Source organism: Acidobacteriota bacterium, assembly GCA_016184105.1.
Taxonomy (GTDB): Bacteria; Acidobacteriota; Vicinamibacteria; order Vicinamibacterales; family 2-12-FULL-66-21; genus JACPDI01.
This window is the reverse complement of record JACPDI010000040.1, coordinates 173014-229245: the sequence shown is the minus strand read 5'-3', so window position 1 is coordinate 229245 and position 56232 is coordinate 173014. Positions and strand designations below refer to the sequence as shown.

The following is a 56232-nucleotide window of genomic DNA, read 5'->3' as shown; positions in this document are numbered from 1 at the left end:
TCTGGCGCTGGCGGTGACCGCAGGAGGCGGTCTCGCCTACGCCACCTACAACTACATGCAGAGCGCGCCGGTGCGGACCGTGACCACGCCGACGCAGCCGGTGGTCGTCGCGGCCGCTGATCTGCAGCTCGCCACCGAGATCAAGGCGGACGACCTGCGGATCGTGCAGTGGCCGAAAGGACAGGCGCCCGAGGGCGCGTTCGCGAGCCCGAGCGAGTTGATCGGCCGCGGCGTGGTGTCCCCCATCGTGCGCAACGAGCCCATCCTGCCGGGCAAGCTCGCGGCCAAGGACGCGGGCGCCGGCCTGCCGCCGGTGATTCCGCCTGGCATGCGTGCCGTGTCGGTGCGCGTCAACGAGGTCATCGGCGTCGCCGGGTACGTGCTGCCCGGCACCCACGTGGACGTGCTCGCCACCGCGAGCCCGACCCAGCAGGCCCAGGACACGACCACGAAGGTCGTCCTCACGAACATCCCGGTGCTGACCGCCGGCACGCGCCTCGAGCAGGACAGGAAGGACGGCAAGCCGGTGCAGGTCAACGTCGTGACGTTGCTCGTCACGCCGGAGCAGTCCGAGCGCCTGGCGCTGGCGAGCACCGAGGGGAGAGTGCAGCTCGCGCTGCGCAACCCGCTCGATCAGGGCGCGCCCGACACCACGGGCATCAAGACGTCCGCGCTGATGGGCGCGGCGCCGGCGCAGACACCCGCGAAGTCGGTGCTCGTCGCCAGCGCGCGCCCGCGCGCGCCGCGACCGGTCGCCCCCGTCGTCACCGAGGCCCCCGCGCCGACCGTCGAGGTCATCCGCGGGGATAAACGTACAAACGAAGTCATTCGCTGAGAGGAGGTCCGCCATGAGCATGTTCATGTCATTGACGCGCATGCGGCCGCGGGCCTTCCAGGTCGCGCTGCCGGTTTTCATCATCATCATCCTGGTCGCCGCGCCGCAGGCGCAGGTCCAGAGCGTTTCGTACTCGAGCGACGGCAGGCCCGCTCCGGCGGCCTCCACCAGCGTCATCGACCTGCTCGTCGGCCGATCGACCGTGCTCAACGTCGGCGCCGCGATTTCGCGCGTGTCGCTGACGGTCCCCGACGTCGCCGACGCGCTCGTGACCGCACCGCAGCAGATCCTGATCCACGGCAAGGCGCCGGGCACGATCTCGCTGTTCGTCTGGGAGAAGACCGGCGCGATTCGCACGTTCGAGGTCACGGTGCGCCGCGACCTGAGCGTGCTCTCCAACCAGCTGCGCCAGCTGTTCCCCGGCGAGCCGATCTCGGTCACCGGCAGCGGCAAGGACGTCGTCCTCTCCGGCAAGGTGTCCACGCCGTACGTCGTCGAGAAGGCGGCGGAAGTGGCGATCGCCTACGCCGAGAAGAAAGAGAACGTCGTCAACCTGCTGAAGATGCAGGAAGGCATCGCGTCGAACCAGGTCATGCTGCGCGTGCGCTTCGCGGAAGTCAGCCGCAGCGCGCTGCAGGAGCTGGGCGCGAGCTACTTCGCCAACAACTACGAGTCGGAGTGGTTCGGCCGCGCCGGCACCGGGCAGTTCCCGGGCCCCGACTTCGAGGACGGCAAGCTGCTCTTCAGCGACTTCCTGAACCTGTTCGTGTTCAACGCGAAGGAAGGCATCGGCGCCGTCATGAAGGCGCTGTCGAACAAGGGCCTGTTCCAGAGCCTCGCGGAGCCGAACCTGATCGCGGTTGACGGCAAGGAAGCCAGCTTCCTCGCCGGAGGCGAGTATCCGTACCCCGTGGCGACGCCCACCTCGGGCGCCGTCGCGATCTCGATCATGTTCAAGGAGTTCGGCGTCCGCCTGAACTTCACGCCCACGATTCTCGGCGACGAGATGGTGCGTCTGAAGGTCCGGCCGGAAGTGAGCGCCCTGGACTTCAGCAACGCGATCACGCTCGAAGGGTTCCGCGTGCCGGCGCTCTCGACCCGCCGCACGGAGACGGAAGTCGAGCTGCAGAACGGCCAGACCTTCGCCATCGCCGGATTGCTGAACAACACGCTGAACCAGTCGATGTCGAAGGTTCCCGGCATCGGTGACATCCCGATCCTCGGGCTGCTGTTCCGCAGCCGGGCGCACCAGAAGAACCAGACCGAGCTGGTCGTGATGATCACCCCCTACATCGTTCGCCGCGGATCGCACGGCGTGTCCGAGGGTCTGCCGAACATGGTTGCGCCCTTCATCGGCCCTCCCAACAAGACGATCGCGCCGCCGCCGGCGTATACCAACTCGCCGCGCTACGGCGCATCGCAGCCGGGGAGCGAGGTGTCGGTTCAGCCGAAGCAGGCGCCCGCGCAGCAGCCCGCGGTGAGCGCCCCGCCGCAGCAGCCGCAGCGCGCCACGCAGCCGGTATCGCCCGCGCCGGTGCAGAAGGCGGAAACGCCCGCCGCGGCCGCGCCGCAGGCCAGGGCCCCGTCGAAGAAAGAGCTGAAGCAGATCGAGGAGGCGCGCAAGCGCGAGCAGGAGCAGCGCGCCCTCGAGGCGAAGCGCCAGGCGGAGGCGGAAAAGGCCGCCGCCCGCGCCGCGGCCGAACAGAAGAAGCAGCAGGAAGAGGAAGCGCGCGCCGCGCTGAAGAAGGCCGAAGAGGACAAGAAGAAGCTCGAAGCGGCCGCGAGCGAGCAGGCGAAGCGCGACGCCACGGTGGCGAGGAAGGCGGCCGAGGACCGGAAGAAGGCCGAAGAGGACCGCAAGAAGGCGGAGGAGCAGCAGAAGAAGCTCGCCGCCGAAGAGGCCAAGCGGCAGAAGGCGCTTGCCGAGGCCGAAGCGAAGCTGAAGGAGGCGCAGAGTGCGTACGAAGCGGTCGTCCGCGCCGCGCCCAATACCAGGCCGATCCCCTGAAGGGGGCCTGGGGAGGCTGATCATGCGGAGCAGGCACGTGTCCGGGCGGAACCTGTATCGCAACGAGCGCGGGATGTCGCTCGTGTTCGTCGGGGTCGGGTTCCTGGGATTCGTCGCAGCCTCGATGCTGGCGATTGACGTCGGCATGCTGATGGCGGCCCGGGCCGAAGCGCAGAACGCGGCGGACGCCGGCGCGCACGCCGGCGCCACCGCCCTGGCCTTCGACGATTACGACGATCGATCGCTGACCGGCCCGGCGGTCACCAACGCGGTGGCGCGCGCGAAGGCCAACCTCGTCATGAGCGTGGAGGTGTCGGTCGACCCGTCGCAAGGCGACGTCACCTTCGAGGAGGGCTCCTTCGGGGAGATGAACCGCGTCAAGGTGACCGCGCACCGGACCTCCGCGCGCTCCAACCCGGTCGGTCTGTTCATCGCGAGGATCTTCGGGACCTCCACGTCCGATATCGCCGCAACGGCAACCGCGGAAGCCTCGCCGGCCGACGCGATGGATTGCGTCCTGCCGTTCATGATTCCCGATCGCTGGGACGAGAAGACGAGCCCGCCGTTCAACTCGATGACGAGCACGTTCGAGATGTTCACCAACAAGGGGGCTCCGCTCAACCCGGCCGATGTTTACATCCCCGCGACCGAGGACAACTACACCGGCTACGACCCCGTTCTCGACCGTGGCACGAAGGTCATCCTGAAGGCGAGCAACGACACGCAGGTGTCGCCGAGCATCTACAACCCGATCGTCATCCCCGGTTATCCGCGCGGTGCGGACGAATACCGCGCCGCGATCGCGAGCTGTGCCCACGCGGAGTTTGAGTGGGACCAGCCGATCACGGTCGAGCCGGGCAACATGGTGGGCCCGACCAAACAGGGGATCGAGGATCTCGTCGCCAAGGATCCGAACGCGGTCTGGAACGAGGGCTGCCAGTGCGTGCAGAACAGCGCGTTCCCCATCAGCCCGCGCGTCCGGCCGATCCCGCTGTACGACCCGGAGTACTTCGCACGGGGGAAGAGAGAAGGGCGCTACGCGGACTTCAAGGTCGCGAATTTCCTCGGCGTGTTCGTCGCCGGCATGGTTGGCAACGACGTGATCGCCTACATCACGCCGATCGGCGGCGGCTCGGGATCGTCGGGGGGACCGGCGCCGAAGAACGCGTTTCCGTACGCGATCCGCATCGTCAAGTAACCGGATGTAGACACACGCGGACGTCGCAACAGATCGTTGGCCACGCGGCTCCGGAGGGCCGCAAAGCCATGGCACAACTCGCTGCACTGATCGTCTCGTCCGACGACGAGTTCCGCAGGCAGGCATCGACCCTGCTGCGGGCCGGCGGAGTTCCCGTCGGCATCATCGAAGAGCGCGCCGGCACGACGTCCCATCCGGACGTCGCCGTCGTGGACATCCGCTACGACACGTCGTCCGGCATGGCGGCGATCGAGCGGCTGCGCGCCGGCACGCCGGCGCTGGCCATTTTCGCCGTCGCCGCCGCCGCCGAGCCTGAACGGATCCTCCAGGCGATGCGCGCCGGGGCGAACGAGTTTTTCGCCTGGCCCACCGACTTCAACACGCCCGCGGCGCGCTCGATGCAGGAGGCGTTTCAGGGGGCCGTCCGCCGCACCGCCGCGCGCCGGGAGGCCACCGTCGGCGCGGGCAAGCAGGCGTGCGTCACCCACGTGTTCCTCGGCGCGAAAGGGGGCTGCGGGACGACGACGGTGGCGGTGAACACGGCCGTCGAGCTGATGCGCCTGACCAAGCGGTCCACGATCGTCGTGGACTTCAAGCAGTCGCTCGGCGAGGTGGCGCTGTTCCTGGGGGTGCGGCCGCGCTTCACGATCCTCGACGCGATCGAGAACCTGCACCGTCTGGACAAGGACTTCCTGAAGGAGCTGGCGGCCAGGCACAAGTCCGGGCTCGACATCCTCGCCGGCTCGGAGCAGTTCGACCGGCCGAACGCGGGCGATGCCGCGCCGATCGAGGAGCTGCTGCGGGTGCTGACCAAGGTGTACGACTACGTGGTCATCGACGCCGGCAACACCATCAACGCGATCTCGATCGCGGCGCTGTATGCCGCCGACACGATCTTCCTGGTCGCCAACCCCGACGTCCCCTCGATCCGCAACGCGCAACGCCTCGTCGAACGCGTCCGGCAGCTCGGCGCGGGCAGCGAGCGGGTGCGCATCCTGCTGAACCGGGTCACCGACCAGCACATGATCGCGCCCAAGCAGATCGAAACGGCGCTCGGCTACTCGATTCACCACTCGTTCGCGAGCGACTACCGCACCGTGGCGACCGCGCTCAATTCCGGCGTGCCGCTGTCGATGACCGACAACTCGGAGATTGCCGAGCAGTTCGGTGCGTTCACGCGGCAGCTCGTGGGCCTTGAACAGCAACAGGCGGAACCGGTGAAGAAGGCGCGGTTCCTGGGGATTCTGTAAATGTCGTCCATCAACTCCGTCAGCTCGCCATCCGCGCCAGGGGCGCCTCGTCCCCCGGCGCCGACGCACCGCCCGCAGTACATCGAACTGAAGGCGAACGTCCACCGGAAGCTGCTCAACCGGCTGAATCTCGAGGCGCTGGCCACCGCCGATCGCGCGCGCGCCGAGGGGGAGATCAGGTCGCTGCTCTTCGAGCTGATTGCCGAAGAGAACATGCCGCTCAGCATGGGCGAGCGCGACGCGATCCTCGGCGACGTCCTCGACGAGGTGTTCGGCTTCGGCCCGCTCGAGCCGATCATGCGCGACCCGACGGTCACCGACATCCTGGTGAACACCTACAACCAGGTGTACGTCGAGCGCGGCGGCAAGCTCGAGCGGCTCGCCACCGGCTTCCAGGACGACAAGCACCTGATGCGCGTCATCGACCGCATCGTCAGCGCCGTCGGCCGCCGCGTGGACGACAGCTCGCCGATGGTGGACGCGCGCCTGCCGGACGGCTCGCGCGTCAACGCGATCATCCCGCCGCTCGCCGTCGACGGCCCGCTGCTCTCGATCCGCCGCTTTCCGGCCGAGCGCCTGCAGGCGGAAAACCTGGTGACGCTGCGCGCGATCACGCGCCCCATGCTCGAGTTCCTCGAGCACTGCGTCCGCTCGCGCCTCAACATCATCATCAGCGGCGGCACCGGCTCCGGCAAGACGACGCTGCTCAACATCCTCTCGAGCTTCATCTCGGAGCGCGAGCGCATCGTGACGATCGAGGACGCGGCGGAATTGCAGCTCCACCAGGAGCACGTCGCGCGGCTGGAGACCCGGCCGCCGAACGTCGAGGGCAAGGGGGCCGTGCGCCAGCGCCAGCTCGTCATCAACGCGCTTCGCATGCGCCCCGACCGCATCGTCATCGGCGAGGTCCGCGGCGAGGAAGCGCTCGACATGCTGCAGGCGATGAACACCGGCCACGATGGATCGCTGACGACCGTCCACGCCAACACGCCGCGCGACGCGCTGTCGCGTATCGAGACCATGATCTCCATGGCCGGGATGAACCTGCCGGAGCGCTCGATGCGGCAGCAGATCGCGTCGGCCATCCAGGTGGTCGTGCAGGGGGCCCGCATGAGCGACGGCACCCGCAAGATCACGAGCATCTCCGAGATCACGGGCATGGAAGGCGACGTGATCACGATGCAGGACATCTACGTATTCGAGAAGCTGGGGATCACCCAGGACGGCAAGGTGATCGGGCGGTTCCGCGCGACCGGCGTGCGGCCCAAGGTCTGCGAGCGCCTCAAGGCGTCCGGCGTCCACCTGCCGCCGAACATGTTCGAAGGCATTACCGAGGTGAAGTGATGAACGTCCTGCTGCTGCTCCTCATCTTCCTGTTCGGCGCGGGGCTCGCGCTGCTCGGGTACTACCTGTTCATGAAGATGCCCGAGGCGATGGCTGAGAAGCGCATGGAAGAGCGCCTCGCCCAGCTCCAGGGCTACGACGAGGACGAGAAGGCCGCCAAGCCCGAACTGATCAAGGCGATCAAGGAAGGGCCGATGCCCGGCCTCGACCGCCTGATCGGCCAGAGCGCGAGAGGGAACGCGTTCAGCCGGTGGATCGAGCAGTCGGGCATGAGGAAGGCGAGCGCCAGCGGCGTCATCCTGACCGGATTCGCCCTGGCCTCGCTCGGCGCCGTGTCCTCGATCGTGGTGCTGCACAACGCGGCGACGCTCCCGATCGGAGCCGCGGCCGGCTTTGCGCTCCCGTTCGTCGTGCTGCGCCAGAAGCGCGTCGCGCGCCTGCGGAAGTTCGAAGAGCAGTTCCCGGAGGCGCTCGACCTCATCAGCCGCGCGCTCAAGGCGGGTCACGCCTTCGCGAGCGGCCTGAAGATGGCCGCCGACGAGCTGGAAGATCCCGTCGGCCCCGAGTTCCGCAAGACATTCGACGAGCAGAACTTCGGCCTGCCCATGAAGGACGCGCTCGAGAACCTCACCCACCGCGTGCCGCTGCTGGACGTGAAGTTCTTCGCGACCGCCGTGCTGATCCAGCGGGACACCGGCGGCAACCTCGCCGAGATCCTCGAGAATCTCGCGCACGTGGTGCGCGAGCGGTTCAAGATCCTGCGGCAGGTGCGCGTGTACACGGCGCACGGCCGTTTCACCGGCTACGTGCTGCTCGGCCTGCCGATCGGCCTGGCCGTCGCGCTCTCGTTCATCAACCCCGATCACATGAACCTGCTCTTCCGCGAGCGCATGGGCCAGACCATGCTCATCGGCGCGGCGGTGATGCAGACGATCGGCTATTTCTGGATCCGCCAGGTCATCAAGATCGAGGTGTGACGTGTCGATGCTGATTCCGATCCTCGTCTTCCTCATCGGCACCGTGCTGATCGGCTTCACCGCGATGGCGGTGCTGGGGCGCAGCGGCGGCGCCGCGGTGGCGATCGACCGGCGCCTCGAGGAGATCGCGTCGTTCCACGAAAGGCCGGAGGAGCGCCGTCCGCGCTTCAAGTCGCTGGTGGGCGCGCTCAAGCGCCTCGGCGAAAAGGCGCCGAGATCGCCGCGCGAGATGGGCACGCTGCGGCTGCGCCTCGTGCAGGCGGGCTTCCGCCGCGACGAGGCGCTCACGGTGTTCTTCGGCATCCGCGTGGCCTTCTCGCTCGTCGTGTTCGCGGTGCTCTCCTCGCCGATCGTCGGGCGCCCGAACGTCGCGCTGGCCATCGGCGGCGCCGGCGTGGGCTGGCTGCTGCCCGGCATGGCGCTGGCGCGCATCGCCAAGCGGCGGCAGCACCGGATCCGGCTGTCGCTCGCCGACGCGCTCGACCTGATGGTCGTCAGCGTGGAGGCGGGCCTCGGCCTCGACCAGGCCATCGCGCGCGTCGCGCAGGAGCTGGCGTTCGCCTACCCCGATCTGGCCGACGAGCTGCGGCTGATCAACCTCGAGCTGCGCGCCGGCAAGCCGCGCGCCGAGGCGCTCCGCAACCTCGCGGATCGCACGGGCGTGGACGACCTGAGCTCCCTGGTCACGATGCTGATCCAGACCGACAAGTTCGGCACCAGCGTCGCGCAGTCGCTGCGCGTGCACTCGGACACCATGCGCACCAAGCGCCGGCAGCGCGCCGAGGAGGCCGCCGCGAAGACCGGCGTCAAGATGGTGTTCCCGCTCGTGTTCTGTATCTTCCCGGCGATCTGGGTCGTGACCATCGGCCCGGCCGCCATCAAGTTCGTGCAGGTCCTGTTCCCGATCATCGACAACACAGGCCGATGACCCCTGACCTGCTGCGGAGTGCTTCGCCCGGCGATACCGGCTTCTTCGTGCGCAACACGGACTCCGGTCTGCTGCTCGCGCAGAGCCTGGAAATCGCCGCCACCCGGTCGGCGCGACGCCGCGGCCTGATGGGCCGCGACGCGCTCGCGCCTGGCGATGCGCTCTGGATCGTGCCGAGCCGCGGCGTGCATACCTGCGGAATGCGCTTCGCGATCGACGTGGTTGCGCTCGACGCGCGAGGCGTCGTCGTCGACGTCGTCACGGACCTCCGGCCGTGGCGTCTCCGCTTGCCGCGGCCCGGCACGCTTGGCGTGCTGGAGCTGCCGGCAGGAACGGTGCGCATGTCGCGCACGCGGCTCGGTCACCGGATTTCGTTCGACCGGGCGGATGCCGCCGCCCGCAGCGATGAGCGGAGAGCGTCATGAGTGTTGCCGTGGCCGATAAACCCGCCGCGCCGGTGCCGGCGCCCCCGGCGACGCTCGCCGCCTCGGGGTTGAAGGCGGAACACATCCTCGAACTGGTCGTGAAGACGATGGTCGGCGGCGAGGTGAGCGGGAGCGGCCTCGCCGAGCGCCTGCGGCTGCCCTACGCGCTGATCGAGCCGGTCATCGAGCACGCGCGCGCCGAGAAGCTGATCGAGGTGAAGGGGGCCGGCGGCGCCGGCACCGCCGGCTACAAGTACGCGCAGACCGACCTCGGGCGGGAGCGCGCCCTGCGGTTCATGGACATGTGCAGCTACATCGGCCCGGCGCCGGTGCCGCTCGCCCAGTACAACGACTACGTCCGCGCGCAGGCCGCGTCGCGCGGCTACATGGACCGGCAGCGGATCGGCTCGGGGTTCGACGGCCTCATCGTCAACCCGGACATGTTCGAGCAGCTCGGGCCGGCCGCCAACTCCAACAAGTCGATCTTCCTGTACGGCCCGCCGGGAAACGGCAAGACCGTGCTCGCGCAGGGGCTCGGACGCTCCCTCGGTGGACAGGTCTACGTGCCGAACGCGATCGACGTGGACGGCCAGATCATCACCATGTTCGACCCGGTGAACCACCAGCGCGTCGCCTCGAAGGGTGACGCCAGCTGGCTCCTGGCGTCCAACGTCAGCCACGATCGCCGCTGGGAGCTGATCGAGCGGCCCGTGGTCGTGGTCGGCGGCGAGCTGACGCTCGACATGCTCGACCTGAGCTTCAACCACATCGCGAAGTTCTACGAGGCGTCGATCCAGTGGAAGTCGAACTGCGGCGTGTTCGTCGTCGACGACTTCGGCCGCCAGCGCGTGCCGGCCCGCGACCTGCTGAACCGGTGGATCGTGCCGCTCGAGAGCCGCGTGGACTTCCTCACGCTGCACACGGGACGCAAGTTCGAGATCCCGTTCGACGTGCTGATCATCTTCGCGACCAACCTGAAGCCGGAGTCCCTCGCGGACGAGGCGTTCCTCCGCCGCATCCCGTACAAGATCTACGCGAAGAACCCGACGCTCGACGAGTTCAGCCGCATCTTCGAGCTGAACTGCCGGAAGCGGCACCTCCAGTACGACCCCGCGTTCGTCGAGTACCTCACGCGGCGCTACTACCAGCCGCGCGGGCTGCAGATGCGGGCGTGCCACCCGCGCGACATCATCGAGCAGGTGCTCGACATGTGCCGCTTCCAGGGGCGCGAGCCTGTCATCACCCGCGAGCTGCTGGACGCGGCCTGCGAGAGCTACTTCCTCGACGAACAGAAAAGCGAGCGCGCGAACAAGGAAGGCATGGCGTGACGTTCATGACCGCTCCAGCCCGCGCCATCGGCCGCTGGCTCGATGGCAATGGAGCCGCCGTGTCCCGTCGTCGCGAGCAGATCGCGCCGTCGCCGGCCCGCCGCCGCAGCGACCGGCTCGCTGATTTCGCCGGCCGCGCGGTCGTGGTCGCGCTCTTCACGCTCTTCGTGGTGGCCATCCTGATGGATTTCAGCCGGACCGGGCGGCTGACGGGGTTGCTGCTCGTCACCGGCGAGGCGCTCGTGGTCATCCTGACGCTGTTCCGCCGATCCGCCGCGTGGATCGACCGCAGCTGGCGCGCGCGCCTGCTCACGGCGCTGTCGCTCGCCGGACCGCCCCTCATGCGGCCGGCCCCGAGCGCCGGCCTGCTGCCCGACGCCGCGACCGCGGCGTTCTCGGCAATCGGCCTGTCGATTGTGATTGCCGGCAAGCTGTCGCTCGGCAGGAGCTTCGGCCTGATGCCGGCCAACCGCGGGGTGGTCAGCGGCGGGCTCTACAGGCTCGTACGCCACCCGATCTACGCGGGCTACCTCCTCACGCACGTCGGCTTTCTTGCCGCGCACGCCACGGTGTGGAACCTGTCACTGATGGCCGCCGCCGACCTGGCGCTGCTGGTCCGTGCGATCCAGGAGGAACGCACGCTCGCCCTCGATCCGTCCTACGTCGCGTACCAGCGGCGGGTGAGGTGGAGGGTGCTGCCGGGCGTGTTCTAGAAAATAAGTGTGACAGTCACACTTTCCGAAGCAGCGGCCGAGGAAAGTGTGACTGTCCCACTTATTTCCTTCGTATCTTCACGACGGTCGCGCCCAGCTGCGACTCCGGCGCGTCGTGGAACGCCTCCACCAGCGGATGGCCGCGAAGCAGCCGCTGCACGGCCGCCCGCTGCACGCCGACGCCCCTGCCGTGAATCAACCTGACTTCCCTGAAGCCCTTCCCATGCGCCGCGTGGAGGTACTCCTCGACGACCGACGGAATGTCCTCGGGCCGGAATGAGTGGAGGTCGATCGAGTCTTCGATAGGGACTTCGTGCACGTTGTCAGAGGCCAGAGGCCAGCTCGTATTTCACCGTGACGGTCGTCTTGATGCCGCCGCGCGGTGTGAAGTCGCCGGTGACCGTCATGCGCCGCGGCGCGCACGCGGCCACCAGGTCGTCGAGGATCGCGTTGGTGGCCGCCTCGTAGAAGATGCCCTTGTTCCTGAACTCGAGCAGGTAGTACTTCAGGGCCTTCAACTCGAGGCAGCGCGCGCCGGGCACGTAGGTGATCCGGATCTCGCCGAAGTCGGGCAGGCCCGTCCTGGGGCACATCGACGTGAATTCCGGGCACCGGATGTCAATCTCGTAATCACGTCCCGGCTGGGGATTCGGGAACGTCTCGAGTGCGGGGGGCGCCATCCGGACATTGTACCATCCGCATTTCAGGCCTGTTTTTCAAGGGTCGGCGATTGACACCTTCAAACTTTGCGCGCTAGGATACGGCGGATTTCACAGATCGACTTCTTCTCTGCACAGCCGGCGGCGCGCGCGGCCGTGCTGCGGGGATCAAATTCAGCGCGCCGTTTGTAAGGGGGAGTTCGATATGGCCGACGCCCGGAGGATGGGCAAATCAGAACTGTTCGCGCACTTTGCCGAGCGGTTCGACATGAAGCGCGCCCAGGCGCGCGAGTTCTTCGACGAGATGATGGCGCTCGCGGAGAAAGAGCTCAAGCGTTCCGGCGAGTTCGTGCTGCCCGGGATGGTGAAGCTCGTCGTGCAGAAGCGCAAGGCGCGCATGGGCCGCAACCCCGCGACCGGCGAGCAGATCAAGATTCCCGCCAAGACCGTCGTCAAGGCGCGTATCGCGAAGCAGCTGAAAGACGCGGTCCTGCCGCGCAAGTAGCGTTCGGATCGAGAAGATCGCGCCGGAGGCGCCATGCCCTCCGGCGCGTCGCCTTATCCGGTTCCCGCGTCCGGTTCGAGCGGCAGTTCCACCGTGAAAATCGTTCCGCGTCCGGTCTCGCTGCGGACGCTGATCACTCCTCCCAACTGCTCGACCAGACGGCGCGAAATCGCCAGCCCCAGCCCCAGCCCACGGTTCTTCGTCGTGAAGAAATCCTCGAAGATCGTGTTCAGCCGCTCCGCCGGAATTCCCGTGCCGGTGTCGGACACGTGAATGCGCCCGCGCCCGTTCTCGCGCTCGCTGCTGACGACGATCGTGCCGCCGGGAGGAGTGGCCTGGATCGCGTTTTCAATCAGGTTGCGATAGACGCGTCCGAGCGCGTACTCGTTCGCCTGCGCCGGCAGCGGCTCGGGCGCGAGCTCCACCTCGAGCGTCAGGCCTGCCTCGCTGGCGGCCCCGCGCATGCCGTCGGCGACCGTACGGGCGTGGGCGTTCAAATCCATCGGCGTGCGCTCGAGCGGAATCGGCCGCGCGATGTTCTTGAGATCCTCGAGGACGTCCTTGACCGCCTGCGTCTCGCGCTCGACGGTCGTGCGGAACAGCGATCGGAACTCCATGTCGTCCCACGACATGAAGAGCAGCTTGCAGCCGTTGGCGATGTTCTGCACCGGGTGCGACAGATCGTGGACGAGGCCTGCGGCCACGCGCCCGAACGTCGCCTGCCGTTCCTGCCGCAGCAGCGACTCCTGCAGCTCGGCGAGGCGGTCGGCCATCGCGTTGAACGCGTCGCCGAGCTGCCTGAACTCGTCGCGGCCGCTGATCGAGACACGCGCGTTGAGCCGGCCGGCCGCGAGCGCCTCCGTGCCGCGCCTGAGCGCGAAGATGCGCCGGATGAACGAGCGGCTCCAGCCCGTGCCCACGATGATCGTGATCGCCAGCGCGGCGATGATGGCGCCGAGCAGCTGGCGCTCCACGCGGTGCGCGATCGCAAACGCCTCGTCGTGCGGCTGCTCGACGATGACCGCCCAGTCGTACGGACGGACCAGCGCGCCGGTGGCGAGCCTGGACCGGCCGTCCTCGTCCGTGTAGCTGGCCGACGCCGGGCGTCCCGCGCGCAGCGCCGCGGCGACCTCGTGCGCGGGCAGCAGCTCGCCGCGCGCGATGTGGCGCTTCTGGTTCGGATCGCCGTGCGCCACGAGGCGTCCGTCCGAGGACAGCAGCGCGGCGTAGCCGTGGTGGCCGACCCGGATGCGGTCCACCATGCGCCACAGCTCCTCGAGCCGCAGCTCGCCGACGATCCAGCCGCCAGGAGCGTCCGCGCTCGGCGGCATCGGCACGGCGATTGTCGTCGTCGGCAGGAGGTCCTCGTCGATGGCAATCGGCGCCACGCGGACGTCGCGGGCGCTGGCCGCCGCGGGCGGCTTCAGGCCGGGTGCGCCGATGCGGCTGGTGGCGATGACCGTCCCGTCCGGCGCGAAGAAGCTGATCTCGCGGAACTCGGGAAATTCGAGGACGAAGTTCTTGGCGACGCGGTCCTGCTGCCAGGGGTTGAGGCGCGTGCCGTTCAGCTCGGCGCCGATCGCGCGCAGGACCGCGATGCTGTTGGCGACATACGCGCTGATCTGCTCGGCCGCCCTCGTCGCCACGTTCAGGTTCCCCTCGATGACCGACTCGCGGGTGCCGTTGCGCAGCGAGTTGATGGACACCAGCGCGAACAGGACGAGCGGCACGACGGCCGCCGTCATGAGGAGGAGAATGAGCTTGGCGGTGATCCCGCGCATTTACCTGCCGGCGGGGCGCCAGAGGCGCAGGTTGCTGCCCATGATATCCGCGCCCTTCTCGACCGGAACCTCGAAGCGCCTGCTCACCGCGCGCGCCGCCTGCGGCCAGGCGATGAAGATCGCAGGCGGATCATCGGCCATCCGGCGGTACACATCCGCAATCGCGCGCTTGAGGTCCTCTTCAGTTTCCGCCAGGTGCATCGCGTCAAGCTCGCGGTCCGCGCCGGAGTAACCGTGACGGATCCAGGGCTCCGATCCACGCGAGGGCGAGCGCCAAAAGCCATACACCCAGCTCGGAGTTTGTGCGAGGAATTCAAATAAAGCGGTTTCGAAACGGCCGGTCGAGAGCCGCTCAAGAAACTCTTGCGGAGCGACGAGCTCCAGTTGCATGTCGATGCCACTATCGACGAACTGCTTCTGAAGCATGAGAGCCAATCGCTCGAAAGGTTGTGTTTCGAGATTCGCCGGGACAAGACAGCGAAACCGCAGTCGCGCAGCGGAGCCCGGTCGCAACGTGTCGAGTGGCGCTGGCGTGTCCGCGCTGTCCGGCAGCGAGAGGCGAAGCCCCTTGACCCTCCAATGTTCCGGTGACAATGGCCCGTCGGCGACTCGCCCACGACCTCGATACGCAAACCTGACAATCGATTCACGGTCGACAATACGATTAAGCGCTCGCCGTACCCGCTTGTCTGTCAAGTGCGGCGTCTTGACGTTGAAGAATAGTGTCGCGAGGTACGGCCGCAGAAACGGATAGACCCTTACTCGCGAGTCCCGTTCCAGGAACTCCACAGCTTCTCTGCCGACGTCGTATTGCGCGTCGATTTCTCCGCGCATCATCGCGGCCCATGTAGCGCGCTGCGACCGAAACGTCGTGAACCTGACAGCATCAATGCGGGGCCGCCCGCGATAGTAGTGGTCGAAGACGTGAGCCGTGAATCCGTCGTTGTTCACGGGACCGACGCGGAATGCACCAGCCGCCGCTCCCTCAGTTCCTTCGCCGAGATTCACTTGTGCCAAATCTTCGAGCAGCGACAGTCTTGCACTCCGGATGTGCAGAAGGAATCTTTGTGCGTCGACCGCAACAATGTCTTCGATTTCCTGGAAAGTCGGATGGAGACGCAGCTCATCCGGATCGCTGAGCGCCGCGCGAAGTAACGGGATCAGAGAAGCTGCTGTCCCGGGTCTGTCGTCGTGAAAGCGAATGCCAGGTGCAAGCGTGAAAAGCCACCCACGAGGGTCTAACGAGCGGACCCACGACTGGGCCATGCCAGGTCCAATCCGGCCGTTTGAGGAGACGGTGAGCAGCGACTCTGAACGGAGTGCTTCGGCGGCGGGAATGACGCCAATCCGAGCCGAACGCCCAGTGGGAATGGACAAGCCTATCCGCACCGTAACGGGTTGTTGCGCGCCGGCCGAAAGGACGTGGGCCAGCACGCAGCAGGCAAGTACAGCCACAAACGCGCCTGCGGATCGCGTCGACCGCAGCCGGGCGAAGGGTAGCTGCAAAAAGCGAGGCGGACGCGAGCCCAGTCGAAGAAAGGAAAACAAGGAAGGAGACTCTCTAAGAATGCTCCTTCCGCCTAGCGTGTGTAAAGCGGCAGGCGCCGACTACTTCCTCACTTCTTCTGGCACGTCAATCATGAACGGGCACGGCTGCGGCGCGGTCTTGCTGTTGCTCTTCTTGACGATGATGATCTTCGACATTGCGGCCTCCTGCTCCGGTTCGGGAGCGGTTGTTGAGTGCGCCCTCCCTCGAGGGCGCGGTTGGGGTACGGGTTAACTTGCCAGGGCTGGCGCCAGCACCGTGGATGCCGCTTCGCGCGCCATGGCGGCGACGCCCTCCTCGAAACTCTTCTTGTGACAGTTCGGCTTGTTGATGTCGCCGAACTCCGCGTGCGCCGCGACGGTGCACCCGCCGGCGCACACCGGGATGAACGCGCAGTCGCGGCACTCCTTCCACGCCGCGAGCCGCTCGAATGCCGATGAGGTCCGCGCGTGCGAGCCGTCCTGTCGGCCGTCGATGTGCCCCACCGACTGGCGGCGATCGCCGGTGAAGCCGGGGCACGCGTAGAGCGAACCATCGGGCCCGATGGTGTGCGACTCGTTGCGGTGGATGTCGCACGGCCCCATGTGCACGCCGTCCACCGTGCGGAACCCGTGGCGCTTCGTCTCTTCGCGCAGCCACGACGTCTTCTCGTCGAGCAGGTTGCAGCCGTCGCATCCCTTCGCGGCGCCGGTCCCGGCCACCGTCATGCAGGTGCCCCCGAGCGGCCTGCCCGCATCGCCCGGCCTGCCCGACGCGCCCACCGGCGTGAGCGGGATGAACCCCTTCGGCGCCCTGGCGCCTGTCGACGCCTGCCCCGGCCTTCCCGGAGCCTGCGCCGCGACACTCGGGGAGCGGACGATCGGTTTGAACGCCACCTTCGCGATGCGCCCGGCGAAGTCCTGCCCGCGCAGGAACTCGAGCAGCGCCGGATAGCTGTCCACCGACTCCTCGTCGAAGTTGCCGCCGATGGAGATCGAACAGAGGTCAGCCACCTCGCGCACGTTGCGGACGATGCGGTCGAACGTGCCCTGGCCGCCGCGGAGCGGGCGCAGGCGGTTGTGCGTGTCACGGTCGCCGTCGAGCGTGACCTTGATGCCGGTCAGGCCGTGGGGGAGCAACCGCTCGACGATCGCGCGCGTGAGCAGCAGGCCGTTGGTGATGAGGCTGATCGTCATCTCCACGCCGCGCGCGCGCGCGGCCGCGCTCGTCCGCTCCGCCAGGTCATAGGCCGCCGGCAGATTCAGCAGCGGCTCCCCGCCGAAAAACATCAGCGCGAATTTCCTCGGCCGCACGGCGTCCAGCCGCCGCTCGATCCAGCCGGCCACCTGCGCCGCCGTCTCGAGCGACATCGTCTCGGCAAACCGGTTCCAGTCGCCGTGATCTCCCTGGTAGCAGTAGCCGCACGCGAAATTGCACTGCAAGGTGGTGAGGACCGTGACCCGGAGCACGTCGGAGGACTCGCGCACCTCGCGAAAGTACGCCTCAACCGCCCGGAGTTCCCGCGCTCGATCCTCGACCACGAAGCCGTTCTCGGCCAGTTCGTGCAGCGCCTGCCGCTCGTCGAACGGCAGCGTCGCGACGTCCACCTCCCCGAGGCGATCGAGCAGGGCGGCGACCTCGCCCGGCACGATCGCCTGCGCATCCGAGAACGTGTTCATCAGGAACACGCCGGGGCCGTCGGACAGAGGCACCTGGACGTTGAACATCGATGGCTGCATAGCGTCGGGCTCTTCGAAGAGAGGAAAGCCAGGAAGCGAGAAGGCGCGGGGAGCGCGCGTTCACGTGCCGAAAAATTCTGCAACCGATGTTCCAGTAAGCCCGAAGGTGGAAAACGTCAGGAAAGACGGCAGATCCGGCGTGTCATGTACGGCGGAGGCAGGCAGCAGCCGCGCGCGCGCGCGGGCAACCGGTTGGCCGGTGGGTAAGAGATTGCCTTTGATCAGAGCTCAGAGCGGCGACAGCAGGGTGGAATCTCGAATCGGCGCGTGTGCCCGGTAGCAGTCACACGCCTCTCGCTCCAGTCGCTTCCGGTTGAGTATGACGACGCGCCCGTGCTGATACCAGATCACGCCCGCCAGCTTCAGCTCAGAAGCCGCGGCCGTGACGCCAGTACGATGGATTCCCAGCACGCGAGCAATGCCCACCTGCGTCAGCCTGAGCCGGTTGGAGCGCGTGTGATCGCACACGGCCAGAAGCCAGCGCGCCAGTCGTTCGGGCGCGGTGTGGAACCGCTGACAGACGACAGACTGGGAGATCTGCGCCATGACGTGCTGCGTGTGGGCCAGCAGCACGCTCTGAAGAGCGCCTCGTCGCGTGGAGGCAGCGCGCAGAGCGTCGGATCGGATCCGGTGCGCCCTTCCCGTCACCTCCGCGACAACCCGGCACGCCGGCTCCCGGCCAGAAAACGTCAGAGGCCATCCAATCGCGCCTTCGTTGCCGACAGCGGCGAGCCCGACGGCATCGCCGCCGGGCGTCACCGCGAGGATTGATGTGAGCCCGCTTGTCGGGAAATACGTGTAAGGCGACCCGTCGCCGGCGTCGCACAGGATCTGACCCGGCGAGAACTCCACGCAGTCCATCTTGGCCGCCAGCCGATCACGTTCCTCGCTCTGGAGCGTCGCCAGCAGCAGGTTTGCCGCGAAGGTCGGCACCGGCTTCGCGGACGTCTTGCTGCTCACCCCGGCCACGCTGTCGCGCGTGGCGCGCCTGTCCATGTTGTTCTCCTGGTTCGGCCGGTCAGTGACGGCCCCGTCGCGAACCCGCGGGCGAGGGCTCGCGGCGGGGCACACGAAACCCGTTGATGCGGACTGCGACTAGAAGTCGCGTGTCCAGAGAAGATCGCCGTCAGCGGTGTACATGTTCGTGAGGTACCAGGAATTGACAACACCCCAATCCAGTATGTCCATCGTGCCGCCGGTCACCCGGAGACGCCCCTGCCTGTCAATCGCCGCGGCAGCCGCCGTCCAGTCTCTCGTGCGATCGGGTCCCTGGACCTGGTGGTTCCAGAGTTGGCTCCCGCGGCTGTCGTAGGCGACCAGCGCGAAATGCCCGTTGAATCCACGGACCACCAGACCTGCGACATACGCCCGGCCGCGGGAATCCACGGCTATCGCCCTGGGCGCCGCGTATGACGTGCCCTCGAACACCGCAGCCCACGACTGCCGGCCGTTCCGGTCGTACGCAATCGTGTGAAAACCCTGATCCTCGCGCGCGCCGGACCCGCTCACGTACACATTTCCTCCCTCGTCGACGGCGATCGCCTGAGGCACGTAGTTCCCCGATGAAGCGCCGTGATACCGGGCGATCCAGCTCGTTGTGCCGCTCGCGCTGATCTTGACGGTCGCGTAATCCGCCTCGTCGCATCCGGCACGCGCGACATCGCCTTCATCGTCGAAGGAGTAAGGCGTAGAGCAGCTGGCCCCGGTCACGTAGAGGTTGCCCGCCCGGTCGGCCGCCAGGCCGGTCGCCCAGCTCGCGAAACCGGCACCGTTCTGATACCGCGCCGTCCACTGCAACGCGCCGGACGTGTCGTAGCTCAGCGCCTCGTACGCAAAGTCCGAGCAGTTTCCTCTCGCGGTGACTTGCGCGCAGGTCGTGGCGGCCACATACAGAGCACCGGCGCTGAACGTCATGCCGCTGACGCCCAGGACCCCCCGGTCGCCGGTATAGCGGGCCGCCCATAGCTGCTCGCCGCTTTCAACGTCGTACTTGACCGTTGCGATCGCGAGGCGCGGGGTGCCCTGGCCGCCGTAACTCTGTCCCGTGACGTAGACGCCTCCATGGTGGTCGAGAGCGATCGCGAGCGGCTCGTTCTTCTGGTCTCCGTCGATGAGATAGCGGGCCGCCCACTGGAGCGTCCCGTTCGCGTCGTACTTGATCGTCGCGTACGCCCGCCTCGGCTGATCGACGGATGAGCCGGCAGAATTGTTCCCGGCGAGCCACACGGTTCCGGTCACGTAGACATTCCCGGCACGGTCGGTCGCGAGCGCCCGGGCGTGATCGAAGCACCCGAACGCGTCCTGATGCGATCGGGACCACACCTCGTCACCGTCCGGGGAATATTTGATCGTCACAAATGCGGAACCACGCGAGGCGCCCGATGCCTCGTCGTTCAATCTCTTGCCGCCCGTCACGTACGTGTAGCCGCGGTTGTCCACGCCGACGGCGGTCGCGAAGGTGATATTCATGCCGTGGTCCATGCAGGGCGTTGGCTCGCCGGCGGGCGGCGGTGTGAGCTGCGCGCGGGCCGCCCGTGCCGGGCACACCAGCATCGCCGCGGCCAGCAGGATCGCGCCGGCGCGGCCGAACGTGTCTCTTGATTCGCTCATCAGAATTCTCCAGTTGATTTCGTTGGGGGCGCAGGCTTCGCCTGTCACCGATCCATCGGGTGGGGTGCTGCAACTGTTCCCGGGTGAGACGCTGGCCTACCCGCAGGTGACCGAGCGCACGACATCCCGCGCGTCGAGCGTCAGGTTCAACCGCGAGCCGAGATATTCCATCGTGACGGGCTGATCGGGGCGGAGGAATCGCGCCGCTGCCGCACCAGCGGCCACACGCGCGCGCTCCAGCAGTTCATCGCTTGCCGGCTGGGCGACCGCCCATTGCGCCTTCCTGTCATCACAACCGCCCGTGGCGGGCGGATCCGCGGGATTGGGGGACGGAGGCGATGGAATCGGCCCGGACTGTGAGGCCTCTTGCTGTGAGGGTCCTCCTTCAGTCAGCGGGGAGGGGGACGACGGTGTCGCTTCGCGACACGCGCCCGTCAAATAACTTGCGGCGAGCACACTAGCCAGTAAGACCGTACGGCAATGCATCTAGCACTCCACGAAAACAGGTGGGCAGCTGGCATTGGCCGAATCTAGCACGGATCACGAGCGCGTTCGTTGAACTGTCGGCTAGTGGACACTCGCGGGAGGATGAGGATCTCCGGAACGCGAGCGAGACTAGCCCCCGCGGATCTTCCGGGCCAGCTCGCGAATCTCGAGCTTGCCCATCTTGAACTTCAACGTGCTCAGAGGCAGGCCGAGGTACTTGGCCGTGGCGGTCACGTTCCAATCGTTCCGCTCGAGCGCGCGGATGATGTAGTTGCGCTCGAAGGTATCGCACGCTTCCTGGAACAACGTGATGTTCGCCGCCCGCTTGTTGGTGTCCAGCTTGGCGAAGTGATACTCCAGCGGCAGGTCGTCGTCGGTGATCCAGTCCTTGTCGGACACGGCGACGAGCCGCTCGATCAGATTCTGGAGCTCGCGCACGTTCCCCGGCCACCAGTACGTGGAGAGCACGCGCAGCGTTGACTCGGCGATCCCCTCGACCGGCCGGTGGTACTTCGCCTTGAAGTGCTCGAAGAAAAACCGCGCGAGCACCGGCACATCCTCGAGCCGCTCGCGCAGCGGCGGGATCTTCATGGGGATCACGTTGATGCGGAAAAAGAGGTCCTCGCGGAACCGCCCGTCCTTGACGGCCTTCTGCAAATCCGTGTTGGTGGCGACAATCAGCCGGAAATCGGTGCGGATCGGCTTCGCGCCTCCCACGCGCTCGATCTCTTCCTCCTGGATGGCGCGCAGCAGCTTGGCTTGCAGGTCGAGCCTGAGGTCGCCAATCTCGTCGAGAAACAGGGTGCCGCCCGCGGCAAGCTCGAATTTTCCGAGTTGCTGCCGCGCCGCGCCCGTGAACGCCCCCCTCTCGTGGCCGAAGAGCGTGCTCTCCACCAGCTCGGAGGGGATCGCCGCCAGGTTCACGGGGATGAACGGCCCTTCCGATCGCTCCGACTCTCGGTGCAGCAGCCGCGCGATCAGCTCCTTGCCCGTGCCGCTCTCGCCGAGCACCAGCACCGTCGCCGAGAGCTTCGCCACCTTGTGCACCAGGTCGACGATGTCCTTCATCGGCTGGCTGTTGCCGACCACGAAGTCCAGCTCGGTCTGGTCTGCCACCTGCGCGCTCAGCGCGAGGACCTGGCGGTTCAGCTCCTGCCGCTCGCAGGCGTGCCGGACCAGCGAGCGAAGTCCCTCGGGGCTGAAGTCCTCGGTGATGTAGTGGAACGCGCCTCCCTTGATGGCCTGGACGATCACGTCCACGTCGCGGATCGCCGAGATCATCAGCACTTCGGTGAGGTTGAAGTTCTCGCGGATGATCCGCAGCAGCTCCAGCCCGCTGATGCCCCCCAGGTCCACGTCCACCAGCGCCACGTCCACCTGCTCGTGCTGCATCAGCGGCAGCGCGGCCTCGCCGCTCACGGCATGGGTGGACCGGAAATCCGGCCGCAGCGCGACGGCGATCCGGTTCCGCATCGACTCGTCGCGCGCAACGATGAGGACATTCCTGGGGCGGGGGGTCACGGGGGAATTCTACACAAGGCACAAGGCACGACGCACAAGGCACGAGGCACAAGGCAAAAACTCGGTCCTTTGACCCTCGTGCCTCGTGCCTGGCGCCTCGTGCCCCGTCCTTGAGCCTCGTGCCTCGGACTGATAACGTAGGGGGTTCATGTTGCTGTGGTTCATCGCAGCAGGGGGCGCGGTCGCAGGGGGCGTCGCGCTCGTCATCCTCGCGCTCTGGGCGCGCAGCCTGCGCCGGCGGATCGAGCATCTCAACCAGGCGTACTGGGAGCTGCGCTACCAGTACACGCAGCTCCGGGCCGACCTGGCGCGGCAGGACCTGCAGAAGGAAAAGACCGCGCCGCAACCCGAGGCGCGCGCCGACGTCAGCTTCGTCCCGCTGTCGTCGTTGAAGAAATAGTTCCAGCGAGGCACATCTTGGCGAACGAATACGACGTGATCATCATTGGAGCGGGCACCGGCGGCTACGTGGCCGCCATCCGTGCCGCCCAGCTCGGGCTCAAGACCGCCGTCGTCGAGCGGCAGCCATCGCTCGGCGGCACGTGCCTGAACTGGGGCTGCATCCCCACCAAGGCGCTGCTGGAGCACGCCCACGCGCTGAAAGTCGCGCAGGACTGGAAGGAGTGGGGCCTCACGCTCGGCCAGGCGGCCGTCGGCGTGGACATGAACCAGGTCCAGGCCCGCAAGGACAAGATCGTGAAGGGACTCACCAAGGGGATCGAGTTCCTGTTCAAGAAGAACACGATCGACTGGATCAAGGGCACGGGGCAGCTCACCGGCAAGGGGGGCGTCGAGGTCGTCGACGGCGACAAACAGTCGCTTCGCGCGAAGAAGGAAATCATCGTGGCGACCGGATCGGCGCCGCGGAGCGTCCCCGGCGTCGGGATCGATCGCAAGCGGATCATCACGAGCGACGAGGCCGTTGGCCTGCGGCAGGTGCCCAGGTCGATGGCCATCCTGGGCAGCGGTGCCGTGGGCGTCGAGTTCGCATCGATCTTCCGCCGCTTCGGCAGCGACGTCACGCTCATCGAGCTGCTCCCGCGCATCGTGCCGATCGAGGACGAAGCGATCTCCGCCGAGCTCGAGAAATCGTTCAGGAAGCAGGGGATCAAGGTGCTGACCGGCACGAAGGTCACCAAGGCCGCGCCGGGCGCCGCCGGTGTCGACCTGGAGGCGCAGACGCCTGACGGGAAGACTCAGAAGATCAGCGTCGAGTACCTTCTCGTGGCCACCGGGCGTGGGCCGGTCACCGACAAGCTGGGCGCCGCCGAGGCCGGGCTGCAGCTCGAGCGCGGGTACGTGAAGGTGGACGGGCAGTACCGCACCGGCGTTGCCGGGGTCTCCGCCATCGGCGACGTGATCACGTTCGCCAAGCCGGGCCACCCGCAGCTCGCGCACGTGTCGTCGGCCGAGGGGATCAACGTCGCCGAGCGAATTGCCGGCGGCGAGCAGGCCGTGCGCGCGATCAATTACGACCAGGTTCCCGGCTGCACGTACTGCGATCCCGAGATCGGCAGCGTGGGTCTCACCGAGGCCGAAGCGAAGAGGCGCGGCTACGACGTCCGGGTGGGGACGTTCCCGTTCTTCGTGCTGGGCCGCGCGAAGATCGCGGGGGAGACGGAAGGATTCGTGAAGATCGTCGCCGAGAGGAAGTACGACGAGATTCTCGGCGTGCATATGATCGGGCCGCGCGCCACCGAGCTGGTCGCGGAGGCCACGATGGCGCTTCGGCTCGAGTGCACGGTGGAGGAGCTGATTCGCACGATCCACGCGCATCCGACGATGGCCGAAGCGGTGGGCGAAGCCGCGCACGCGACGCACGGCGCGGCGATACATATGTGATCAGAGGCAGGGGCCAGGGGAAACGGTGGATACGGCGACGAGCGAACGGTCGGTGACGGCGCTGTCCCGCGAGCAGTTGCTCGAGATGTACGGCTTCGTACGCCTGACGCGGGACGTGGAGGAGCGGCTCACGATCCTCTTCCGGCAGAGCAAAGTCATCGGCGGCCTCTATCGCAGCCTCGGACAGGAAGGGGAGTCGGTCGCCGCGGCGTACGCGCTCGAGGCGACCGATGCGGTGCTGCCGCTCATCCGCAACCTCGGCGCCCTCATCACGATGGGCGTGCGCCCGCGCGACATCTTCGCCCAGTACATGGCCAAGGGCCCTTCGCCGAGCCGCGGCCGCGACTTGAACATCCATTTCACGCATCTCCCGCATCCTGGCGCGAAGGAGCCGGTGCTCGTCGGGCCGATCAGCATGCTGGGCACGTCGATTCCCGTCGCCGCCGGGATCGCGCTGGCGGCGAAGATGCGCGGCGAGCGCCGGGTGTCGCTCGTGTTCATCGGCGATGGCGCCATGAGCACGGGCACGTTCCACGAAGGCATGAACTTCGCCGCCGTGCAGAAGCTGCCGATGGTCGTGATCGCCGAGGACAACAAGTACGCCTACTCGACGCCGACATCGAAGCAATTCGCCGTACCGTCGATCGACCAGCGCGCCGCCTCGTACGGCGTGCCTCACGAGATGGTGGACGGCAACGACATGCCTGCCGTGTACGCGGCGGTGAAGGACGCGGTGGATCGCGCTCGCGCCGGCCGGGGGCCGGCGCTGATCGGCGTGGACACGATGCGGATGAGCGGGCACGCGCAGCACGACGACATGCGCTACGTCCCGAAGGCGCTGCTGGACGAGTGGGCGAAGAAGGATCCCGTTACGCGCTTCCGCGCGCGGCTCGTCGAGCAGGGGATTGCCACCGGGGCTGCGCTCGACGGGATCGACCGCCGGATGAAGCGATACGCCGCCGACGAGGCGGACCTCGCCGAGCAGATGCCGATGCCGGACCCCGCGGAAGTCGCGGCCGGAGTGTACCACGGCGATCACTCCGCCCCCAGAGTGGAGATCGTGCGCCAGTGGCGGTCGTGACATACCTCGAAGCGATCCGGCAGGCGCTCTTCGAGGAGATGGCGCGTGACGAGCGTGTGTTCGTGCTCGGCGAGGACGTCGGCGCGTACGGCGGCGCGTTCAAGGTGACCGAGGGACTGCAGGAGCAGTTCGGCGAGCATCGCGTGATCGACACGCCCATCGCGGAAGCCGCGATCGTCGGCTCGGCCATCGGCGCGGCCTACATGGGCATGAGACCGGTGGCGGAGCTGCAGTTCATCGACTTCATCAGCGCGTGCTTCGACATGCTGACGAACTTCGCCGCGAAAAGCCGCTACCGGACCGGCGCCGGGGTGCCCATCGTCGTCCGCGGGCCGATTGGCGGCGGCGTCGGCGGCGGCCCGTTTCACTCGTTGAACCCCGAAGCGTTCTTCCTGAACACACCGGGGATCAAGATGGTCGAGCCGGCGACGCCCGCAGACGCGAAGGGACTGCTCAAGGCGGCAATCAGGGACGAAGACCCTGTCCTGTTCTTCGAGCACAAGTTCCTTTACCGGCGCCTGAAGGAAGACGTGCCGGAAGGGGACGCCGCCATCGTGCCGATTGGCAGGGCGGCCGTCAGACGCGAAGGCAGCGACGCGACGATCGTGACCTTCGGCGCGATGGTGCAGACCGCGCTCGAAGCGGCGAAACAGCTGGAGCACGAGGGCGTCGGCGTCGAGATCGTCGATCTCCGAACGCTTGCACCGATCGACCGCGAGACCGTGCTGGCATCCGTGGCGAAGACCAGCCGCGTGTTGCTCCTGCACGAGGCGACGCTGACCGGCGGGATCGGCGGCGAGCTGGCGGCGATCGTCGCCGAGGAAGGTTTCGAGTACCTCGACGCGCCGATCGCGCGGCTCGGCTCGGTCGACGCCCCGGTGCCCTACGCGCCGCCGCTCGAGGCAGCGTTCCTGCCGAGCGCCGCGAAGGTTGTGGAGCGGGTCAAGGCCTTGGTGAAATACTAGTTCGGAAGCGTACCTGGTACCTGGCCTCTGGAGAACACATGGCAAGCGACGTCCTCATGCCCCAGATGGGCGAGTCCATCGCCGAGGGCACCATCGTCCGGTGGATCAAGAAAGTCGGCGACACCGTTGACCGCGACGAGCCGCTGTTCGAGATCTCGACCGACAAGGTGGATGCGGAGATCCCCTCGCCGGCGGCGGGCGTGCTCCTCGAGATCAATGTGAAGGAAGGGGAGACGGTTGCCGTCAACTCGGTCGTGGCCAAGATCGGCGCTGCCGGGGAAAAGGCTTCGCCGGCGCCGGCCGCGGCGACACCGCCGCCTGCGGGCGGCACGGCGGCCACCGAGCCGGCGCGCGCGGCCGCCGCGGCGGCCACAGGCACGCCCGCCCCGTCGAACGGCGGCGGCGCGTTGACGAAGGAAGAGCTGCGCCGTCAGAAATCCTCGCCGCTGGTCCGCCGCATTGCCGCCGAACACAACATCGACATCCGGTCGCTCTCGGGCACGGGCATCAGCGGCCGCGTCACGAAGAAAGACATCCTCGGCTACATCGAATCAGGCGCCCGTCCCTCGCCCGCGCCCGGCGCGCCGCCGCGACCCGCTCCTTCGCCCGCCACGCCTGCGTTCGGTCCCGGCGAGCGCGTCGAGATCGTGCCGATGTCCGTCATGCGGAAGAAGATTGCCGAGCACATGGTGCTCAGCGCGCACACCTCGCCGCATGTGTACTCGGTCTATGAGGTGGACTTCCATCGCATCTCGAAGCTGCGGGCGGCCAGAAAGGGGGAATACGAGCGCCTCGGCGCAAATCTCACCTTTACCGCGTTCATCGCGAAAGCCGCGATCGACGCGCTGCGGCAGCATCCGATCGTCAATTCTTCGGTGGACGGCGACAACATCGTCTACAAGAAAGACATCAACCTGGGGATCGCCGTCGCGCTGGACGCGGGCCTGATCGTGCCGGTCATCAGGGATGCCGACGAGCGGAACCTGCTCGGCCTCGCGCGCGCGATCAACGACCTCTCGTCGCGAGCGCGGTCCAAGCAGCTGAAGCCGGACGAGGTGCAGGGCGGAACCTTTACGATTACGAACCCGGGCATCTTCGGCGCGGTGTACGGGCTGCCGCTCATCAACCAGCCGCAGGCGGCCATCCTTGGCGTCGGCTCGATCGAAAAACGCGCGGTCGTGGTCGACGATGCGATCGCCATCCGGCCGACGTGTCACCTGACGCTCGGCTACGACCACCGTATCATCGACGGCGCCGACGCCGGGCGCTTCCTGGCGTACTTGAAGGAGCGGCTGGAGAATTTCGACGAAGGGTGGATATAGGGTTCAGGACATGCGTAAGGTCCAGGTTCGCCGCCTCGGCCGCATCGGCTACGCCGACGCGCTCGAGCTGCAGCAGCGGCTCGTCGAGGAACGCCGGCGCGGCGAGATCGAGGACCAGTTGCTCCTGCTCGAGCATCCGCCGGTCATTACTCTCGGCGTGAAGGTGCGGAACGACCGCAGCCACGTGCTCGCCTCGCCTGAGCGTCTCGCGACGCTTGGCGTCGAGCTGCACGAGACGGGGCGCGGAGGCGACGTCACCTATCACGGTCCCGGACAGGTCGTCGGCTATCCGATTGTCGATCTCAGGCCTGACCGCTGCGACGTCCACGCTTACGTGCGTGACCTCGAGGAAGTGATGATCCGCGCGGCTCGCACGTTCGGCGTTGAAGCCACGCGCGTGGCGGGCCTGACCGGAATCTGGGTCGGCAACGAGAAACTGGCGGCCATCGGTGTGCGCATCTCCCGATGGGTCACCAGCCACGGCTTTGCCTTCAACGTGAATACCGACCTCTCGCACTTCGCCCTCATCGTCCCCTGCGGCATCAACGACCGTGGCGTGACGTCGCTGGCGAAGCTCCTTGGCCGGGCCGTGCCAATGGCTGAGGTTGAAGACGCCCTGGAAGTGGCGGCGCGAGAAGTATTTGAAGGATAAGGGGGACAGTCACACTTTCCCCGCCTCGTGCGGAAAGTGTGACTGTCCCCCTTTTCGGGAATATTTCAGCCCCAGCGGTGTTCTAGCCCAACACGGGGGCTTTCATGCGGGATCAGACGGCCGAGCGCGAATTAATCGAACGTATCCAGGCTGGTGACCAGGCGGCGGTGTCGTCGCTAGTGCAGGTTTACGGCCCCCGGATCCACCAGCTGGCCCTGCGTTATGTCAAGAACTGGGAGGACGCCGAGGAGGTCGCGCAGGACGTGCTCCTGAAGGTCTCGCGCAAGATCAGCGCATTCCGGGGGGATTCCGCGCTGTCGTCCTGGATCTACCGCATCACGTTCAACACGGCGATGTCGCGGTTGCGCGCGCAGCGCACCAGGCAGAAGGCGGATGCCGCCGCCGCGGCTGAAGCCGAGTCCGCGGCCGTCACACCCCACTCGCCCGACGAGATTCCCACGCGCGAGCCCGTCGACTGGTCCTCGATGGCCGACGACGACCTGCTCCGGGTGGAGATGAGAGCCAAGCTTGTCGAGGGCCTGAAGAAACTGCCCGAGGTGTATCGCGTTCCGGTCCTGCTTCGCGACATCCAGGGTCTCTCGACGGAGGAAGCGGCGGCGGTGCTCCGCGTCAAGTCGCAGACTCTGAAGTCGCGGCTCCATCGCGGACGTCTGATTCTGCGCCAGCATCTTTCGGATTTCGCAGGCGGTCTGGCGCTGCACCGGCACTGACGTGGCGCGGAAGTGGGACAGTCACACTTCCGGGGTCTTTCGGCACGGAAGTGTGACTGTCCCACTTCCGCCTACACCGCACCGTTTTCGAACTTTACGCGCTCCTGCACCGACAAAGCCGGTTCTACGATCCTGACCACGCCCTGCGGCCCGAGCCTGACGGGCAGCGCGGCGACCACGCCGCGCATCTTCATCTCACCATCGAGCGCGACGAGCGTCGTCAGTTCCCGGCGGGCGCCGCGCAGGATCGCCCCGACGGCTTGCGCCGCCGTCGATCCAAGCGCGTAGGGGGCGGGCGGCCACAGGCGGGGGAGCCGCGCATCGACTGCCGCGAGCTGCGCGGCTGACAGCCTCGCCGTCAGCGCTTCGCCGCCGACCGTCGCCTGCGACCAGCACGGCACGAAGCCGGAGGGCGGCGCCCCGACGACCATCAAGCCGATGTCAGTTCCCGCGCCGTCGAGCGCGGGCGCGACAAGCGCGCGCGCCGCGGACTCGAACGCCGCGGCGGCAGTGCCAATAATTCGTCTCCGATCGATCCTGAGTTCGCGCACCGCGCGGGCGATGAGTGTCGCCTGCGCTGCGCCCGCGCAGACGATGACGCCGCGATCGACGGCGGCGATGCTCCAAATCCTGCGCAGCAGCGCCAGCCCATCGTCTCCCTGCCACTCCTTCGATGGCGGGCCGAACGCGTCGGCGATGACGATCGCATCCGCGCCCGCGGCCGCCCTCACGTCGCCGGAGGCGGTGATCTGCGTCGTGTAGCCGTTCGAGAACGCCGCCTGCGCGATGTCGAGCGCCTTGCCGCTGGCGGCCTGTGCGGCCGCATCGATCAGGCGTATTTCGCGGGCCGCGCCGAGTGCGGCGATGGCCTGGCAGGTGATCCCGCCCAGGTCGCCGGCGCCGATGATCGCAACGAAAGACATGTGATCGGGGACCGCCAAACGTGGCAGCGTGCGCTATTCTAGTGGCCATGAACGCAGTGCCACAACTGGATGGACGCGTGGCCATCGTGACCGGCGGCTCGCGCGGCATCGGGTTTTCCATCGCGCGCGCATTCGTGCAGCGCGGCATGAAGGTGACGATCACGGGTCGGAACGCGGATTCGCTGGCCAACGCGGCGCGGGCGCTGGGCGCCGGCGACCGAGTGCTGACCTTCGCGGCGGATGTCGCCGAGCTCGACGAGGTGCAGCAGCTCGTGCAGCGCACGGTCGATCGCTGGGGCGGGCTGGACGTGCTCGTCAACAACGCGGGGATTGGCGGCTTCGCGCCGGTAGCCGAGATGACGCCGCAGATGTGGCACGCGGTGATCGACACGAACCTGACCGGCGTGTACTACTGCTCGCATGCCGTTATCCCGCACCTGCGCAATCGCGGCGGCGGCTGGATCGTGAACATCAGCAGTCTCGCGGGCAAGAACGCGTTCACGGGCGGGGCGGCGTACTGCGCGTCGAAGGCCGCGCTCAACGCGTTCAGCGAAGTGCTGATGCAGGAGGTCCGCTACGACGGCATCCGCGTCAGCTGCATCATGCCGGGATCGGTCGACACCGACTTTGCCGGCCTGCCCAGGCGCGAGGGGGATTCCATGCCCCAGTCCTCGTGGAAGATCGCGCCCGAGGATGTGGCCGACGTCGTCGTCGATCTGCTGGAAAGTCCCGCGCGCACGCTCGCGAGCCGCATCGAGATGCGGCCGTCGCAGCCGCGCAAGTAGAGGGTCGTGTCCGAGCTGAAGCCGGAACAGAAGGTCGACCACTACGTCATCCTCGAGCGCCTTGGCGCCGGGGGGCTCGGCGACGTGTACCGTGCGCGCGATACGCGCGAGGGGCGCACGGTGGCTCTGAAGGTGCTGCCGGACGACTTCGCGCGCCGCGAGGCGCTGGCGGAGGCGGCGCACGTCGCTGCCGCGCTGTCGCATCCGGCGATCGCGATGTTGTTCGAGGCCGGCGAGGAGGCCGCGGAAACCGGTCGCCTGTATCTCGCGTACGAATTCGTGGCCGGTGAAACGCTCCGCCAGGCGCTGGCCGGAGGGCCGATGCACCCGCGACGGGCCGTGCCGATCGCCATCCAGGTGGCCGACGCGCTCGCCGATGCGCACGCCGCGACCATCCTGCATCGCGATATCAAGCCCGACAACATCATGGTGACCTCGAAAGGGGCCGCCAAGGTGCTGGACTTCGGCCTGGCGCCGTTCACGGGCGGTGCGGCCGCTCGAGAGGCCGTCGCGGCCGGCGCGACGATCGCTCCGGCGCACGTGGCGAGCACGGTCGCGTACATGTCGCCCGAGCAGGTGCTCGCGCAGCCGGTCGACTCGCGCACGGACATCTTCTCGCTCGGCGTGGTGCTGTACGAGATGCTCACCGGCCGCAGCCCCTTCGCGGGGGCGACCGCGGACGCCACGCTGATGAATCTGCTCAAGGCGCAGCCCGAACTGCCCAGCAAGCTGAACCCCCAGGTGCCGCCCGAGCTGGACGCCGTGGTGATGCGCATGCTCGCGCGCGACATGCAGGCCCGATACGCGAGCGCCGCGGCCGTGTCCGCCGATCTCCGCGCCGCGTTCGGCGAGCGGACCGAGCACATCCTGGAAGCGGACCGCGAGGAGACCGCCGCGCCGATCCTTGCGGTGCCGCCGGGCAGCCGGCGCCGGGCGGCTCTCTTGATCCTGCTCGTGCTTGCGGCTGCCGCCGCGGCGGCGTATCCAAATCGCGATGCCATTCGAGGCTGGGTGCGGCACCGGTTCGGGCCGCCGCCCGCCCCCGTGATCGCCGTCATTCCGCTCAGAGAGGATGGCCAGTCGAGCACATACTTCGCCGACGGGCTCAGCGACGACGTGATGATGCGGCTTGGGCAGACGCCGGGCGTGACCGTGGTGGGACGAGCGGCCGCGCGCACGTTCCGCGGGCGCGATCCGGCCGACGTCGGGCGCCAGGCGGGCGCCACCGTCGTTCTCACCGGCGAGATCCATCGAGTCAATGGGGATCTCAAGATCGATCTGCAGCTCGTCGATTCGTCCGACGGCGCGCGCATCTGGACGCAGCAGTTCACCAATCCTCCCAACAGCGTCGTCGCGGCGCAGGCGGTGATCGCCGAAGAGGTGGCGAAGGCGTTGAAGGTGAGCACGCCGGCGAGCGCCGTCCGCGAGCGAACGCTGGCCAGGTCGGTGGCGCCGGATGCGTACGACACCTACGCGCGCGCGCGCGACGCGGTGGCTGCGCGGCAGCTCGACAGGGCAATCGCGCTCTTCGAGCAGGCGGCGAAGCAGGATGAGGGATTGGCGGAGGCCTACGCGGGCCTCGCCGTCGCACTGTATCGCCGCGCCGCCGCCGCAGGCGCCGGGGCGGTGGCGACGGCCCAGGAACGAATCCGTGAAGCGGCGACGAGGGCCCTCTCGATCGAGCCGGATCTGGCGATGGCGGAATTCGCCAGCGGTCTCGCCGCGCCGACGTTGCGCGAGTCGCTGCGCCACCTCGTGCGGGCCGCCGCCCTTGATCCCTCGTACGCCGCATCGTACCGCGCGATCGCCGAGTTGATCGCGCCCGTGGACTCGGTGCGCGCGGCCGCTCTCACCCTGCGCGCCCGCCGGCTCGATCCGCAGGCGCCCGCGGACCGGATGTACGACACCGCTGCCGCGATCGAGCTGCGCAGCGGCATCGAAGCGAGCCGCGCGAATGTGAAACAGATTGTGGACGCCGAACTCCGCGCGCTACCGCAGTAGCGGCGCGAGCACGTGCATGTCGATGTTGGACCCGGACACGACGGCGACGATCGGTCCGCGATCGAGCGACACGGCCCGCGCAGCGATCCCCGCGACCCCCACCGCCCCCCTCCTTCCGCAATCACGTGTTCCTCCCGCGCGAGACCAGGCCGATGCCGCTCGCGAGCCCGCCGCCGCTTCGGCGGCGTCGTAGTCGCGTTCGCGCCGGAGCGTGGCGCCGTGCGCCTGGATCGCGTCGGTCTTTGCCCGTACGATTTCCGTAAAAAGGGGTCGGGAGCCTTTTTCCACCGGTCACGCTCCGCCCAGGATCTCCGGCAGCCGCGATGCAAACGCCGAGCGCGGCAGCACGTCGTCGGCTCCGGCCTGGCGTGCGGCATGGATGACATCCACGTGGACGTGGGAGGCGAAGCCGATCACCCGCGATGCCGCGAGCGCCGGGTCTGATTTGATCGCGGCGATCGTCTCGAGCGGCTGCGTCTTCGCGCAATTCAAATCGAAGACGACGAGCGACGGCGCGTCCGCACGGACCTTCTGCAGGATTTCCTCCGGCGTGCGGGCAAAGGCGAGCTGCACGCCGAGCTGCCTGGCGACTGCACGAATCTTCGAGCTGAAGAGCAGATCTTCGACGGCGATCAGGATCATCGATGGGATTGTAGCCGGATGCAGAGGCGGATGCAGAGGCGATCTTGATCTCAGCGCCCTCTATAATGTTCTGAGCCCATGATCATCGAGATGCGCGCCGTGGACCCCTTCTACAAGAATGGCTTCGTCATTGGTTGCGAGGAGACCCGCGAGGCCGTTGTGATCGATCCCGGCGACGAGGTGGAGGAACTGATCGCCGCCGCGGCCGCGCACCATCTGACGGTGCGTTATATTCTGCTCACGCACGCGCACTTCGATCACATCACGGGCGTGGAGCGCGCCAAGCGGGTGTTTGGCGCGCCCGTTGCGCTGCACCGCGATGATCTGTTTCTCTATAACGCCGCGCCCGAGCAGGGGCGCCTGTTCGGTTTCGACGTGAAACGCCAGCCCGCGCCCGATCTGTTCTACGAGCCGAACCAGGTCATTCCATTCGGGCGTCTCGAGGCCCGGGTGCATCACACGCCCGGCCACTGTCCGGGCGGCGTCTGCCTGCAAGTCGGCCCGGCCGGAACGCCCGGAACAACGCTGTTCGTTGGTGACACACTGTTTGCCGGTTCGATCGGTCGAACGGATCTTCCGGGCGGCGATCCGGCGACGCTCACGAAGTCCATCCGCGAGGTGCTGTTTCGCTTTCCGGACGAGTCGAAGGTCTACTCCGGCCACGGTCCGGTGACGACGATCGGCGCCGAAAAACGCGGCAACCCTTTCGTCGGCGGCCTGCTGTAAGTCGCCTCACAATTCAAAGTTCCGGATCGCGCTTTCGCGCGTGGTAAGCGAATGGTGCCGCGCCGCGCGGTTGCGCGCGTTTTCCGGCGTGTTTTTCCATCAGCGCCCATGGCATCTCCATTGCGAGGCGCTTGAGGTTCGTCCGCAGCAAAGAGGGGGATTGCCGCATGAGAAGAGTGTTTTTGCTTGTCGCTCTCGCACTGCTCGCCACCGGTCCATCCGCGCTGGCGCAGCAGGGAACAACGGAAGTGCGAGGGGTCGTGGTCGATGCGCAGGGAGCGGTGCTTCCCGGCGTCACCGTCACCGTGAAGAACCAGGACACGGGCATGTACCGTGAGACGGCTTCGAACCAGGACGGCACGTACTTCGTCACGGGTATCGCGCCCGGGCGGTATGAAATCAGCGCGAGCCTCGAGGGATTCAAGCGCTACTCGCAGCGCGACCTCACGCTGTCGATCGGCCGGACGGCGACGGTGGACGTGACGCTCGAAGTTGGCGCGCTCGCCGAGTCGATCACCGTCACCGGGGCGGCGCCGCTCGTCGACGTCACCTCGAAGGAAGTCGGCGGCAACATCACGTCGCGCGACCTCACCGATCTGCCGTCGATCAACGGCAACTTCGTCGGATTCGTGGGGCTGCTGCCCGGCGTCATCCCGACGATCAGCACCGAGTCGTTCGGGAGCGACTCGATCACGGTCAACGGCCAGGATCCGCGCAACAACAACTACACGCTCGACGGCGCCAACAACAACGACGACGTGATCGGGCAGCGTGCCGGCACGCAGGCGCGGACGCCGATCGAGGCGATCCAGGAGTTCCAGGTCATCACCAACCAGTTCGACGCCGAGTTCGGGCGCACCGCCGGCGCGATCGTCAACGCCGTGACCAAGCAGGGCACGAACCAGTGGCGCGGCAGCGCGTTCGAGAACTACCAGAGCGCGGAGCTGACGGCGAAGGACTTCTTCGCCAAGAAGAACGACTCGCCGAAGCCCGACACGAAGTACCACCGCTTCGGCGGCACGCTCGGCGGGCCGATCGTCAGGGACAAGGCGCACTTCTTCTTCAGCCTCGAGCGGTACCTGATCGACGAAGGGATCACGGTCAACATTCCGGTACGGCCCGAGCTGAACACGACCACGACCGAGAAGACCCGCGTGTGGAACACGGTCATCCGCTTCGATCACCAGTTGAACGCGGGCAACACCTGGAGCGTCCGCTGGCTGCGCGAGTACTCGCCGCAGTTCAACCAGATCATTCCGGCCGCCGGCCTGCCGGTCTCGCTCGCCGCCTCGCGGGAAGAGGACGACACGGATCAGACCGTCGTCGGCAGCCTGTCGTCGGTCCTCTCCAACGCGCGCGTGAACACCCTGCGCCTGGCGTGGACCCAGGAGGACGTGGCGTTCGCCAACCCGTGCTTCGACGGGAACGGGCGCAACCAGGCGGGCTGCCCGCCCACGCTGACCTTCCAGGACTACGTCGATCAACAGAGCGCCGTCGCGCAGGCGCGCGTGAACAACGGATACCAGATCGAAGACACGATGTCGTGGTTCGTTCCGGGCAAGCGGGGCGATCACGACCTGAAGTTCGGCCTCCAGTACCAGTACTCGAGCTCGCGCAACGACACGCAGGACAACCTGAACGGCACGTTCGCATTCGGGCGCAGCAACGTCCCGTTCGACCCGGCGAATCCGCGCACGTACCCGGATCGGCTCTCGATCCGCGTGCCCGGCAGGGGAGGCAGCCTGAACAAGGCGCATTTCGCCGGCGCGTTCGCCCAGGACAAGTGGCGGTGGAACAACAAGCTGACGCTGAGCCTCGGCGTGCGCTACGACGTCGAGATCACGCCGATCGAGGAGGTCGACAATCCCCTGTTCGACTCGCCGGACGACTACCCGGTGGACTGGAACAACATCGCGCCGCGGTTCGGCTTCTCGTACGATCTCACGGGCGACGGCCGGAGCGTCCTGCGCGGCGGCTACGGGCTGTTCTACGACAAGACGCACTTCGAGCTGATCGGCGGGATCTACACGAACCGGGTGTTCTCGAGCTCGTTCATCCGCAACTTCCCGCTCGCCAACGTCGACCCGGGCCCGCGCAACGGGCAGCGGCCGACCGATCCCTTCCTGGTGAACGGGCCGGTCGTCAACCGCGATCTCCTGGCGCAGCTATTCCCGCCGGGGGCGACGATCCGCAACACCGGCGCGAGCTGGGACAACCCGGATCGGCGGCTTCCGTACAGCCAGCAGTTCACCGCCGGGTTCGAGCGCCAGTTCGGCGCGGCGGTCTCGGCGAGCGTGGACTACGTTCACAGCATGGCGCGCGATCTCCTGATGGCGCGCGACCTGAACCCGGGGCTGCGCGCGACGACCGCGGTCACCTCGCCGCTCGTGCGGCAGGGCAGCGACGAGCTGCGCGGAGCGGTGGCGGAGCTGGCCGCGACCTATCCGGGGTTCGCCAACTTCACGACGGGCGTCACGATCCCGGTCAACGCCGGCAGCACGGACTACGACGCGCTGATGTTCCAGCTCGAGAAACGCTTCAGCCACAACTACAGCGCGCGGGTGGCGTACACGCTGTCGTACTCGAGGGGGAACACGAGCGGCTTCGGGGTGCCTGCAAGCCCATTCCAGGTGCTCGACGACCTTAATCTCGATCTCAACGAGGGGCCGAGCAACCAGGACCAGCGCCACAACCTGGTCATCAGCGGGCAGGCGCTCGTGCCGCGCACGGGCGGGCTGACGGTGAGCTGGGTGGCGCGCGCGCTGAGCGGCACGCCGTTCAGCCTTTTCAACTCCACCATCGATTCGGATCGCAACGGCACGCAGGCCGAGCCGCTGCCGGCGGGCAGCTACTCGGGCACGGGGAGCGACGCGTTCACGGTGGAGGATTACAGGAGCGAGCGCAACGGGGCCAGGGGGCCGGGATTCTTCAAGCTGGACCTGCGCCTCGGTTATCGCCTGAAGGTCGGCGGCCCCGATCGCACGCTCGACCTGTTTGCCGACGTGTTCAACGTCACGGATCGCGTGAACTACGCCAACCCGAGCGGCAACCAGGCGTCCACGCTGTTCCTGGTGCTCACCGGGTACTCGACGAGCACGACGCCGAGAACGCTGCAGGTGGGAGTCAGGTACGGCTTCTAGCTGAAAAAGGGGGACAGTCACACTTTCCGGACAGGCTGGCGCGGAAAGTGTGACTGTCCCCCTTTTCAGTCCGCCCTCGTGACCGTCAGCCGCACCCGCCCGATCCCCAGCTCGTCGCCGTCCTTCAGCTCCGCGCGGTCCACTTTCTTCCCGTTGACGAACGTGCCGTTCGTGCTCTCGAGGTCCTCGACTTCGAGAGCGCCGTCAGGGCGCGCCGTGAGGCGGCAGTGAAGCCTGGAGACGAGTGACGCGTCGACGATGAAGTCGGCCCGCGTCGCGCGGCCGACCGTCCGCACGCTGCCGGTCGTCAGGCGGAACGTCAGCCCGCCTTCTTCAACGCCCGACTCTCTGAGGACCCACATCAGGATGCGATCGCCTGTTTCACCCGCTCGTGAACGACCGTGCCGTTGTGCGTGACGAGCGTCTCCCGCGTGATCTCGTCCGAGGCATCGAACGCCAGGGTGCCGTTCTTCGCCAGGTGGCCGAGGAACGCCGTGATGTTCTTCGAGTACATCTGGCTGGCGTGGTAAGGCACGGACGCGGGAAGGTTGGCCGGTCCGAGGATCGTGACGCCGTGCTTGACGACGGTCGCGCCGGGTTCCGTCAGCTCGCAATTGCCGCCGCGCTCCGCCGCGACGTCGACGATCACCGAACCGGGGGCCATGCCGCGCACCATCTCCCCGGTGATCAGCACGGGGGCCTTCCTGCCGGGAACGGCGGCGGTGGTGATGACCACGTCGGACGCGGCGACGATCTTCAGCATCATCTCGCGCTGCCGCTTGTAGAACGACTCGTCCTGCGCGGCGGCGTAGCCTCCCGTGTCCTCGGCGGCAGCGGTGTCGAGCGGCAGCTCGACGAAGCGCGCGCCGAGGCTCATGACCTGCTCCTTCACCGCGGGGCGCACGTCGTAGGCCTCGACTTTCGCGCCAAGCCGGCGGGCGGTGGAGATCGCCTGCAGTCCGGCGACGCCCGCCCCCACCACGAACACGTGCGCGGGCGCCACGGTGCCGGCCGCCGTCATCAGCATCGGAAACATGCGCGGGAGCGAGTCGGCCGCGAGCAACACCGCCTTGTAGCCGGCGACCGTCGCCATCGACGAGAGCGCGTCCATGCTCTGCGCGCGGGTGATGCGCGGCATCAGCTCCATGGAGAAGCTCGAGACCCCCTGCGCCGCGAGCTGCCGCGTCAACTGCGCCGACGTGAGCGGCTCGGAAAAGCCGATGACCACCTGTCCGCGCCTGAGCGCCGCGATCTCCGCGGCGCCACCCGTCGGGTTGGCCGTGGCCGACCGCACCTGCAGCAAGAGGTCGGCCCCGAGCACGTCCCGCGCGGCGCCGATCGTCGCCCCCGCGGCGGCGTAGGCGGCGTCGGGAAACCCCGCTGCCGCGCCGGCACCCGATTCCACGCCGACCTCGTGACCGGCCTTGACGAGCGGCGCCACGTGCGCGGGGACGAGCGCCACGCGCGTTTCGCCTGGGAAGGTTTCGCGAAGTATGCCAATCCGCATGTGAGGTCCCCTGAGTCTATCGAACAAACGAGAAAAACTGAACCGCCCGCCGGCTCCCTCCGTCCTCTTTCCATGTATGACCACCAACTCCAGGCGTCTTCTCTGGGCCGGTCTCATCGTCGCGGCGGCCGGCGCCGTGTACGGCGTAACGGCCCTCCGGGGCAATGGCGTCGCGTTCGAGCCGTCGCGTCTCGCGAAAGTCGAGCGCGGCACGATGACGCGCTCGGTCGTGGCAACCGGCAGGATCGAGCCGATTTCGCAGGTGGAGGTCAAGTCCAAGGCGAACGGCATCATCGAGGCGCTCTACGTGGACGTCGGCGACGCCGTGAAGCCGGGCCAGCTGCTCGCCGAGCTCGACAAAGAACAGCTGCAGGCGCGGATGCGCGAAGCCAGCGCCAACCTGCAGGCCGCGGAGGCCGCGCAGCGCGCGGCCGAAGCCCAGCTCGCCAAGTCCCAGGTCGAGGCGGAAGGCCCCGAGGTCGAGTTCGCGCGGCGCGCGCACGCCCGCGCCGCGGACCTGTTCGAGCAGAAGCTGATTGCCCCCTCCGTGCTGGATGAAGCGCGAAGCGCGTGGGAGCAGGCCGAGAACCGCCAGCGCGCCGCAAGGAACGCGCTGGGCATCGCCCGGGCCAACGTGGCCGAGGCCGCCGCCAAGGTGGCGCAGGCGCGCGCGGCCGCCGAGCGCGCCCGGGAAGAGCTCGCCAACTCCACCCTCCGCTCGCCAATCTCCGGCATCGTCCTCACCAGGGACGTGGAAATCGGCAGCCCCGTCTCGTCGATCCTCAACCTTGGCTCCAGCGCGACGCTGGTCATGCGGCTCGGCGACATCGACCGGGTGTTCGTGCGCGGCAAGGTGGACGAAGCCGACATCGGCCGCGTGCGCGAAGGTCAGCCCGCGAGGATCGCGGTGGAGACGTTCAGGGATCAGTCGTTCGAGGGAACCGTCACGCAGATCTCGCCGATGGGGATGGAGAAGGACAACGTCACGACCTTCGAGGTGGAGGTGTCCATCCTGAATCCCGGAAATCGGCTGAAGGCGAACATGACCGCCAACGCCGAGATCGTGCTGGAGGAGTTCCCCGATTCGCTGCTCGTGCCCGAATCGGCGGTCGGCTACGACCAGCAGCGGCGGCCGTACGTCGAGGTGCCCGATGCGAAGGCCGACTCGGGCCGCCGGCGCGTGCCGGTGAAGCTCGGGGTCGGAAACGGCACGAAGACGCAGGTCACGGGCGGCCTCAAGGAAGGGGACACGGTCATTCTGCCGGGCTGATCCACGTGCGAGAGATCATCTTCCAGTCCTTCGCCAACCTGCGCGCCAACAAGCTGCGCAGCCTGCTGACGATGTTCGGCATCCTGTGGGGCGTGGTGTCGATCGTCCTGCTGTCGGCGGTCGGCGAAGGTTTCCGGCGGGGGAACGACGCGGTGCTCCGTGAGTTCGGCCGCAACATGGGGGTCGTATTCCCGGGCCGCACGAGCATGCAGGCGGGGGGCGAGCGCGCGGGCCGTCTCGTGCTCCTGAAGGCGGACGACGTCCGGCTGCTGGAAAGACAGTCGCGGCTCATCAGGGCCGCGAGCCCGGAGCTCGAGCGCAACCTGAACATCAAGAGCCGCTTCAATGCGGCGAGCGCGAACGTCTCCGGCGTGGAGCCCCCGTACCAGGACATGCGGACGATCGACGTCGGCCACGGTCGAGCGATGAACTGGTCGGACGAACGGAACGGGCGGCGCGTGGCGATCGCCGGCGCGGACCTCGCACGACAGCTGTTCGGCGCGCGCGATCCGCTGGGCGAGGTCGTGACCCTCAACGGCGTCCCCTTCACCGTCATCGGCGCGATCCGCAAGAAGGATCAGGACAGCAGCTACAGCGGCCCGGACAACGACAAGATGTTCGTGCCGTTCAGCGCGATGGTGCGCGACTTCCCGCGCCCGATCGCGCCGGGCGTGGTCTCGCGCGTGATCGTGCAGCCGCACGACTGGGTGGTCGCCGAGCTGCCGAAGCATCTCGCGACGCGCACCGGGCTCGTCGACGACATAGACTGGCCGATGGAGCGCGAGATCCGCGCGATTCTCGCCGCGAAGCACCGCTTCGATCCAGCCGATCGCGACGCGATCGGCGTGTGGGACACGTCCATCGAGACGATGGTGTTCGGCCGGATCATCGTCTACATGAAGCAGTTCTTCACCGTCGTCGGGGTGGTCACGCTGGCGCTCGGCGGCATCGGCGTCATGAACATCATGCTCATCGCCGTCAGGGAGCGCACGCGTGAAATCGGCGTGCGCAAGGCGCTCGGCGCGACCACGCGGTCGGTCCAGCGGCAGTTCTTTCTCGAGGGGCTGTTCCTCACCGGCGGCGCCGGGCTGTTCGGGATGATCGTCGCGCTCGTGCTGTGCGCGATCATCAACCAGCTGCCCATGCCCATGCGCTTCAGCGGGATGATCGTGACGCCGCAGACCGGGCTCGTCGCGGTGGGCACGCTGGCGCTCATCGGGGTGGTCACCTCGACGTATCCGGCACGGCGCGCCGCGCAGCTGCCCCCGGTTGAAGCGCTGCGCGACGAGATGTGAGATGAAGGTCCTTCTCGAGATCATCCGGGAGGCGTTCCACGGCCTCGTGCACCACCGTATGCGGGCGGGGCTGTCGATGCTCGGCATTTCGTGGGGCATCGTCTCCGTCGTCGTGCTGCTGGCGTACGGCAACGGGTTTCACTCGGCGATCGAGTACGGGATGCGCAACGCGTTCAGCTCGGGGACGGTCGTGACGTGGCCCGGCCAGACGAGCATGCAGGCGGGCGGCGAGCGCGCCGGCCGCCGCGTGCGGATGACGCTCGGCGACGTGGACGCGATCCGCGACCTGCCGCTGATCAAGGGCGCAAGCCCCGAGTACGTCGAGCGGCTGTCCGTCACGTACGGCACCAGGCAGAGCACCTACGCGGTTCGCGGCGTCAGTGCGTCCTATGGGTCGATGCGCAACGAGCGGGCGGGAAAGGGCAACGGGCGGTTCCTCACCGACGAGGACGTGTACCAGCACCGCAGGGTGGCGTTCCTGGGCTCGTCGGTGGCGCGCAAGATGTTCGGCGCGCGCCGCGCCGTGGGCGAAGCGATCCGGGTCGCGGGGCTGCCGTTCGAGGTGGTCGGCGTCATGGACGACAAGGTCCAGCTGTCGAACTACTTCTCGCCGGACAAGGAGTGCATCTTCATTCCGTACACCGCGATGTCGCAGATCGCCGACACGGAGTATCTCGACACGCTGGTGTTCCAGTCCGTCGATCCGTCCGTGCAGCCGCGCGCGCTGCGCGCCGTGCGCGAAACGCTCGCGAAGCGCCACCGCTACAACCCGGCGGACGAGCGCGCCGTCATCATGAACGATTCGGTGGAGGCGATGGAGCAGATCGGCGGGATCACCAGGGGGCTCAAGGTGATTCTGACGTTCATCGGCGTGCTGACGCTGCTCATCGGCGGCGTCGGCGTGATGAACATCATGTTCGTGTCGGTGACCGAGCGCACGCGCGAGATCGGCGTCCGCAAGGCGCTCGGCGCGAAACGCCGCGAGATCCTCTTTCAGTTCCTGCTCGAGGCGCTCGTGACGACCTTCGCCGGCGGGGCCGCCGGCATCGCGCTGTCGTGGGCGATCGTGACCGCGGTGAGCCCGCGGCCGTTCCTCGCCGAGCTCATGGACGACGTGACGCGCAGGACCGACATCACCCTCGTGCTGAGCGTCGAGCTGCTCGCGGTGTGCGCGACGATTCTCGTCGCCGTGGGCCTGGTCAGCGGCCTGCTGCCCGCCATCCGCGCGGCAAGGATGGATCCGATCGAGGCGCTCAGGTACGAATAGTGATCAGTGGCCGGTGATCAGTGGCCGGTGACGACTGACCACTGACCACTACAATGCCTGTTTCAGCCAGTCGCGGATCGCTTCAATCACCTTCGCGCTGACCTTCTTCTCCTTGATGTCTGGGTACTCGTCGAACTCGCCCGTCGCGGCGGGGACCAGCAGGTGATTGACCCCCTCCACCGTCGTCAGCTGCACGGCGCCCCCTTTCTTGCGCGCGCGGGCCATGGCCGCGAGCTTGTCGGCGTGGTGCGGCTTCACCTGGGTGTCGAGCGTCCCCTGCAGGATCAGGATCGGCTGGCGGACGTCTTTCATGACCTTCGCGGGATCGAACGCCAGGAAGCTGCGGAACCACGGCGAATCCGCCGCACTGCGAATCTCGGGCGGGATCTCTTCCCACCCCCTGCCCGTCAGCACCGCCTGGTGAATCCTGTGCTGCAGCCCGATCTTCTGTTTCCGCTCGGCGTCGGTCAGCTTCGCCCGCGCGAGCAGGTGCTGCTGCTGCTCGAGCACGATCTCGGCGCCGGTCGTTCCCATGCCGGCGACAAGCACGAGCGCGGCCACGCGCTTGTTCCTTGCCGCCGCCAGCATCGCGACGGCGGCTCCCTCGCTGTGCCCGAGCACCGCGATGCGGCGCGGATCGACATCACGACGCTTCGCCGCATACGCCAGCGCCGCGCGCAGATCTTCCGAGTAATCCTTCAGCGTGGCCGACTCAGGGCGCCCACCGCTCTGACCCACACCGCGCTTGTCGTACCGGACGACGAGAAAGCCGGCGTCGGCCAGCGCGTTCGCGATGTGCGCGAACACCGGGATTCCAAACACCAGCTCGTTGCGATCCTGCGGGCCGGCGCCGGCAACCAGGATCACGGCCGGGAGCCGGACTTTCTGCTGTTGCCCGACGGGACGCGTGACGGTCGCGGCGAGGTTGAACCCGTTGGCGCGAATCGTCGCCGGCTCGTCGCCCGGATGCGCTGCCACCTCGAACCGCGTCATCGCGGTCGCCAGCTCTTCTCGGACGACCTGCAGCGATACGGCGGGGACCTCGAGCCGAGCCATCCGGCCCCGGCCGTCCACCCAGACGTCCGCGGCCACCGGCAGGCCCAGGTTCTGGAACGTCAGCCGGAAGCGACGCACGGCCAGGGTGCCGCCCGCTGTTTGGATCTGCTCCTCCGCGATGTCCTCGACGATCAGCGGCACTTCGCCTGTGGGGGCGACGTAGGCCGGAAGTTGCGCCCCCTTTTCAACGTTCATCAGCCGTGCGGCCACCGCTTCGTAGCCGGCGTAAAAGTTGTTGGGCACGACGAGCGCTCTCGCCGAAATCGTGTCGCTCTTCGTGTTGGTGGTGTCTCCCGACGTGATCTCGCTCACCGCCGTCGTCATGGTGAATGACGTGGTGATCGCGAGCGGCTTGCCGTTGATGACCGCGTCGATGCGGAGCTCGATCGGCTGCCAGTCGGGCCCGTAGCGGACCTCGAAGTGCCGGTTCTCGAGCGTCATCTGGCCGGCGGCCATCCGCGACGACGACGAAATGCGCCAGCCGTCGGGCGTGCGCACGAGGTTCGCCTCCTCGTGGCCGACCCGCTGCCCCTTGATGAAGATCGTGTAGTTGGCGGGCCCCGGCGCGGGGTCCCCGGTGCGTTCCTGGCCCGACGCGGTGCCGGCGGCCAGGAGCACGGCCGCGAGCACGCTAAGATGTTGTAAGGAAGCCATCATCGTGAGAATACCCGAGTACGAGGCGTTGCGGGGGAGCGCGGGTCTGATCGACCGGAGCGGCCGCGGCGTGGTTCGGCTCGACGGCAACGACCGTCGATCGTTCCTGCAGGGCGTGCTGACCAACGACATCGAGGCGCTGGCGCCAGGCGCGTCGTGCTACGCCGCGTTCCTGACGCCTCAAGGCCGCATGATCGCGGACATGCACGTGCTCGTGCTCGACGCGTTCGTGCTGCTCGACGTCGCCCGCGAGCAGGCGGCGCCGCTCGCCGCGCGCTTCGACCTCTCGATTTTCACTGAAGACGTGGCGGTGCGCGACGCCTCATCGGAGTACGGCCGGCTGGCCGTGGCGGGACCCGATGCGCCGCGGATCCTCGAGCCGGTTCGCGCCGCGACGCCGGGGCTCGTGGTCTTCAGCGACGCGGCGTGGGACGTCCCGATGATCGAAGTCCTGGCGCCGGCAGACGCGACCGGCGCGGTGCGCGACGCGCTGCGCGCGGCAGGCGCACGCGACGCCGGCGAGGGAGCCGTGAACACGCTCCGCGTCGAGTCCGGCGTGCCGCTGTTCGGCAAGGACATGGATGAAACGACGATTCCGCTCGAGGCCGGGATCGAATCGCGCGCGATCAGCTTCACGAAGGGCTGCTACGTGGGGCAGGAAGTGATCATCCGCGTCCTGCATCGCGGGCACGGCCGCGTCGCCAGAAAGCTCGTGCGGCTCGCAATCGACGCCGCGTCGGAGGCGGACCTGCCCTCCGCGGAGGCGCCGCTCGCGAAAGGCGGCCGCGAGGTGGGGAAGCTCACGTCGGTCGCCTGGTCGCCGCGACGGCGCAAAGGTGTCGCGCTCGGGTATGTCTCGCGCGATCTTGCGGAGTCCGGCACAACGTTCGACGCGGGCGTGGCCGTCGTGTGACGCGGTGAGCGGCCGGAGGCACTGCCGGCTGCCGCGAACGGGTTCCGCACGCGGGAACGCGTGCTCCGGCCCGCGCGCCGAAGCGCGAAGCGCGCAGGCGGGCGGTTTGTCCTCTCTCAGCGCTCCGCGGGCTGTCGACGGCCGCGTCGGGCACCCGCTCACCTCGACAGCAGTTCAATCACGTCCGCATCCGCAGGCGGCATGTCGAGGTCGCGCAGCGCGGCGCGCGGCGCCCACTGCATCTGCTGCCCCAGTTGCGGCACCGGCTCGCCCGCAAGATCGCACCGGTAGAAGTGCAGCGCGATCGACCGCTCGGGGTAGTCGTAGGCGACCCCAAGGATCTTCTCGCGCACGCGGATCTCCACCGCCAGCTCCTCGCGCATCTCGCGGGCCAGGCACGCGCCGTGACTTTCGCCCGGATCGCACTTTCCACCGGGAAATTCCCACATCCCGGCGAGGTGCGTTCCGTCCAGCCGGCGCGTCACCAGGAACGCGCCATCGCGCTCAACGACCGCGGCGACGACCGTTATCGAGTCGGGCATACGTCCGGCACATGCTGCGCAGAGGGCATTCGGGGCATCGGGGCTTGCGCGCCGTGCAGAGCGTCGCCCCGAAGTCCATCAACGCCTGGTTGAAGTCGTAGACGTGCCGCAACGGCAGCACCGTTCGCGACAGCGCCCACAGGTGCTTCCTCGCCGCGTGGGCCCTGGCGTCTCCGCGCGCGACGAATATCCGGTGCAGCACGCGCGCGACGTTGGTGTCCAGGATCGCCGCGCGCTGCCCGAAGGCGAAGCTCAGGACCGCGCCCGCCGTGTAGGCCCCAATGCCTTTGAACGACTGCAGCGTCTCTCCGTCCGACGGCAGCGCGCCGCCGTAACGGGTTACCGCCTCCTGGGCGATCGCGTGCAGCCGCCGGGGGCGGATGTTGTACCCGAGCGGATACCACGTGCGCGTCGCGTCCTGCGGGTCCGCGGCGGCGAGCACCTCGAATGTCGGGTATTTTTCCAGCCATTCGGCGTATTTCGGCAGCACGCGATCGACCTGGGTCTGCTGGAGCATCACCTCCGAGACCAGCACGCGATAGGGATCGCGCGTCCGCCGCCAGGGCAGATCGCGCCCGTTCGCGCGATACCAGGCCAGCAGCTTCGTCCTGAACTTGCGCCTTACCGGGGGTGCGGGCAGAGCGTTCGTGTGGGGCATCCGTATAATTGGGGCAGTGAAGATTTATACGCGAACCGGGGACTCCGGCGAAACGGGACTTTTCGACGGCACGCGCGTCAGCAAGGCGGACCCGCGTGTGTCGGCTTACGGCGAGGTGGATGAGCTGAACGCGTGGCTTGGCCTGGTGCGGGCGGGCAGGCCTCCGCTCGACGCGGCGCTGGCGGGCATGATCGACCAGATCCAGCGCGACCTCTTCGCGCTTGGTGCCCGCCTTGCCGATCCCGCGCACCGCATCGCCGAGCGCGTCACAAAGGCGTCGATCGGATCCGGCGATGTCACGCGGCTCGAGGAGTGGATCGATAAGCTGGAGTCCGAGTTGCCGCCGCTGCGCCGGTTCATTCTCGCCGGCGGGTGCCCCCCGGGCGCAGCGCTGCACGTCGCGCGCACCGTCTGCCGCCGCGCGGAGCGCGCCGTCGTCGGCCTCGGCGATGCCGCCGTCCAGGACGTCGTCGTCTATCTCAATCGCCTCTCGGACCTGCTGTTCGTGATGGCACGCGCGGCCAATCACCGCGCGGGGGCGCCGGAGATGGAATGGTAGCGGCGCCGGCCCCGGCGTCCGCACAGCTGGCGGATGCGTACAGGGCCTGCGAACGGCTGGCCCGCACCCACTACGAGAATTTCCCCGTGGCATCGCTTCTGCTGCCGGCGCACATGCGGCCGCACGTGGCGGCGCTCTACGCCTTCGCGCGCACCGCTGATGATTTCGCAGACGAGGGGGATCGAACGCCCGAGGAGCGCGAGCGCCTGCTCGACGACTGGCGGGCACGCCTCCACGCCGCCGTGACCTCGCCGGCCACGGATCCGGTCTTCATCGCGGTGGCACATACGATAAAGTCTTGCCACCTGCCGATCGCCTTGTTTGACGACCTGATCAGTGCGTTCAGGCAGGACGTGCGCGTGAAGCGGTACGCGACCTGGGCCGACGTGCTCGACTACTGCACGCGCTCGGCGAACCCGGTCGGCCGCCTGGTGCTCCGCATCGCGGGATACGATGCCCCGCACCTGGACCGCCAGTCGGACGCCGTCTGCACGGCGCTGCAGCTCACGAACTTCTGGCAGGACCTGGAGCGCGACTGGGACAAGGGACGGCTCTACGTGCCGCGTGACGATCTCGCCGCCGCGGGCGCGAGCGAAGAGGACGTGGCCGGGCGGCGCCTGACCCCGGCCCTGCGTGCCGCGCTCCACGCCGTGGCCGCGCGGACGCGCGCGCTGTTCGAGGACGGGCGCGGCATCGCCGGCGAGGTGCGCGGCCGCCTGCGCTGGGAGCTGCGCCTCACGTGGCTCGGCGGCGTGCGGATCCTCGATCGGCTCGAACGGCGCGGCTTCGACGTGTTCGCCCGTCGGCCGGCGCTGTCGACGGCCGACGTCCCCGTCCTGGCGTGGCGGGCGATGGTGTGGCGCGACGTGCGAAAGATGAAGTAGTGGCGAGAAACACCTCCTTCTATTACGCGTTCCTCGCCCTCCCACGGGAGCGGCGCGAGGCCATCATCACGCTCTGGGATTTCTGCCGCGCCGCAGACGATGCGGTGGATTTGGCGGCAGACGAGGAGAGCGGCGCGGCGCACCTGGCGAAGTGGCGCGCCGAGGTGGCGGCCTGTTATGGCGAGGGAGAGCCGCAGACCGGCGTGGGGCGCCGCCTCGCGGGCGTGGTCCGCCAGTTCCGCCTCCCGCGGCAGCCGTTCGACGATCTGCTCGACGGCGTCGCGATGGACCTCACGCAGAAGCGCTACGCGACGTTCAACGATCTCTACCGATACTGTCTCAGGGTCGCGTCCGCCGTGGGCCTGCTCTCGGTCGAGATCTTCGGCTATCACAGTGCCTCGGCACGCGACTACGCGGTGGAGCTCGGCATCGCGCTCCAGCTCACGAACATCCTGCGGGATGTCCCGTCCGATCTCGCGCGCGGGCGGATTTACATCCCGGTCGAAGACATGCGCCGGCACGAGGTCAGCGAAGCGGATCTGCGTGCGGCCGCACAGGGGGCGATGCCCCCCCGCGTGCGCGCGCTGCTCGAAGCGTTTGGCGCGCGCGCACGCCATTACTTCACGCGCGCGCGGGCCGCGCTACCGCGCGAGGACAGGCGCCGGCTCATTCCAGCCGAGATCATGGGCGCCATCTATTTTTCCCTTCTGCGGCGGATCGAACGCGCGCAATACGACGTGTTCACCAGGCGGCTGTCGGTGGCGCGTCCCGTCCGCGCATGGGTGGCGGTGGCGACCTGGTTCCGCATCATGCTGGGCGCCGCGCAGGCCGCGTGGCGGTAATCGACACGGTGGTCGTCGGCGGCGGGTTTGCCGGCCTCGCCGCCGCCGTCCGTCTCACGCAGGCGGGTCTGCGCGTGCTTGCCGTGGAGGCGCGGCCGCGCCTCGGCGGGCGCGCCACCGCGTTTCCGGATCGCGTGACGGGCGCCCTGGTGGACAACGGCCAGCACGTGATGTTCGGCTGCTACACCGAGACGCTCGATTTCCTCCGCACGATCGGCGCCGCCGCGAACGTTCGCCTGCAGCCGTCGCTCGACGTTCCGTTCATCGACGTGCGCGGGCGCGTGACGCGCCTGCGCTGCCCCGACCTGCCATCCCCCTTCCACCTGGCGGGCGGCCTGATTGACTGGGATGCGCTGCGGTGGCGCGATCGGTGGGCGGCGTTGCGGGTATGGCGCGCCGTGACCAGGCACGAGGCACGGGGCACGAGGCACGAGGACGAGGAGGGCGACGGCCAGACGTCGGTCGCCGAATGGTTGCGAAGTCTCAGGCAGACCCGGCGTCTGCGCGACTTCCTGTGGGAGCCGCTGGCGGTCGCGGCGCTCAACGAGCCACCTGAACTGGCGTCCGCCGACGCGTTCGCCCGAGTGCTGTCGCTCATGTTCGGCAACGGCCCGGCCCACGCCGCGGTTGCCATGCCGGCCGTACCTCTGGACGAGATGTACGCCCGGCCGGCCCGTGCGTTCATCGAATCGCGGGGTGGCACCGTCCGGCTCAACGCGCTTGCGAAGGTCGTCATCGACGACGGGGCCGTGAGCGGCGTGCGGATCGGGTCCGAGATGGTGCCGTGCCGCAGCGTCGTGTCCTCGGTTCCGTGGAACACGTTTGGAAGCCTGTTCGACTCAATCCCGCGCGCGCTGCAAGACACAGCGGCGACGGCCGCGCGCATCACCTCGCGGCCCATCGTCACGGCGAACCTGTGGTTCGACCGGCCGGTGATGGAGGAGCCGTTCGTGGGCCTTCCGGGTTGCACGGTCCAGTGGGCGTTCGAGAAGGGGCGCGACGCATCGCACCTGTCGTGCACGGTGAGCGGCGCGATCGAGCTGGTGGACCGCACGAGCGAGGAAATCCTGCGGATCGCGGAGGCGGACATCCGCAGCCGTCTCACGCGAGCCCGGCGCGCGGCGCTCGTGCGCGGCACCGTGGTCCGCGAGCGCCACGCGACGTTCGCCACCGCACAGCGGGACGTCCGCCGTCCGGCCACGGTCACGGCGGTCCCGGGCTTTTTCCTCGCGGGCGACTGGATCGACACGGGCCTACCGGGTACGATCGAGGGAGCCGTGAGGAGCGGCAACGCCGCCGCCGAGGCGGTAATCACCAAATCACCAATTCACCAGATCACCAGATCACCAGATCCATGAAGTCCGTCGTCGTCCATTACCAGGAGATCGCCCTCAAAGGGAAGAACCGTCCCTGGTTCGTCGCGCGGCTCGTCCGCAATCTGAAGGAGGCGACCGCCGGCCTGGACGTGAGAGCGGTGCGACCGCTGATGGGGCGCATCGAGCTTCAGCTCGGTCCCGGCGCGGACTGGAGCGCCGTGCGCGATCGGTTGAAGCTCGTGTCCGGAGTCGGCAACTTCGCACGGGCGGGACGGGTGGCGTTCGATCCGGCCTCGGCGCCATCGGACATCTTCGACCTCATCAGCCGCGAGATCCTCGCCGACCTCGGTTCGACCGAGGCCGCAACGTTCCGCGCGTCCGTCAAGCGCGCCGACAAGCGCTTTCCGATGCCGTCGCCGGCGATCGAACGCGAGATCGGCGGCCGCATCAAGGAAGCGAAGGGGTGGCGGGTGGACCTGTCGAATCCCGCGCTGACGATCCATGTCGAGTTGCTCACGAGAGAGGCGTTCTATTTCTTTGGCAGGGAGGCGGGGGCGGGCGGGCTGCCCGTCGGCGCAAGCGGCCGCGTCGTGTGCCTCCTTTCGGGGGGCATCGACTCGCCGGTGGCCGCGTGGCGCATGATGCGCCGCGGCTGCCGGGCCACGCTGGTGCACTTTCACAGCTACCCGGTCCTCTCGCGCGCGTCGCAGGAGAAGGCGCGCGAGCTGGCGCAGGTGCTCGCGCGGCACCAGCTGCACTCGCGACTGTTCGTCGTGCCGTTCGGCGACATCCAGCAGCAGGCGCTCCTCTCGGTGCCGCCGCCCCTTCGCGTCGTCGTCTATCGCCGGATCATGCTGCGCATCGCGGCGCGGATTGCCGGGCGCGTGAGGGCGAAGGCGCTCGTGACCGGGGAGGTGGTCGGCCAGGTGGCGTCGCAGACTCTCGAGAACATGGCGGTGATCGGCAGCGCCGTCCGGCTGCCGATCCTGCGCCCGCTCGTCGGGATGGACAAGGAAGAAATCACGGCGCAGGCCGAGCAGCTTGGCACGTATCGCATCTCGATCATCCCCGACCAGGACTGCTGCACGCTGTTCACGCCGCGCCATCCCGCGACCAGGGCGCGCGTGGAGGATGTGGAGGCGGCCGAGTCGGCGCTGCCGGTCGAGGCGCTGATCGAGAAAGCGCTCGCCGACGCGTCCGTGGAGGAGTTCCGGTTCCCGGTAGTAAAATCCATTGTTTCGGAGGAAGCATGAAATTGAGTGCGGGCAAGCTGGCGGGCATGAAGGCCGTATCGAACGAGCGCGGCGTGATCGCCGCCGCGGCCATGGACCAGCGCGGGTCCCTGAAGAAGTCGCTGGCGAAGGAGAAGAGCGGCGAGATCACCGACGCCGACATGGAGCAGTTCAAGTCGATCGTGACCGAGGTGCTCACGCCGCACGCGAGCGCGATCCTGCTCGACCCCGAATGGGGGCTTCCGGCGTCGAAGCGCCGCGCGAAAAATGCCGGGCTGCTGATGGCCTACGAGAAGACCGGCTACGACGCCAACACGCCCGGGCGGCTGCCGGACCTGCTGGACCACTGGTCGGTGCGGCGCCTGAAGGAAGCGGGCGCGGACTGCATCAAGATCCTCCTGTACTACACGCCGTTCGACCCCGGGAAGATCAACGAGGTGAAGCACGCGTGGGTCGAGCGCATCGGTGACGAGTGCCGCGCGAACGACATCCCGTTCTTCCTCGAGTTCGTGGGATACGAGGAAGGGATGGACGAGAAGGGCTTCGAGTTCGCGAAGAAGAAGCCGGAGGTCGTCATCGGCAGCATGAAGGAGTTCACGAAGGACCGTTACGGCGTGGACGTCATGAAGGTCGAGGTGCCGATCAACATGAAGTTCGTCGAGGGCGCCAGGGCCTTCGGCGGCCAGAAGGCCTACACCAGGGCAGAGGCGCTGGAGTACTTCAGGAAGGCGCAGGCGGTGTCGACCAGGCCGTTCATTTATCTTTCGGCCGGCGTGAGCAACGCGGAGTTCACCGAATCGCTGGAGCTCGCGGCCGAATCAGGCGTGAAGTTCAACGGCGTGCTCTGCGGCCGTGCGACGTGGAAGGACGGCATCCCCGTCTACGCGAAGCAGGGGCCGGACGCCTTCCGGAGCTGGTTGCAGGATCAGGGCGTGAAGAACATCAACAACGTCAACGAGCGGCTGAAAGCCGCGACGCCCTGGGAAGCGCGGTAGCAGACAGAAGGCACGAGCCAGGAGGCACGAGGAAAAGTCGAAGCGGGTTTTCCCTTCTGCCTCGTGCCTTGTGCCTATTTCTTCTTCAGAATCTCCGTCCCGCTGACCGGCCCGAGGCACGTGTTCCCGCTGTAGGGCACCTCGATCGTGTCCCCGTTCAGCGTCGCGGTGCCGTTCAGGGAGATCGCGCACGACGGCAGCCCTGGAGCCGTCGCGATGCCCGCCGCGCTCCAGTTGATCACGGATCCCACGAGCTGTCCCTGCGCGGTTCCCTCGAGCTTCAGGTCACCTGCGCACGTCGCGCTGAAGGATCCTTTCGCCGTCGTGCCGGTGTACTCCGACACGTTCCACTGAAAGTCCGTGCAGCTTGCCGCCGACGGGATGATGTTGCCCGACGACCACGCGCCCGCGAGCGAACGAAGGTCCGTCGTCGGCCCGGTCGTTTTTTGAGTGAACTCGATACAGCCGGCGGTCACGATCGACAGACAGGCGGCTGCCGCGAGGGAAGCAATCTTCTTCATAATCCAGGATTCCCGGTTTCAGGGGAGGCGACTTACTTGTATGTCAGCTTACGAATTTGGTCGGGATGCCACGAAACTGGTTCCGCCCAGACTCATTGGTGACGTAGGCAAGACGCCGCCGAACCTCGACAAACCGCAATAGAACCGCGATGTCGTCAAATGCTTCGACAACTATGTCTTCGGGGTAGTTCTGCGCTGATTGCGTGGGGATAGGCCAGCAGACACTTAACAGTGTCTTGGTAAAAATGTCCTTGCGGGCATTGTTGCCCGCATGCCTGATCTGCTAATATGTCCTAAATATCCTAGCGGAAGGACAAAGCGCAATGGCCGAATCCGAAGACCGCGTGTTGCCGCCGTACGTTCCCTACCGTACGTTCGTGAACTTCCTCGACAGCCTCGGCAACGTCGTGATGCCGTCGCACATAGACAAGGGCGTGATGTCCTCGATGTCGGGCGGGATGCAGGCGCTACTGCGTAGCTCGCTCAAGTCGATGGGATTGATCGACGCTGAGGGGCGCCCACGCGAGCGCTTCGAAGAACTCGTCAAGTCGCGCGGCGAAGAACGAAAGGCCGCGCTCCGCGAGTTGTTCAACAGCACATACACTCCGCTACTGAAGGGAAAGATCGATCTTCAGACGACCACAACGCCGAAACTAAAACAGGCATTTGCCGACCTGGGCGCAACCGGCGAGACAGTCGATAAGTGCGCTGCTTTTCTGATGGCTCTCGCGAAAGACGCGGGCTTTACGCTATCGCCGCACCTAAGACGAGCCGCGCCGCGCCGGCGTGCGCGTGGAGCGCGTCCTTCGGCAGCCACCAACAGCCCTCACATTGCTCCTGCCGATCAGGACCTAACCGATACCGACAGGCCACCGGTCGCGGCAATGCAGCGGACCATCACGCTGCCGAGTGGCGGCAGTCTCACCCTGAGCGGCAGTTTCAACCTGTTTGCCCTGAAGGGCGACGAGCGCGACTTGGTCTTCGGCATCATCGACAAGATGGTGGCGTTTGAAGAGACTCACCAGGGACAAGGAGGAGATCGCGATGACTAGGAGGGTATGGCCCATCTCGGCGGCCGGTCAGTCAGGGGGGAATTGCACGGAGGGCCGCCTCTCGCAGTCCTGAGAGGCTGAAGAGGTTGCCCGGTACGGGCCTTCAAAACGCCGTTACTGCGAGATTATAGGGACCGTTCGGCTATGGCAGACGAAGAACCTCGATACGACGAGATTGTCTCAAGAGAGGCCGTCGAACGCTTAGCATCACGTCCCGATGCGCTGGGCCAGCTCGCTATGAAGATGCTCGGCTCAACTGACGAAGAAGAAGTGTTTCGCAGCGGTGTTCGCGCCTACATTTCGAAGACTGATCAGAAAAAGCGACGCTTCGCCATAGCGGCGCTGGCGACCGCCTTCGAGATCGACGACAGAACCGCGCTCAAACGCCTACTAAGGTACTGGGGAGTAGTGAACGAACGCGACTAGGCTATGCGAGCCGCGACGAAATCGACCAGTTCCTCGACGCTTGGCCGCCTGTCGGGATCGGGGGCCATTCCCTGCTCGACACCCTCACGAGCAACGAGCAGTCGCTCAATCAAACGTCGATTCTGACGATTCGGATCCGCACTCAAGATGCTGATCACTTTGTCAATGACTCGCTCAAGGACTTCGAAGTCGCCATCGTTCCAATCGGACACATCCAACGCAAAGATGGCGTCTACCAAGTCCTGGATCAGCTGAACCGGAACGAGATCCTGTGTCTTTTCTTCAAGTTGCAAGAGTGCCGCAGGACTCATGACTGCAGTCTAGCACAGGACATTTTTGTCTAGATGGACATTTCGGGTTCCTGTCAAGTCCGCAATTCTTCTTTGCTTTATCTTCGCTTTCTGTCTTTGCGGACAGAGAGTACGCGCCGGAGCCCCTGTGTGAACGCTCCATGGATCTTCCGGAATCATCGGCGTGCACGTCGGGGACGGCCTCGGGGGAGTTGCGGGAACGCTTTCTCAGCACGTTTTCATCTCCGCTGCGGTGAGCGCCACGCATATGAGTCGCTTGCCGATTATGCAACTTCGAGCCGCTTGCGCTTCGCAGCGCGCATGTTACGGCCTTACGGCCGATGTAGGTTTCGTCGCCTTTGACCTCCCCGCTCACCTTTTCCGCCGTGTTCGCCTTGCAGGGCCATCCGCAGTCGCGCCAGCATGAACCACGCGGTCTTCTGAGTGACGCCGAGGGCGCGCGCGAGTTCGTGTGGCTACTGATTCCGTTCTTGCAGTTGGTGAGCAGCCAGAGCTCGCATTCACAGCTTCGGATGACGGACCCCGTCCAGGTAGTCGCGCAGGGCCTCGTGCGTGCTCTGGAACGCCAGCTTCTGCCAGGGAATGTCGTCCGGCGTGAAGAATCCTGCCTCCGAGCATTCCTCGTCCACGCAAAGCGTGCCGCCACGCCTCGTCGCGGCGTAGACGATGATGATTGGGACGCGGCCGGTGTAGGCGTAGACGTTGACGAGCGCGTCGAGACGGACGTCGAGGCCGCATTCCTCGCGCGCCTCGCGGACCGCGGCCGCCTGCGGGGTCTCGCCGCGATCGACGTAGCCCCCCGGAAAAACCCAGAGGCCGAAGCCCGGCTCGATTGCTCTTCGAACCATCGCGATCCGCCCCGATTCGTCCGCGATGATCGTTCCGACCGCGACCTTCGGATCGAGGTAGATGACGTGACCACATGCCGTGCAGACCGGGCGCTCGGGCTCGCCGTTCTTCAGCAGCCGGCGCTCGAGCGGGGCGGCGCACATCGGGCAGAAACGGTACGCGGATTCATTCACCGCAGAACTCGCAGAACGCGCAGAATCATATAATCAAGGGATGTCCATTCTGAAGGTGGCCCGCATGGGCCACCCCGTGCTCCGGGAGAAAGCCCGTGCCCTCTCACCGTCGGACATCAGGTCCGCCGCCATCCAGCGCCTGATCGACGACCTGTTCGAGACGATGGCCGAGTACGAGGGCATCGGCCTGGCGGCGCCGCAGGTGCACGAGGGAGTGCAGTTGTTTGTGGCGGGGCACGACAGCGAGGAGGGGGACCAGGGCTTCCCGCGGATCGCCCTGATCAATCCCGAGATCACCATCGTGGACGAGGAGGTGGTGGAAGACTGGGAGGGCTGCCTCAGCATCCCCGACATCCGGGGGCGCGTCCCGCGAGCGCGGGAAATCAAGGTCACGGCCTACGATCGACACGCGAAGAAAACCGAGATGAAGGCGCGCAACTACGTTGCGCGCGTCATCCAGCACGAGACCGACCACCTGCACGGCGTGCTGTTCCTCGATCGCATGACGTCGTTCGAGACGATCGCCTTCCTCGAGGAGTTCGAGCGCTACTGGTCGCGGGAGCACGTCACGCCCGAATAGGGGGGCGCCGGGGTTCAGGCTCAGTCTTCGTCCTGCCGATACCGTCGTCCGTCGACGATGAGCGTGCGCAGGCGCGCCCGTCCGGCGGACGAGACCGCCACTTCCGCGAATACCGGCGTTCCCGAGCGTATCCGTTCCTCGATCTCCTTGCCGCGCCCCTGCTCGACGAAAAACGCGTCGATGCCGTATTCGACCGACAGGAACTCGGGCGGCTCACCGTTCCGGGAGGACCAGCTCGCGCGGCCGCGCAGGAACAATCCCCGGGCGGGCTTTCGAGTGCTCACGCGCACGGCCACGTGCTCCACGCCGGCTCCCCCGCCCTGCCGCCGCGGTTCGAGGACGACATAGACGGTCTGACCCGCAACATAGGGACGACCCGCCTGCCAGTGGCCTTCGAACGCGACGATGGTGGATGTCGGCGCGGCGGCAACGCGCCCGGCCTGCAGTGAATTGATCGGATATCGAAGGGTCACGTAATCGCCGCGAAACAGGTCTCGCGGATCGACCGGCACCACGCGGAGGTACACCGTTTCGCCGGTCCAGAGCGGCCAGGCGTGCCCGACCAGCATCGCCGCGAGCACGCCGATGCAGAACACGCCCGCGGCCATTGCCGCTTTCACCTTGTCTGCCACCATCACGCACCCCCGCCTGGAGAAACCGGCTGGCGATGACGCCACATGCGCGCGAG

At 67.4% G+C, this 56232-nt stretch carries 57 protein-coding genes (2 of these 57 cut by a window edge); 35 read left to right on the top strand and 22 right to left on the bottom strand.

What is annotated here, in order from left to right; all coding sequences use genetic code 11:
- From cpaB to HYU53_15050, 10 genes are all read left to right on the top strand, one after another.
- On the top strand, window positions 1-835 hold the 3' portion of the coding sequence (cpaB, locus tag HYU53_15095; protein MBI2222521.1) for a Flp pilus assembly protein CpaB. 23 nt of this gene lie to the left of the window's left edge; only the last 835 of its 858 coding nucleotides appear in the window; the start codon falls outside the window, past its left edge; its stop codon occupies window positions 833-835.
- A 13-nt stretch (window positions 836-848) separates the two neighbouring features.
- Complete coding sequence (locus HYU53_15090; protein MBI2222520.1) at window positions 849-2843, top strand: pilus assembly protein N-terminal domain-containing protein; 1995 nt, start codon at window positions 849-851, stop codon at window positions 2841-2843.
- Between the two features lie 22 nt (window positions 2844-2865).
- Window positions 2866-4041: a hypothetical protein gene (locus HYU53_15085; protein MBI2222519.1), complete on the top strand. Its 1176-nt coding sequence runs from the start codon at window positions 2866-2868 to the stop codon at window positions 4039-4041.
- 68 nt (window positions 4042-4109) lie between these two features.
- The gene (locus HYU53_15080) at window positions 4110-5291 is read left to right on the top strand and encodes an AAA family ATPase (protein MBI2222518.1); all 1182 of its coding nucleotides are present in this window, start codon (window positions 4110-4112) and stop codon (window positions 5289-5291) included.
- The gene (locus HYU53_15075) at window positions 5292-6635 is read left to right on the top strand and encodes a CpaF family protein (protein MBI2222517.1); all 1344 of its coding nucleotides are present in this window, start codon (window positions 5292-5294) and stop codon (window positions 6633-6635) included.
- The gene (locus tag HYU53_15070; protein MBI2222516.1) at window positions 6635-7612 is read left to right on the top strand and encodes a type II secretion system F family protein; all 978 of its coding nucleotides are present in this window, start codon (window positions 6635-6637) and stop codon (window positions 7610-7612) included. The genes HYU53_15075 and HYU53_15070 overlap by 1 nt, the downstream gene beginning before the upstream one ends.
- A gap of 1 nt (window position 7613) precedes the next feature.
- The gene (locus HYU53_15065) at window positions 7614-8540 is read left to right on the top strand and encodes a type II secretion system F family protein (GenBank protein ID MBI2222515.1); all 927 of its coding nucleotides are present in this window, start codon (window positions 7614-7616) and stop codon (window positions 8538-8540) included.
- Complete coding sequence (locus HYU53_15060) at window positions 8537-8965, top strand: DUF192 domain-containing protein (protein MBI2222514.1); 429 nt, start codon at window positions 8537-8539, stop codon at window positions 8963-8965. The genes HYU53_15065 and HYU53_15060 overlap by 4 nt, the downstream gene beginning before the upstream one ends.
- The gene (locus HYU53_15055) at window positions 8962-10293 is read left to right on the top strand and encodes a hypothetical protein (protein MBI2222513.1); all 1332 of its coding nucleotides are present in this window, start codon (window positions 8962-8964) and stop codon (window positions 10291-10293) included. The genes HYU53_15060 and HYU53_15055 overlap by 4 nt, the downstream gene beginning before the upstream one ends.
- Before the next feature lie 5 nt (window positions 10294-10298).
- On the top strand, window positions 10299-11006 hold the full coding sequence (locus HYU53_15050) for an isoprenylcysteine carboxyl methyltransferase (GenBank protein ID MBI2222512.1): 708 nt from the start codon (window positions 10299-10301) through the stop codon (window positions 11004-11006).
- A gap of 61 nt (window positions 11007-11067) precedes the next feature.
- Here HYU53_15050 and HYU53_15045 read toward each other — a convergent pair whose 3' ends face one another.
- Both HYU53_15045 and queF read right to left on the bottom strand, forming a co-directional pair.
- The gene (locus HYU53_15045; protein ID MBI2222511.1) at window positions 11068-11340 is read right to left on the bottom strand and encodes a Smr/MutS family protein; all 273 of its coding nucleotides are present in this window, start codon (window positions 11338-11340) and stop codon (window positions 11068-11070) included.
- The gene (gene queF / locus HYU53_15040; GenBank protein MBI2222510.1) at window positions 11330-11686 is read right to left on the bottom strand and encodes an NADPH-dependent 7-cyano-7-deazaguanine reductase QueF; all 357 of its coding nucleotides are present in this window, start codon (window positions 11684-11686) and stop codon (window positions 11330-11332) included. The genes HYU53_15045 and queF overlap by 11 nt, the downstream gene beginning before the upstream one ends.
- Before the next feature lie 184 nt (window positions 11687-11870).
- Here queF and HYU53_15035 point away from each other — a divergent pair, with 184 nt between their 5' ends.
- On the top strand, window positions 11871-12170 hold the full coding sequence (locus tag HYU53_15035) for an HU family DNA-binding protein (protein ID MBI2222509.1): 300 nt from the start codon (window positions 11871-11873) through the stop codon (window positions 12168-12170).
- Between the two features lie 53 nt (window positions 12171-12223).
- On the opposite strand, the gene HYU53_15030 is transcribed toward HYU53_15035, so the two are convergent.
- The 7 genes from HYU53_15030 to HYU53_15000 form a co-directional block, all read right to left on the bottom strand.
- The gene (locus HYU53_15030; GenBank protein ID MBI2222508.1) at window positions 12224-13951 is read right to left on the bottom strand and encodes a sensor histidine kinase; all 1728 of its coding nucleotides are present in this window, start codon (window positions 13949-13951) and stop codon (window positions 12224-12226) included.
- A complete protein-coding gene (locus tag HYU53_15025; GenBank protein MBI2222507.1) occupies window positions 13952-15385 on the bottom strand; it encodes an ABC transporter substrate-binding protein in 1434 nt (477 codons plus the stop codon).
- A gap of 342 nt (window positions 15386-15727) precedes the next feature.
- Window positions 15728-17215 (bottom strand): radical SAM protein, encoded by a 1488-nt coding sequence (locus HYU53_15020; protein ID MBI2222506.1) that lies wholly within the window; start codon window positions 17213-17215, stop codon window positions 15728-15730.
- Between the two features lie 228 nt (window positions 17216-17443).
- Complete coding sequence (locus tag HYU53_15015) at window positions 17444-18211, bottom strand: Crp/Fnr family transcriptional regulator (protein ID MBI2222505.1); 768 nt, start codon at window positions 18209-18211, stop codon at window positions 17444-17446.
- Window positions 18212-18310: 99 nt separating this feature from the next.
- Window positions 18311-19825, bottom strand: coding sequence for an SBBP repeat-containing protein (locus HYU53_15010; protein MBI2222504.1), 1515 nt, complete (start codon window positions 19823-19825; stop codon window positions 18311-18313).
- A gap of 96 nt (window positions 19826-19921) precedes the next feature.
- Window positions 19922-20311 (bottom strand): proteinase inhibitor I78, encoded by a 390-nt coding sequence (locus HYU53_15005; GenBank protein ID MBI2222503.1) that lies wholly within the window; start codon window positions 20309-20311, stop codon window positions 19922-19924.
- Window positions 20312-20440: 129 nt separating this feature from the next.
- Window positions 20441-21832 (bottom strand): sigma-54-dependent Fis family transcriptional regulator, encoded by a 1392-nt coding sequence (locus tag HYU53_15000; GenBank protein MBI2222502.1) that lies wholly within the window; start codon window positions 21830-21832, stop codon window positions 20441-20443.
- 148 nt (window positions 21833-21980) lie between these two features.
- Here HYU53_15000 and HYU53_14995 point away from each other — a divergent pair, with 148 nt between their 5' ends.
- The 7 genes from HYU53_14995 to HYU53_14965 all read left to right on the top strand — a co-directional run bounded on the left by HYU53_14995 (window position 21981) and on the right by HYU53_14965 (window position 28425).
- On the top strand, window positions 21981-22232 hold the full coding sequence (locus tag HYU53_14995) for a hypothetical protein (protein MBI2222501.1): 252 nt from the start codon (window positions 21981-21983) through the stop codon (window positions 22230-22232).
- 17 nt (window positions 22233-22249) lie between these two features.
- Window positions 22250-23674: a dihydrolipoyl dehydrogenase gene (gene lpdA / locus HYU53_14990; protein MBI2222500.1), complete on the top strand. Its 1425-nt coding sequence runs from the start codon at window positions 22250-22252 to the stop codon at window positions 23672-23674.
- 85 nt (window positions 23675-23759) lie between these two features.
- Window positions 23760-24755 carry a thiamine pyrophosphate-dependent dehydrogenase E1 component subunit alpha gene (locus HYU53_14985; GenBank protein MBI2222499.1) on the top strand — a complete coding sequence of 332 codons (996 nt, stop codon included), beginning with the start codon at window positions 23760-23762 and terminating at the stop codon, window positions 24753-24755.
- On the top strand, window positions 24743-25720 hold the full coding sequence (locus HYU53_14980; GenBank protein MBI2222498.1) for an alpha-ketoacid dehydrogenase subunit beta: 978 nt from the start codon (window positions 24743-24745) through the stop codon (window positions 25718-25720). Before HYU53_14985 ends, HYU53_14980 begins: the two co-directional genes overlap by 13 nt.
- A gap of 38 nt (window positions 25721-25758) precedes the next feature.
- Window positions 25759-27042, top strand: a complete 1284-nt coding sequence (locus HYU53_14975) for a 2-oxo acid dehydrogenase subunit E2 (protein ID MBI2222497.1) — start codon at window positions 25759-25761, stop codon at window positions 27040-27042.
- 10 nt (window positions 27043-27052) lie between these two features.
- The gene (gene lipB, locus HYU53_14970) at window positions 27053-27694 is read left to right on the top strand and encodes a lipoyl(octanoyl) transferase LipB (GenBank protein ID MBI2222496.1); all 642 of its coding nucleotides are present in this window, start codon (window positions 27053-27055) and stop codon (window positions 27692-27694) included.
- 104 nt (window positions 27695-27798) lie between these two features.
- On the top strand, window positions 27799-28425 hold the full coding sequence (locus HYU53_14965) for a sigma-70 family RNA polymerase sigma factor (GenBank protein ID MBI2222495.1): 627 nt from the start codon (window positions 27799-27801) through the stop codon (window positions 28423-28425).
- A gap of 71 nt (window positions 28426-28496) precedes the next feature.
- On the opposite strand, the gene HYU53_14960 is transcribed toward HYU53_14965, so the two are convergent.
- Window positions 28497-29348 (bottom strand): hypothetical protein, encoded by an 852-nt coding sequence (locus HYU53_14960; protein MBI2222494.1) that lies wholly within the window; start codon window positions 29346-29348, stop codon window positions 28497-28499.
- A 47-nt stretch (window positions 29349-29395) separates the two neighbouring features.
- Between HYU53_14960 and HYU53_14955 the strand changes: the two genes are divergently transcribed.
- Entirely contained in the window at window positions 29396-30133 is a 738-nt protein-coding gene (locus tag HYU53_14955) for an SDR family oxidoreductase (protein ID MBI2222493.1), read from the top strand.
- 6 nt (window positions 30134-30139) lie between these two features.
- Window positions 30140-32134 (top strand): protein kinase, encoded by a 1995-nt coding sequence (locus HYU53_14950; GenBank protein ID MBI2222492.1) that lies wholly within the window; start codon window positions 30140-30142, stop codon window positions 32132-32134.
- Here HYU53_14950 and HYU53_14945 read toward each other — a convergent pair.
- Both HYU53_14945 and HYU53_14940 read right to left on the bottom strand, forming a co-directional pair.
- On the bottom strand, window positions 32123-32422 hold the full coding sequence (locus tag HYU53_14945) for a hypothetical protein (GenBank protein ID MBI2222491.1): 300 nt from the start codon (window positions 32420-32422) through the stop codon (window positions 32123-32125). The genes HYU53_14950 and HYU53_14945 overlap by 12 nt on opposite strands.
- 3 nt (window positions 32423-32425) lie before the next feature.
- The gene (locus HYU53_14940; protein ID MBI2222490.1) at window positions 32426-32776 is read right to left on the bottom strand and encodes a response regulator; all 351 of its coding nucleotides are present in this window, start codon (window positions 32774-32776) and stop codon (window positions 32426-32428) included.
- A 78-nt stretch (window positions 32777-32854) separates the two neighbouring features.
- On the opposite strand from HYU53_14940, the gene HYU53_14935 reads away from it, so the two are divergent.
- Both HYU53_14935 and HYU53_14930 read left to right on the top strand, forming a co-directional pair.
- Entirely contained in the window at window positions 32855-33502 is a 648-nt protein-coding gene (locus HYU53_14935) for an MBL fold metallo-hydrolase (GenBank protein MBI2222489.1), read from the top strand.
- 167 nt (window positions 33503-33669) lie between these two features.
- Window positions 33670-36642 (top strand): TonB-dependent receptor, encoded by a 2973-nt coding sequence (locus HYU53_14930; protein MBI2222488.1) that lies wholly within the window; start codon window positions 33670-33672, stop codon window positions 36640-36642.
- A 65-nt stretch (window positions 36643-36707) separates the two neighbouring features.
- Here HYU53_14930 and HYU53_14925 read toward each other — a convergent pair whose 3' ends face one another.
- Window positions 36708-37004 (bottom strand): FHA domain-containing protein, encoded by a 297-nt coding sequence (locus tag HYU53_14925; protein MBI2222487.1) that lies wholly within the window; start codon window positions 37002-37004, stop codon window positions 36708-36710.
- The gene (locus HYU53_14920) at window positions 37004-38149 is read right to left on the bottom strand and encodes a Re/Si-specific NAD(P)(+) transhydrogenase subunit alpha (protein ID MBI2222486.1); all 1146 of its coding nucleotides are present in this window, start codon (window positions 38147-38149) and stop codon (window positions 37004-37006) included. Before HYU53_14920 ends, HYU53_14925 begins: the two co-directional genes overlap by 1 nt.
- Window positions 38150-38225: 76 nt before the next feature.
- Here HYU53_14920 and HYU53_14915 point away from each other — a divergent pair, with 76 nt between their 5' ends.
- The 3 genes from HYU53_14915 to HYU53_14905 are packed head-to-tail and all read left to right on the top strand — an operon-like array spanning window position 38226 to window position 41981.
- On the top strand, window positions 38226-39419 hold the full coding sequence (locus tag HYU53_14915) for an efflux RND transporter periplasmic adaptor subunit (protein ID MBI2222485.1): 1194 nt from the start codon (window positions 38226-38228) through the stop codon (window positions 39417-39419).
- 5 nt (window positions 39420-39424) lie between these two features.
- Window positions 39425-40714, top strand: coding sequence for an ABC transporter permease (locus HYU53_14910; protein ID MBI2222484.1), 1290 nt, complete (start codon window positions 39425-39427; stop codon window positions 40712-40714).
- A 1-nt stretch (window position 40715) separates the two neighbouring features.
- The gene (locus HYU53_14905) at window positions 40716-41981 is read left to right on the top strand and encodes an ABC transporter permease (GenBank protein ID MBI2222483.1); all 1266 of its coding nucleotides are present in this window, start codon (window positions 40716-40718) and stop codon (window positions 41979-41981) included.
- 48 nt (window positions 41982-42029) lie between these two features.
- On the opposite strand, the gene HYU53_14900 is transcribed toward HYU53_14905, so the two are convergent.
- A complete protein-coding gene (locus tag HYU53_14900) occupies window positions 42030-43667 on the bottom strand; it encodes an alpha/beta fold hydrolase (GenBank protein ID MBI2222482.1) in 1638 nt (545 codons plus the stop codon).
- Window positions 43668-43695: 28 nt separating this feature from the next.
- On the opposite strand from HYU53_14900, the gene HYU53_14895 reads away from it, so the two are divergent.
- A complete protein-coding gene (locus HYU53_14895; GenBank protein MBI2222481.1) occupies window positions 43696-44604 on the top strand; it encodes an aminomethyl transferase family protein in 909 nt (302 codons plus the stop codon).
- Between the two features lie 158 nt (window positions 44605-44762).
- Here the strand turns inward: HYU53_14895 and HYU53_14890 are convergent, their stop codons facing one another.
- Together HYU53_14890 and HYU53_14885 are read right to left on the bottom strand one after the other, a co-directional pair.
- The gene (locus HYU53_14890; GenBank protein ID MBI2222480.1) at window positions 44763-45146 is read right to left on the bottom strand and encodes a (deoxy)nucleoside triphosphate pyrophosphohydrolase; all 384 of its coding nucleotides are present in this window, start codon (window positions 45144-45146) and stop codon (window positions 44763-44765) included.
- Window positions 45109-45747 carry an A/G-specific adenine glycosylase gene (locus HYU53_14885; GenBank protein ID MBI2222479.1) on the bottom strand — a complete coding sequence of 213 codons (639 nt, stop codon included), beginning with the start codon at window positions 45745-45747 and terminating at the stop codon, window positions 45109-45111. Before HYU53_14885 ends, HYU53_14890 begins: the two co-directional genes overlap by 38 nt.
- 73 nt (window positions 45748-45820) lie before the next feature.
- Here HYU53_14885 and HYU53_14880 point away from each other — a divergent pair, with 73 nt between their 5' ends.
- From HYU53_14880 to HYU53_14855, 6 genes are read left to right on the top strand one after another with little or no spacing between them, the layout of a single operon-like run.
- Complete coding sequence (locus HYU53_14880) at window positions 45821-46363, top strand: cob(I)yrinic acid a,c-diamide adenosyltransferase (GenBank protein MBI2222478.1); 543 nt, start codon at window positions 45821-45823, stop codon at window positions 46361-46363.
- Window positions 46364-46419: 56 nt separating this feature from the next.
- On the top strand, window positions 46420-47247 hold the full coding sequence (gene hpnC / locus HYU53_14875; GenBank protein ID MBI2222477.1) for a squalene synthase HpnC: 828 nt from the start codon (window positions 46420-46422) through the stop codon (window positions 47245-47247).
- Window positions 47247-48089 carry a presqualene diphosphate synthase HpnD gene (gene hpnD, locus HYU53_14870; protein MBI2222476.1) on the top strand — a complete coding sequence of 281 codons (843 nt, stop codon included), beginning with the start codon at window positions 47247-47249 and terminating at the stop codon, window positions 48087-48089. The genes hpnC and hpnD overlap by 1 nt, the downstream gene beginning before the upstream one ends.
- A complete protein-coding gene (locus HYU53_14865; protein MBI2222475.1) occupies window positions 48026-49447 on the top strand; it encodes an FAD-dependent oxidoreductase in 1422 nt (473 codons plus the stop codon). The genes hpnD and HYU53_14865 overlap by 64 nt, the downstream gene beginning before the upstream one ends.
- Window positions 49444-50658: a tRNA 4-thiouridine(8) synthase ThiI gene (gene thiI, locus HYU53_14860; protein MBI2222474.1), complete on the top strand. Its 1215-nt coding sequence runs from the start codon at window positions 49444-49446 to the stop codon at window positions 50656-50658. Before HYU53_14865 ends, thiI begins: the two co-directional genes overlap by 4 nt.
- The gene (locus tag HYU53_14855) at window positions 50655-51632 is read left to right on the top strand and encodes a tagatose 1,6-diphosphate aldolase (protein ID MBI2222473.1); all 978 of its coding nucleotides are present in this window, start codon (window positions 50655-50657) and stop codon (window positions 51630-51632) included. Before thiI ends, HYU53_14855 begins: the two co-directional genes overlap by 4 nt.
- Window positions 51633-51706: 74 nt before the next feature.
- On the opposite strand, the gene HYU53_14850 is transcribed toward HYU53_14855, so the two are convergent.
- Entirely contained in the window at window positions 51707-52153 is a 447-nt protein-coding gene (locus HYU53_14850; protein ID MBI2222472.1) for a hypothetical protein, read from the bottom strand.
- Window positions 52154-52476: 323 nt separating this feature from the next.
- On the opposite strand from HYU53_14850, the gene HYU53_14845 reads away from it, so the two are divergent.
- Window positions 52477-53205 (top strand): DUF5343 domain-containing protein, encoded by a 729-nt coding sequence (locus tag HYU53_14845; protein ID MBI2222471.1) that lies wholly within the window; start codon window positions 52477-52479, stop codon window positions 53203-53205.
- Window positions 53206-53349: 144 nt separating this feature from the next.
- Window positions 53350-53631 carry a hypothetical protein gene (locus tag HYU53_14840; protein ID MBI2222470.1) on the top strand — a complete coding sequence of 94 codons (282 nt, stop codon included), beginning with the start codon at window positions 53350-53352 and terminating at the stop codon, window positions 53629-53631.
- On the opposite strand, the gene HYU53_14835 is transcribed toward HYU53_14840, so the two are convergent.
- Together HYU53_14835 and HYU53_14830 are read right to left on the bottom strand one after the other, a co-directional pair.
- Entirely contained in the window at window positions 53628-53942 is a 315-nt protein-coding gene (locus HYU53_14835; protein ID MBI2222469.1) for a hypothetical protein, read from the bottom strand. The two genes, HYU53_14840 and HYU53_14835, sit on opposite strands and share 4 nt — an antisense overlap.
- 500 nt (window positions 53943-54442) lie before the next feature.
- Window positions 54443-54964: an NUDIX hydrolase gene (locus HYU53_14830; GenBank protein ID MBI2222468.1), complete on the bottom strand. Its 522-nt coding sequence runs from the start codon at window positions 54962-54964 to the stop codon at window positions 54443-54445.
- Window positions 54965-55004: 40 nt separating this feature from the next.
- On the opposite strand from HYU53_14830, the gene def reads away from it, so the two are divergent.
- Complete coding sequence (def, locus tag HYU53_14825; protein ID MBI2222467.1) at window positions 55005-55544, top strand: peptide deformylase; 540 nt, start codon at window positions 55005-55007, stop codon at window positions 55542-55544.
- Between the two features lie 20 nt (window positions 55545-55564).
- Here the strand turns inward: def and HYU53_14820 are convergent, their stop codons facing one another.
- Together HYU53_14820 and HYU53_14815 are read right to left on the bottom strand one after the other, a co-directional pair.
- A complete protein-coding gene (locus HYU53_14820; GenBank protein MBI2222466.1) occupies window positions 55565-56179 on the bottom strand; it encodes a GDYXXLXY domain-containing protein in 615 nt (204 codons plus the stop codon).
- Window positions 56179-56232, bottom strand: the end of a protein-coding gene (locus tag HYU53_14815; GenBank protein MBI2222465.1) for a DUF2157 domain-containing protein. It continues 1266 nt past the right edge of the window; the window shows 54 of its 1320 coding nt (coding positions 1267-1320); the start codon falls outside the window, past its right edge — the gene reads right to left on this strand; its stop codon occupies window positions 56179-56181. Before HYU53_14815 ends, HYU53_14820 begins: the two co-directional genes overlap by 1 nt.

What these genes read in the sequence shown, in the direction of transcription:
- HYU53_15030 (MBI2222508.1), bottom strand. Translation starts at nt 13,951, where the DNA reads ATGCGCGGGATCACCGCCAAGCTCATTCTCCTCCTCATGACGGCGGCC.
- HYU53_15015 (MBI2222505.1), bottom strand. Translation starts at nt 18,211, where the DNA reads ATGGACAGGCGCGCCACGCGCGACAGCGTGGCCGGGGTGAGCAGCAAG.
- HYU53_14955 (MBI2222493.1), top strand. Translation starts at nt 29,396, where the DNA reads ATGAACGCAGTGCCACAACTGGATGGACGCGTGGCCATCGTGACCGGC.
- HYU53_15050 (MBI2222512.1), top strand. Translation starts at nt 10,299, where the DNA reads ATGACCGCTCCAGCCCGCGCCATCGGCCGCTGGCTCGATGGCAATGGA.
- def (MBI2222467.1), top strand. Translation starts at nt 55,005, where the DNA reads ATGTCCATTCTGAAGGTGGCCCGCATGGGCCACCCCGTGCTCCGGGAG.
- queF (MBI2222510.1), bottom strand. Translation starts at nt 11,686, where the DNA reads ATGGCGCCCCCCGCACTCGAGACGTTCCCGAATCCCCAGCCGGGACGT.
- HYU53_14995 (MBI2222501.1), top strand. Translation starts at nt 21,981, where the DNA reads ATGTTGCTGTGGTTCATCGCAGCAGGGGGCGCGGTCGCAGGGGGCGTC.
- thiI (MBI2222474.1), top strand. Translation starts at nt 49,444, where the DNA reads ATGAAGTCCGTCGTCGTCCATTACCAGGAGATCGCCCTCAAAGGGAAG.
- HYU53_14850 (MBI2222472.1), bottom strand. Translation starts at nt 52,153, where the DNA reads ATGAAGAAGATTGCTTCCCTCGCGGCAGCCGCCTGTCTGTCGATCGTG.
- HYU53_14915 (MBI2222485.1), top strand. Translation starts at nt 38,226, where the DNA reads ATGACCACCAACTCCAGGCGTCTTCTCTGGGCCGGTCTCATCGTCGCG.
- HYU53_15075 (MBI2222517.1), top strand. Translation starts at nt 5,292, where the DNA reads ATGTCGTCCATCAACTCCGTCAGCTCGCCATCCGCGCCAGGGGCGCCT.
- HYU53_15070 (MBI2222516.1), top strand. Translation starts at nt 6,635, where the DNA reads ATGAACGTCCTGCTGCTGCTCCTCATCTTCCTGTTCGGCGCGGGGCTC.
- HYU53_14890 (MBI2222480.1), bottom strand. Translation starts at nt 45,146, where the DNA reads ATGCCCGACTCGATAACGGTCGTCGCCGCGGTCGTTGAGCGCGATGGC.
- lipB (MBI2222496.1), top strand. Translation starts at nt 27,053, where the DNA reads ATGCGTAAGGTCCAGGTTCGCCGCCTCGGCCGCATCGGCTACGCCGAC.
- HYU53_14835 (MBI2222469.1), bottom strand. Translation starts at nt 53,942, where the DNA reads ATGAGTCCTGCGGCACTCTTGCAACTTGAAGAAAAGACACAGGATCTC.
- HYU53_15090 (MBI2222520.1), top strand. Translation starts at nt 849, where the DNA reads ATGAGCATGTTCATGTCATTGACGCGCATGCGGCCGCGGGCCTTCCAG.
- HYU53_14905 (MBI2222483.1), top strand. Translation starts at nt 40,716, where the DNA reads ATGAAGGTCCTTCTCGAGATCATCCGGGAGGCGTTCCACGGCCTCGTG.
- HYU53_14820 (MBI2222466.1), bottom strand. Translation starts at nt 56,179, where the DNA reads ATGGTGGCAGACAAGGTGAAAGCGGCAATGGCCGCGGGCGTGTTCTGC.
- HYU53_15005 (MBI2222503.1), bottom strand. Translation starts at nt 20,311, where the DNA reads ATGCATTGCCGTACGGTCTTACTGGCTAGTGTGCTCGCCGCAAGTTAT.
- HYU53_14940 (MBI2222490.1), bottom strand. Translation starts at nt 32,776, where the DNA reads ATGATCCTGATCGCCGTCGAAGATCTGCTCTTCAGCTCGAAGATTCGT.
- HYU53_14960 (MBI2222494.1), bottom strand. Translation starts at nt 29,348, where the DNA reads ATGTCTTTCGTTGCGATCATCGGCGCCGGCGACCTGGGCGGGATCACC.
- HYU53_15055 (MBI2222513.1), top strand. Translation starts at nt 8,962, where the DNA reads ATGAGTGTTGCCGTGGCCGATAAACCCGCCGCGCCGGTGCCGGCGCCC.
- HYU53_14930 (MBI2222488.1), top strand. Translation starts at nt 33,670, where the DNA reads ATGAGAAGAGTGTTTTTGCTTGTCGCTCTCGCACTGCTCGCCACCGGT.
- HYU53_15020 (MBI2222506.1), bottom strand. Translation starts at nt 17,215, where the DNA reads ATGCAGCCATCGATGTTCAACGTCCAGGTGCCTCTGTCCGACGGCCCC.
- HYU53_15010 (MBI2222504.1), bottom strand. Translation starts at nt 19,825, where the DNA reads ATGAGCGAATCAAGAGACACGTTCGGCCGCGCCGGCGCGATCCTGCTG.
- HYU53_15080 (MBI2222518.1), top strand. Translation starts at nt 4,110, where the DNA reads ATGGCACAACTCGCTGCACTGATCGTCTCGTCCGACGACGAGTTCCGC.
- HYU53_14865 (MBI2222475.1), top strand. Translation starts at nt 48,026, where the DNA reads ATGGGTGGCGGTGGCGACCTGGTTCCGCATCATGCTGGGCGCCGCGCA.
- HYU53_14935 (MBI2222489.1), top strand. Translation starts at nt 32,855, where the DNA reads ATGATCATCGAGATGCGCGCCGTGGACCCCTTCTACAAGAATGGCTTC.
- HYU53_15035 (MBI2222509.1), top strand. Translation starts at nt 11,871, where the DNA reads ATGGCCGACGCCCGGAGGATGGGCAAATCAGAACTGTTCGCGCACTTT.
- HYU53_15060 (MBI2222514.1), top strand. Translation starts at nt 8,537, where the DNA reads ATGACCCCTGACCTGCTGCGGAGTGCTTCGCCCGGCGATACCGGCTTC.
- HYU53_14965 (MBI2222495.1), top strand. Translation starts at nt 27,799, where the DNA reads ATGCGGGATCAGACGGCCGAGCGCGAATTAATCGAACGTATCCAGGCT.
- HYU53_14840 (MBI2222470.1), top strand. Translation starts at nt 53,350, where the DNA reads ATGGCAGACGAAGAACCTCGATACGACGAGATTGTCTCAAGAGAGGCC.
- HYU53_14920 (MBI2222486.1), bottom strand. Translation starts at nt 38,149, where the DNA reads ATGCGGATTGGCATACTTCGCGAAACCTTCCCAGGCGAAACGCGCGTG.
- HYU53_14845 (MBI2222471.1), top strand. Translation starts at nt 52,477, where the DNA reads ATGGCCGAATCCGAAGACCGCGTGTTGCCGCCGTACGTTCCCTACCGT.
- HYU53_14925 (MBI2222487.1), bottom strand. Translation starts at nt 37,004, where the DNA reads ATGTGGGTCCTCAGAGAGTCGGGCGTTGAAGAAGGCGGGCTGACGTTC.
- HYU53_14855 (MBI2222473.1), top strand. Translation starts at nt 50,655, where the DNA reads ATGAAATTGAGTGCGGGCAAGCTGGCGGGCATGAAGGCCGTATCGAAC.
- HYU53_15085 (MBI2222519.1), top strand. Translation starts at nt 2,866, where the DNA reads ATGCGGAGCAGGCACGTGTCCGGGCGGAACCTGTATCGCAACGAGCGC.
- HYU53_14985 (MBI2222499.1), top strand. Translation starts at nt 23,760, where the DNA reads ATGTACGGCTTCGTACGCCTGACGCGGGACGTGGAGGAGCGGCTCACG.
- HYU53_14975 (MBI2222497.1), top strand. Translation starts at nt 25,759, where the DNA reads ATGGCAAGCGACGTCCTCATGCCCCAGATGGGCGAGTCCATCGCCGAG.